We start from the raw sequence: 57,671 nt of genomic DNA, 5'->3' as shown, positions 1-57,671 counted from the left end.
TTGAACCTTTCCATTTGATGACACTTTCCTTACTGTCTATCATTAAATATCTCTCATCGCCGGTGTGTAAGGATAAGGTACTTGCTTGAGCCACATTTTTATTCTCCTTTTTCTGAGGTTCACGGCAACTGGATGCCAGAATGGCAATAAATAAAATTAAGGAGCAGATTGATAGTTTTTGATTCGTCATGTTAAAATGTGTTTATTAATAGCTGATTGGCAATGTTTTAAATCAGGAATACAATTATTTCTGGTTTTATATTTTGACTTTATAATGGGCATTTTTCGCCAATTATAAAGTGTTTGGATTGAGAGTGCCTCGCTTATCCCGTTTTAATTTATTCAGCGAAAGTACTTCGATATCCTTAAGGGCCAACGATTTGAATTGTAAATTAAAATGTAAATTTTGTAAATAATAAACGACACTATGGGTTATGTCTAAAATCTTCTGTCGGGGAACAGTGCGCGCCTCCTTGAAACAATATAGCTTTGTTCATTTCTGAATCTGTATAGCTTTCGTTATTATTGACAGCAAACAAAAGAATAAAAAATAATATGAAGTACGGAAAAACATTGGTTGCCAGCGTTATATTTTTCGTCCTTGTGTTTTTAACAACTTATTTATCAACGCAATATTTGTCTTTGCAGCCCTCCTCATCTTGTATGGATTGCTCCTACATGAGAGATGTTTTGTTGTTTTCGATCACTTCCATATTTGTGATCCCTTTGATAGTATGGATTCAGAAAAGAGCAAAACTCGGAAAAGTAGTATTGTCAATAGTCATCGGAGCAGCTTTCGTCGCTATTGTGTTTTTCAACATGCTAAATTTATTTCAGGAGAGAGTGTCTTCCTGGAGCTCGTACAGCACTGGCGATGAATTGTTAGCCGTACTACTTGATTCTTACCTTTACCTGACGGTAGGGGCGTCTATTACTTTTTTTGTTTTTTATAAAATTCTAAAAGTCAGATAATTTTAGATTGTCAATGCCCGTTCCCAGTGTGTTCCCCAATATCAAGATTTGTAGCACCTTTTTTTTTTACTAAATGTTCACCGAATTCTATAAATGCTCTTTGAGCTCCAGGCATCTGAGTCTGAAGAAAATCAACATTTTCGCCTTCTTTGATTACTTTATCTAATTTTTGAGAACCTGTGTAGGAAAATAAGTAGGTTTCATCATAGTTATCAGTCAAAATTTCGTCCTCGTACATATTGGCTTTGAAAACAACTTTGATAGTTTCATTTTGTCTGATGATAGCCTTAGGCGAGTAGCTAATAGCGCAGCCAGATCCGCAACTTATAACAATGGATTCCGTTGTGTCTGCCATTGACATAATTGCAGAATCTTTCTTCAGGACTTTCATCGTGTCCTGACCATCAATTTTTTCAGTTAAATGAGACTTTTTGTCCTTGCACCCAATCATCAATAGGAGGCAGGCAATTAACAGGCTATTTTTTATTTGCATTTTTGGAGTTTATTAAAGCTTCCTTTATTTTTTGGCGTGAAATGGCATTCTTCAATCCATCACTGGCATAGTGCAATCTCTGCTTTGCGCATGTCTTTTAACCACAAAATCCTTACCATCTAATTTGGTTTTTATTACGGATGCTTTTTTCCTCTTTTCCACCTATAATACCCAACGTAATTTCATAAAACTTTAGGAACCTTTCTGTCAAACTGGTAATTTGTGGGTTGTTCATGTCGTACATAATATCCAGGTAAATACCAGATTGCTGTACCCGATCTGTCATCGACAAAAGGAGCCAAACGACTGATATGTTTACAATTTCCGAAAAGTATTATATTCGTATCGTTCTAAGTCTTATTGACTTTAGCAGTCAATATTTAATCTAGCTCATTTTAAACTCTTATGAAAAGCGTTATCACACTAATCTTCTGCTTGAATTCCTTAATCGCATTCGGACAAAAAGTAAATGGAGCTTATATCAAAGACTTAAACAACGGATGTAAGGTGTGGGATGAAAACTATGCACCAGAAGACAGTATCAGTTGGAAAGGCAAGTGCAAAGATGACTTTGCAGAGGGTTCAGGAATTCTAATCTGGTATGAAAATGGTAAAGAAACTGCACGTTATATAGGCCTGATGCACAAAGGAAAACCAAATGGCAGAGGTAAATATATTTATTTAGGAAACGGCGAAGTGGAGGGCAATTATATTGATGGCGTATTACAGGGTACAGGATCAAGAACTTTTGCAACGGGGCTTAAATTAGAAGGACGTTATATTGATGACGAATTTTTGAGTCTGGATGAGCCCATTTTTAAGCTCCTTAAAAAGCATCCTGCTACATTTTTAGACAGTACAGATATTTATGTAAACGACGGGGATTCTAAATCACTGTTTTATTACACCATTGAACCAAAAGCTGATGTAAAAGGAGCGTTGGTGTTGCTTCCGTCTTCTGGCGAAAATGTCGAAAGTGTAATTAACAGTAATAAAAAATTAATACAATCTGCCACAGCACATCATATTTTGACGATCGTGTTGTCGATTAATAATGACAGGGGATTAGATGACGATCAATTGGCTCTTAATTTTCTTAATGCTACTTTTAATCAGGTTGCTGAGCAATATCACGTTCCGAAGAACAAATTTGTTATTGGTGGGTTCTCCGGTGGTGGTATGCTGGCGTTAAGATATACTGAAATGTCAAGAGATGATAGTCGTAAAACAACGATAATTCCAGCAGCAGTTTTTGGCGCTGATCCACCAGTTGATTTGGCTGGACTGTATAATACAGCGAAAAGGGATCTTATGCTAAATGCTGATAAAGTTGGTCTAAGCCCGGGTAAAATGAATGGATTAAGGGAAGCAAAAATGATTGTTGAAGAATACAATAAGATTTACGGAGGTGCACCTGATCAATATCCTGAAAGGTATATTCAGTGTTCAATGTATTCCAGATCGCAAAAAGATGGCGGCAATGCAAAGTATTTAAAAAACTTACCCGTTAGGATATATTGCGATCCAGATATATCATGGGCGCTCAAAGAAAGGAACCGGGATTATTACGATATGAATGCGGCTAATCTGTCTGGAATGATTAATTTTTTAAACCTTAATGGAAATAAAGAAGCAGAGTTTATACCTGCACTTGGTAAAGGATATAGACTAGATGGAACAAGGCACCCGCATTCGTGGTCTATCGTTGACTCAGTAGACTGCTTAAATTGGGTGGTTAATATTATTTCAAATAAATAACCAGGGAGTTTTATTGGTTATTTCTGAAAAGTGCCCCGGTAGCAAAAGCTACCGGGGCACTTCGTGTTTCTAATTAAAAGACTTTCGTATCGTCTGCATCGCGATGAACATCTTGCCAGTATCAGGGATCAGTATGAAACCAAACCGCTTATAAAACCTGACGGCATTTTCATCAATCGGGTCAACCACCAGAGCCAGGGTTCCAAGTTGGTCGGAGAGTGCCAGGCATCGCTCCATCGCATCCATTAACAGGTGAGAGCCGTAACCTTTTCCTTTACTCCTTTTATCGACTGCCAATCTTCCCAAAAGAATGGTAGGAAGATCGCTATAGCTGTTAGGAAACTTACGTATAAGGTCATCCGGCATATCATCTCTCGAAACCGAGTTACTCGCCAGCGTATAATAACCAAATACTTCACCTTTTTCATCAGCAAGCACGTAGCAAGCTGAAAGGTCTTTCCTCACATCCTGTGAGGCTTGTTTTTTAAAATAATTATCCAACAACGGGGTTTCACTGTCAAAAATTTCCCTGTTATGGTGTTTTTGCAATAGCACTACTTTCATTAGCTTCTTTAAATTTTTCGTAATTTAATCGAGCTTTCTTAAGTGCATCATTTGGCTCCGCAGGGTTCAGAATCGCTTCTAAAAATATTCTTTTGTCCTCCATCGAACTCAGGATGGTATTGCTATCCTTGATGATCTTCTGGGCCTGCGCCTGGACATGATAAACAATAAATTCAGAGAGGCTTTTAAACCCGCTTAGTTCTGAGGCGTACTTAATTAACTCCTTCTGTTCTTTGCTAATACGAACATCGATTCTATCGTTAACTGTGATTGCCATGTGTTTCTCTATAGTATTAAATATGTGTGAATAGTAATATGTGTATGTATGTCTTATGTTGTCCTATCAGTATCTTACTGTTGAACGGCCAATTTTATTTATCTTTTGTCAGTTTTTCATTTTGTTGTTAAACATGGTATTTATCTCTACTGCTTTACATTAATGAATGTGGTTCAATCGCTCACCCATATAAGAACTTGAGAGGTTAATGCTAAGGTGTCGTAAGTATCATCTAGAATTATGATTCTAGGTCCGGGTTTTAAATGTTTAGTACTGTCTGTTTTTTCTGAAATATTGTTTTTTTATCTTGCCGATAGCGGTCATAAACTGGATGACCCCGTGTTGTATTAGTAAAACAAATGTACGTAACATTTCCGTACAAAACAAATTTATATTTCTTTTGCTCACCACCAAATAAAGACCATACCATAACCTGGCAACGTATAAGCCTTAACTGAGGTATAGCACAAGAATTTTTATTATTAATCAATACTGGTTTTGAACTCGAACCCTGATCCCCTTATCGTTTCGATGCTGATCCGTGGCTCTGCCGACAGGTATTTACGCAGTTTGCTTACAAAAACATCCAGGCTTCTACCCGAAAAATAATCATCGCTTTTCCATATCTGCAAAAGCAGTTCCTCGCGCTTGAGCACGCGGTTCTGATGCTTACAAAAATAAAGCAGTAACTCGGCTTCTTTTTCTGTTAAGCGCGTGTTCCCTAAATCGTGCAATAACAACAAGCGGCTGCGATCCAATGTATAACTACCGGCCGTGATCACCTCAGTCGCTGGCACAAAAGTAGTTTCTGTACGCTTCAGGATGTTCCTGATACGCAAAACCAATTCATCTGCTTCAAAAGGTTTTACCACATAATCATCAGCTCCAAGCTTAAGCCCTTTTAGCTTATCCTCTTTCTGGTTCCGGGCAGTGAGGAATACGAACGGCATATCCGGGAAAATATTGATGACCTCAGCAGCCAATGTGAAACCATCCATCACCGGCATCATCACATCAAGCACACAGATATCCACACGGTCTGAATTCAGAAACTTAAGCGCTTCAAGGCCGTTACTCATCCACGTTACCTGGAACCCGGCTAACTCCAGGTATTGTTTCAGGATACCTGCGAAATCCAGGTCATCTTCTGCTAACAGGATATGTTTCATGTTAAAGGTAATGTAATGGTAAATGTAGTTCCTTTACCGTAAACACTTTGTACACTGATCCGGCCGCCATGGGCGGTAATAAGTTGCTGGCTGTAAAACAGGCCAAGGCCAAGGCCTTTAACGGTATGGATGTCGCCCTTTTCTATCCGGTAAAATTTCCCGAAAATGTGCTCAAGTTCTTCCTTAGCCATCCCAATGCCATTATCCGAGATCGCAATTTGATAGAATGCACCTTCCAGTGTTGTAGTGATAATCAGTTGTGTCCCCCCGTATTTAACGGCATTTTCGAGCATATTGCCAATTGCGGTGGTCAAATGAAACTGGTCTATGGCTATGGATACAGGTTCGCATTGCAACCTCTCGATAAGTTCCGCTCCCGGATTTGCCGCTTTAAAATCGGTAATGATCTTTTCGAGGAAGTGCTCCATCGATACCATTTCCTTTTTCAATATCAATTGTTCTGACCCGGCAGTATGCGTCATAACCTGGTCAATCAGTTTTTTAAGCCGGATGTGCTGACGCTCAATTACCTGAACTGAATTGCTAATGATACGGTTGGTCTTTAGTTCCGGCTGGCTTTTAACCGTGCTAACCGCCACGCTTAAGGTTGCCAGCGGGGTATTGAATTCATGGGTAATATTATTAATAAAATCGGTTTGCATATCCGTGATCTTTTTCTGGGTAATAAGTGCCCGGATAGAAAAATAAAATAGCAAGATAACAAAAGCCAGCAGTAACGCAGAAAAAACAAGGAGGCCGATCATCTGGCCCAATATATTCTGTTGCCAGTCATTAATGCTAAAACTGGAGCGGGTATTAAAGTCACGCACCATCGGTCCGGCTGCTGCATCGTCGCTTGCCGTCATGTCATGAATGATTTGCGGTTGGTTTAGCCGCTTCCCGTTGTTAAACCAGCGTTTGTTTTTCAGAACCAATTTGTAGCCGGAATGTTTATCGATCAGTACTGCATTTTGGATTACAACCTCATAAGCGGTATGGTATTGATCAAGCACATGGTTGTGGCTGATGTAGTAACTGACCTGCCTGGATATATCCGCTGAACCATTGCGAGTAAGCGCGTCAATTTCTGAATGCCGGTTTTCCCGTATCCTATTTTCTACTTGTTCAAACCAGGCATCGCGCAGTTTAACAATGTTCATATGCTCCTCCATCTTGACCAGTTCTGCCCTGACGGCCGTCTCGGCCTCCCTTTGCTTCAGGATAAACGTATTATGGATGAAATACCCTTGAACGGCTGTTAACGCCATTATGGCCAGCGTACAACCCCAGATCAGGTATTTTATTTTCAGTTTCATGAACCAAATATACCAGTAAACCAGAATTACAGGCAGCAATCCGATGACGTTAACAAACCATTAACAAAGCTGTAACGAAAAGCGGTAATTCAAACCTGCAGGTTTGTGGCAAATTAAAAGACTATGTACAAATTTATTTGCCTATTCGTATTCATCCCCTTTACAGGTTTAGCCCAGCATTACAAACTCAGCGGTTCCTTAAACGGTAATCAAAAGCCTGTTTCCTACGCCACAGTGCAGGTTCAAAACGTAGCTGATACCTCAAAGAAACAAAATACATTCAGCAATAATGACGGTATTTTCATTTTCGAAAACTTACCCGCAGGCGATTATCGCCTGAAGGTCACCATTGTTGGATTTAAAATATATAACCAACAAATAAAGCTGCATATTGATTTGCAACTTCCCGAGATCACCCTGGCTCAGAATCCTAACGAACTAAATGAAGTGGTGGTGATGGCAAAAAGGCCGACTATTACCCGCAAGATTGACCGGATAGATTTCAATGTTGAAAACACCATACTTTCGAGCAGCAGCGCCTGGGAGATTGTTAAACGCGCACCGGGTGTCCAGTCTGGAGGCGACCAGCTTGCGGTTCGTGGCAGTCGGTCTATCATCGTAACCATCAACGATAAAAAAGTAACCTTAAGTGGGGACGAATTAAAAGCTTTTCTGGAAAGTACAGCGGGAAATGATATCAAGTCGGTGGAGGTTATTACGAACCCACCGGCCAGCTACGAGGCTTCGGGCAACGCTGTCATCAATATCAAAATGAAAGCCAATCATACCCCAGGTTACAAAGGCTCAATTGGTGCAGGCTATACTCAGGGTATTTATGCCAAGGGAAATATGAATACCAGCCAATATTATAAAACTGGGAAGCTGGCTATTTTTGGTAGCTACAACATTGGCAGGGGCATTTACTATAACGAGATAAAAGAGGTAACCAACTATGCCGGGCAGCAGCAAACCTGGATGGATATCCTACGACGTAAAAACTATCGTGATGCCGAACACACTTACCGGCTCAATTTTGATTATGCTATCGATAGTCTGAATACCATTAGTGCAGGAACAGACGGCTATATCGCTAAAAATAATCACGCGTTATACAGTGTTCCCACAACCATCTATCAATCAGGCGCATTTCAATCAGCTTTTGATACGCAAAATACCCGCCGTACACCCAATACCAACGTCAATATCAATCTCGGTTATGACCATCGTTTTTCAGTGACCGAAAAACTTAGCCTTGCAGCAGATTACACCAATTACCAGAATACCATTGGTCAGGATGTCAGAACGAGCTACCAGGTTGTTGATCCGCATAACAGCCGCTTTGTTACCGATACCCGCCAGCATATCCGGCTGTTTTCGGCACAGGCAGATTACAGTAAAGATAGCAAGGTGATTAGTGTCCAGGTGGGCGCAAAGTTTAGCAGGGTACAAGCGGATAATTTCCTGGATTTTCGCCGCGATACCAACAGCGGTCTGGTGATCGATCCTGCGCTTAGTAATACCTTTCTTTACCGGGAAAGTGTATCCGCAGGTTATATTAGCGTGAATAAAGACTGGGGCACCTGGAGTTTTAAGGCCGGGCTCCGCGGCGAATATACAGACATCAACAGCAGTTCCATAAGCCCCGTGCAAATTAATAGACAAGGATACTTCAATCTTTTTCCGACGGTCTTTTTACAGCATAAGGTATCACCAGATAATCAGTTGGGCCTTTCTTACGGTAAACGGATCACCCGGCCGCCTTATAACTTCCTAAACCCTTCCCGTTCCTATTTCAGCCCTAACTCTTACCTCATGGGCGACGCGAACCTGAAACCAGCCCTTACCGATCAGTATAGCCTGTTGTATACCTACAAAAGCAGGTACAATGCTGAATTATATTTTATCAATGAGCAGCATCCCACCATACAGCTCCCTTTTCAGGACAATGCTACGAATACGCTGATCCAGAACGTGACCAATATTCCAGGTTCCCGGTATTACGGCATCGATTTGAGCACAAACTTACAGTCAGCAGACTGGTGGTCGTTGGATATAAACCCTGGCGCCGCCATTCTCATCAGCAGTTTCCCCCTGAGTGGGGGTGGTTTTATCAGGCGTAACGTTTTCAGTATAAACGGTACGGCAGATAACCAACTGACGCTAAACAAAAAGGCAGGTTTTACAGCCAATGTCAGCTTTAATTTTAATACGGCTGGTTTACAAGGCCCCGCAACCGTGAGCGGTATGAGTAGTCTGAACATCGGCGCAAAAAAGAAATTATTTAGCGACCTTGGAGAAGTATCGCTGAGCGTCAATGATATTTACAGAGGCCAGAAAATGAAAGTTACCTCTGATTATGCCGATCAGCACAACTACTTTACCTATTATGGCGACACGCAGAATTTCCGGATTTCCTTTAAATATAATTTGGGTAATGCGGGCCTGAAAGGGAAAGAACAAAAACAAAAGACCGATGAGCAGAAAAGGTTGTAAAGTTTAACGATTTATATTGAAAGTGTTTAAACCAAAACCACTATACAAAGTATAACATTATAAGGAGTTGTTAATTACCGAAATAGAACGCTAAATATGATTTTCAATAGATTACCAATATGATCACAAGTGACAAAAAGAAGCCAAACGACTGATTTGTTTACAATTTCCGAAAAGTATTATATTCGTATTGACTTTAGCAGTCAATATTTATTCTAGCTCATTTTAAACTCTTATGAAAAGCATTGTTACACTAATCTTCTGCTTGAATTTTTTAATTGCATTCGGACAAAAAGTAAATGGAGCTTATATCAAAGACTTAAACAACGGATGTAAGGTGTGGGATGAAAACTATGCTGCAGAAGACAGTATCAGTTGGAAAGGCAAGTGCAAAGATAACTTTGCAGAGGGTTCAGGAATTCTAATCTGGCATGAAAATGGTAAAGAAACTGCACGTTATATAGGCCTGATGCACAAAGGAAAACCAAATGGCAGAGGCAAATATATTTATTTAGGAAACGGTGAAGTGGAGGGCAATTATATTGATGGCGTATTACAGGGTACAGGATCAAGAACTTTTGCAACGGGGCTTAAATTAGAAGGACGTTATATTGATGACGAATTTTTGAGTCTGGATGAGCCCATTTTTAAGTTACTTAAAAAGCATCCTACTACATTCTTAGACAGTACAGATATCTATGTAAACGACGGAGAATCCAAGTCACTTTTTTATTATACCATTGAACCCAAAGCTGATGTAAAAGGAGCATTGGTGTTGCTTCCGTCTTCTGGCGAAAATGTCGAAAGTGTAATTAGCTGTAATAAAAAATTAATACAAGCTGCCACGGCACATCATATTTTGACGATCGTATTGTCGATTAATAATGACAGGGGATTAGATGACGATCAACTGGCTCTGGATTTTCTCAATGCCACTTTTAATCAGGTTGCTGAGCAATATCGCGTTCCGAAGAAAAAATTTGTTATTGGTGGGTTCTCCGGTGGTGGAATGCTGGCGTTAAGGTATACTGAAATGTCAAGAGATAATAGTCATAAAACAACAATAATTCCAGCAGCAGTTTTTGGCGCCGATCCGCCAGTTGATTTGGCTGGACTGTATAATACAGCGAAAAGGGATCTTATGCTAAATGCTGATAGAGTTGGTCTAAGCCCGGGTAAAATGAATGGATTAAGGGAAGCAAAAATGATTGTTGATGAGTATGATCAGATTTATGGAGGTTCACCCGATCAACATCCTGAAAGATATATTCAGCGTTCAATGTATTCCAGATCGCAAAAGGATGGCGGCAATGCAAAGTATTTAAAAGATATACCCGTAAGGATGTATTGCGATCCAGATATATCATGGGCACTTAAAGAAAGGACCCGGGATTATTATGATATGAATGCGGCTAATCTATCTGGAATGATTAATTTTTTAAACCTTAATGGAAATAAAGAAGCAGAGTTTATTCCTGCCCTTGGTAAAGGATATAGATTAGATGGGACAAGGCACCCGCATTCATGGTCTATCATTGAACCAATAGACTGCTTAAATTGGGTGGTCAATATTATTTCAAAAAATAACTAGGTGAGTTTGACTATATAAAGAACTACGAACCGAATAACGCACCTTAAATTTTGCAGTTAGTAAGCCTGAATTAGAACATTAGCTGGAATGTGAAGTACATCAGTTAATTTCCGGATCATAGAAAGGCTTAATTTTCTTTTTCCCGATAGAACCTCTGATTTCCTTGAACGAGTACCTAATAAGTTGCTAAGTTCGTTTTCAGACAAATTCATTTGTTCCATTCGAAACTTTATAGCTTCTATTGGATTAGGATAAGAAACAGGATAATGCACTAATTCATATTCCTTAATTAATAGACTCAAAATTTCCAATTCATCGGAAATTGCAGAACCTTCTACGATATCAGTTTGCATCAACTCATACACATGAGCTAGCGCATTATCATATTCTTTCTCACTTTTAATTGGTTTTAACATAACTAATTGTTTTAGCATTTATTTTATCATACTGTTTATGCGAACCAAACCAGACAACAAACACAATTTTCAATCTATACTCTATATCAACTATTAGGCGATAACTATTGCCGTGGATATTATATACAACTCTTTTTTCATTGAGAACGGAAGCATTTTTATATTGTGCTTTTAATTCATTTGGATTATTCCATAGTGCAGTAACGGCCTCTTCATACCAGCTCAATAACGCCTGTTCTGCCTGATGGAATTCACCAATATAATCCTTTAGCGTCTTTACTGCTATCACTCGCATATTTAACAAATATACTGATTTGTTCCCAAAAAGGGAACATTTTTTTATTGACCTCTTTTCCCCGATTTAGCACTGCGCTGGAAAAGGCAACAGAACTAAATCCCGGAGGTGGTATCGGGATTATTGTGCTCCTAAATTTAAAAAATAAAATAGGGCACCATATTGTGCATGCTAACTAGTATTTGCTTACGATAATGGTTGGTATTGTTCTATACCTGTTTATATTGCAAATTGAAAATCTATTTTATTAAATTGAAAAATGATCAAATAAGTAAATTCAAAGCATTTTTGCAACATACAAAGACTGAAGGAAGTTGGGAATTTCCGTATTTTACACAGGTCGATTTTTATGGAAGGCACAATTATATTCAACATCTCATCCAATTCTAGATAATAAGTGATGACTAGTAACGACTTTTAGCATGTGGACACCGATTTCATTAACCGAATTAAAAGAATGGATCTCAAGGGGAGAATCAAAACTCGATGATGAGCCATTGAACTTTTGGAACCTGATTAAAATTGCGCCGCAGAAATGGAAAGAAAAAGAATATGGAGACGAGGGCGGAGGATTTTGGGTTGTTGCTGTTTTCGGAAATACAGTAGTTTTTTATAATGATATCGAAGATGGGTTTAATACTTCACCATATACAGCTTACGGACAGATTAGCGAATATGCATCTGAACAAGCCGAACTTGATTGGATCGTAGAACGACTTTACAATTCATTAAAACGGAATGCTCAACTATAATGGCAACTACCGATGAGCACAACTGGCTTGACAAGTAAAATGCTTGCATATCATGAGGCGATTTAGACTGGGGAAGCCTCTACACTATGTACCAGAGCCTACTAATGATGATGTAGAAGGACTTGTTACTAAAAAAGCAATTGGTGGGCTGCAGAACAGTAGATAGGTTTAACCAAACTTGCTGAATCCTAAATTGAGTAATAAACAATTTGATCTCTTTTAAAATGGCAGAAGAAGAATACGAAAAAATACTTTTCAAATTTTACAGCAACGTCCTTGATGAAGAGACGATCGAGACAATGTGGGCTGTAATAGTTGATAAGGAAAAGGGTCTATACAAATTAGACAGTATTCCCTTTTATGCTCCCGACGTCGCGGCTAATGATATTATCTATGCTGAATTTGATGAATATCAAGAACGGCTAACCTACAGGCACACGGTAGAAGCGTCTGGTAATTCTACTGTTCAGGTTGTAATATTGGAATCTGGCAATGATACAAATGAAATTAGAGAAGTGTTTGACTTGCTTGGCTGCTCTAGCGAAAAGTATAGTGAAAGATATTTTGTAATTGATGTCCCTGGTAGTTTGAACTATGCAGTTGTACAGGATAAGCTAACGGAGCTGCAAAATGCTGGGATTCTAGATTATGCAGAGCCCTGTTTATCTAAAAAGCACGGGCTGGAGTAAATTATGAAAACCGAAATCGATATTTTTATCTGATAGAGAAGTAGAAATTTGGGCTTATGCCGAGTCTCAAAAATGGAACGATGCACTTTGTAACCGAAAAACTTCCGCGGAAGGAATATTTGACAAATATCGGGATATCTATAAAGCTTATCTTGAATTCTATTTTCGCATTGATGAAGAAGCAATAAAACTTGAGTCTCAAAGCGGCTGATATTTTTAAATTGGTACGCTCTGGTGGAGCGGAAAATTCTTCTACAACCTTTCCAATCTTTTAGTAATTTTATCTAAACTTTCACCATTCGCCAAGCCGCCAAACGCTACCGGGAAGTTCAAAAGGATGATATAGTGGACAACAAAATTGAAACATATTCGACACTTTGGAGTTTGGTTGAACTCGACCAGACAGAACACAAACTGAAAGAAATCGCGTTTTTTTTCTTAAATGCAATGAAAGACTGGCCGATACAAGACCAGCATAGAATTGCAGACTTTGACAAAGAACTTAAAGAATATTTCGGCTCACCATTAACAATTGAGAGAATACACGCAAAGAAGTTTAACGGAAAAAATGCTTGGCAGGTTGAAGCTGACAGTTCCATAGTTGAAGTCATTGACACTTCAGCAAGATTTTGCAATGAAAGTAATTTCGATAATATATTAAAAAATATTCTTGATTTCTATGAACAGGAATTTAAGAAGACTGACTTTATTGCACAACTGAAATATAGGACAACAGAACAAGGTGGTAGACAGACTCCGGCTAAAAGCGGTTACAGACCACAAATAAAGTTCGACTTCATAGAAATGCAGACATCAGGACAACAAACTTTTATTGACAAGGAAACTGTTTTTCCTGGTGAAACAGTTAACGCAAAAATTAAAATATTATCACCAGACTATTTTTCGGGTTGTCTGACAGAAGGAATGGAATTTGAATTTAGAGAAGGTACGACAGTTATTGTGACAGGAGAAATAAAATATGGCAATGATATATTACTTTACACCATTTGTAAAAACTAATATAGCTCAGAATATTCAAAACTCAATGCTATAAATAGTAAAGCCCCTGATTCATCATCAAGGGCAGTCCGAACCTTAAATACAATTAAACTACTTCTTTTTGCGAGTTTGCGACAAATCTGACCCTGCAACTCTTTTTTCAGCAGGAGTAGATTTTGGGTCTCTTAAAATTTTAGAAGCATCTGTTGCCACTTTTGGTGACGTTTGTTTTGTGTTTGTTTTCGCCATAATTATATACAGTAATTAGATACTGTATATAAATTTAGCACTATACACTTTTTCGTTATTACGGTTAACCGTAATAGATCTAATATTTTTAGTTTTCCACAATACTTTACTAAATCGGGTTAGTTCGGTAAATTTGTTATGTAGTATAAATCAACTACATAGAAATTATGGCAGATAATGAAAAAACATCTGAACAGGTTGCAACGATTGCTTCTAGGATTTTGAAAATGAGTAAACCAACAATCATGACAAATGAGTTATGGGAAGATATCAAAACCATAGCAGCATCTGCATTGACTCAGACAGCAGATAAACCAAAGTCATTTCCGTTAGTCAAAAACTATCTTAACCAATCAAAATATCTTCGAAGTGTAGAAGGCATAGGTAAAACAAATTATTTTGATCTCGGAGCGGAGATGGCGAAATTAGACGAAAAGAAGTAGAAAATTTTTATGAGAAAGTTATGACTGCCCCTTGGAAACGAGGGGCTTTATTATTTATAGTATTTAGATATGAATGGTTCTAATTTATTTTAATTGAAAAGAACTATTTATGAAAAGTGTTTATGTAGACGAATGTATCAGGGCTTCAATTGAAGCTCTCGAATTGGCTAAATTGATAAGAGAATTAAATTCAAGTAATTATGAAGATGCTGTCAAATTCCTCAGATTATATACGAGAGAAAATAGAAGAGAGGATATCGTTGAATTTACAGAGAAAATAATCTTAGATATTGAGAAGAAATTCCAAGAGGTTAAATCATGACAATATCAATGGCTTCAATCCTAGGTTCTTGATATGGTTCTAGCTCATTTTCATGGTATTCTGAGTAAACAAGAACTTTATTATCTGCAAGATAACGTACACCATACCATGCACCGTTTGGTAGTTTCTTAACTAATAACATTTTTCCAACATTGAAGTACTTATGCTGTACGTATGAAAGGTCTTCAAATTTTTGTATTTCCATATTATTCATAGATTGCGTTGTTGATAGTGGCTGTTAATTCTCTTAATTGATCTACACAAGTTAAATCATAATACTGATTAAGCCAAAAACTATTATCCGTTTTGATGATATTTACCAATATCTGCCTTTTATTATAACTTGTCATGGATTGAATAATGTAAAATACAATCAACGTAGCTGGCAATAGCCCTATGCACCAAAAGAAAGCTAAAAACAAAGGCGTTAAATCACCAAATCCAAATTGTGGTTCTGTCGTACATATATAAACATACATTACAGCTACCCAAAACAAACCCACCAAAGGTGACAACGCTTGATAATTTGGTTTAAATCTGTGATACTTAACATCCATTTCCTTCATTTCCGCACCTCTTAGCTCATTAATCCCAATAAATGCGTTGTTATTTGGATGATTGAAGATCACCCTTTTATCCGTTACTGTAAACTTCTCTGATCCGATAATTATTTCAGATACTTTGTGCTCATTTGCTGTTAGTGTTTCCATTGCAATTGTTATATATTTTATCAAATTTTAATCTGGCATTTTGAACTTGTTCAGGTGTCCAATCATTATCAATACCTAATTGTTGTAGTCGTTCCAAGTTGGCCTGAACTATACTAAAACATTCATCCATCTTTCTGAGCTGTTTTGTTGTGTTATGCATTGATCTAGCTTCTTTATAACAATCACATGATGTCTGGGCTAATTTCTCTGGTGTTTTTGGAGTACATGAGTAAAGCATTGTAATAGCGATACTTAAAATCGATATTAATAGTCTCTTCATTTGTTAAAGCGTTAAATTATCCGAACAATAACAGGGATTAAAATCCCTATATCAAAATGTAATTATTCCTTTTCTTGTGATGATGGTTAAGGACGGAAAACATAGGAGAAATGAGGAAGGGATATCCACCTTAGCTAACAATATTAAGCGATACAGGAAGGAGCGCAATATGACTATGCAGGAATTAGCAAACAGGTTAGATGTAGATTATTCCCAGATCAGCAGGATGGAAAGAGGCATAGTGAATGCAAACATTTCCATTGTTTTCGATATTGCAAATGTGTTAGAAGTCAAAGCCAGTCAATTATTAGAACGATAAATATTAATGGGAAGTTTGGAAAAATCACAAATAAAAATAATAGCTATTATTAATGTCATCAATAATATCAAATTGACTGAATATAAGTCCTTGACCTACGGTTTTGATAAGTGGATAATCTCATACAATGAGTACCCACGTACGGTTCAGTATGCCGACTACTCAAGAGTATATGTCTTTAATGTTAGTTTGGATCACTATGTTCTTCGAAACCTATTAATGCATTATAACTTGATAAGTGAAAAGGATCTTGAAATCGAGTCTAATTTATCAGGTTATTTAATTTTAAAGTACCCTGTTTCTGAAGTTCCTCAAATAATTTAGTTCTTTCTATAAAAAAGTTTTCAATTTTGCTTGCAATCTTTTGTTTTCTTCGATCATCACTTATATTGAAATTAATGTGATATAGTTCTTGAATGACATCACATGCCTGTTGATCCATCAACAGATATATTAACTCCCATCTTTTAGATTTTTTAATTTTTCCCATGTTTACAAATATAAATCAGACATTTACATTTATAAATGTCATTGGTAGCTATGGAAGAGCCAAAAAAAATATTAACAGACTTAGTAAGTTATATTGGTGTATTCGGCACAGGTATTTTAGGAACAATCATAACAACAAGATTACTGAATCGGGAAGTCTTACTTACTAAAAGAATCTTCATCCAAAGGGTGGCATACTCCAGCAACTCTGCAACATGGGGTAAAATTGATGTGCTCTATAATGGGGCACCTTGCAATAATTTACACTTGATTACTGTCGAGATACGTAATGACAGTAATAAAAACATAGATGATGTAGAGGTCGTGTTTACCGTTCCTGAATTTAATACATTTTACGCCAATTCTGGACAATACAAACAGGACGAGGTTTTTACACCATTATTGTTATCAGATGGGTATTATAGGTACTTCATGGATGTTTCTGAAAGAAACAGGACAATAGAATCGCTAGATGAAGGGGCACAGATCCGATTACGAGGTGAGATCGATCATGTTACAAGAGAAAAAAAATTTCACATACCGGTTTTTAATAAAAATGGAATCGGGATATTCAGCTTTCTAATAGATAATACAACTAATATGGAACCAATTTTAATGGTGAGCATCGTAAAAAAAGACGTTAGACTCGCTCCATATCAAGAGGAAGAGGAAAGGAAAACCATACAAACAAAATGGGTCGAAATAATGACTTGTTTGTCATTGATCTCATTTGCTATTTTGATTGCAACATACAGTCCTACTGTGAAATTTACAGTTTGGCTGATGATTATAAATTTGTTCACATCATACTATCTGAGCATGGCAATCTATCGATCAATAATTTGGATAAAGCGATTTTTAAGTTAACAGCAATAAGTGTAATTAAATACTCAAATTTGTTTATTTCAAATTTTAATACTATATTTACACCATGCTTCCAGAGTTTAAAAGTATTATAGATCTACTGCAAAAATTCCCCACAGAACAGGACTGTATTAATCATCTTGAAAAAATAAGATGGGATGGAAATGTTGTTTCCCCATTTGATCCAGAATCTAAAGTTTATAGCTGTGCAGGAAATAAATACAAATGCAAAAACTCTGGCAAATACTTTAATGTAAAAACACAAACCATTTTTGATAACACAAAAATTCCTCTGGTAAAATGGTTCTTAGCGTTATATGTGTTTTCGTCTCATAAAAAAGGTATTTCATCACATCAGTTAGCAAAAGATATTGATGTTACTCAAAAAACTGCATGGTTCATTTTACATAGATTACGTTACGCTTTTGAACATCCAGATTTCCAAGCTGAGTTTACTGATCATGTTGAAGTTGATGAAACCTATGTAGGTGGTAAGGAACCAAATAAACATAAGCACAAAAAGACAGGTAAAACCCAAGGAAGAAATACCACTTCAAAGAAGCCTGTAGTTGGAATGAGGGAGCGTAATGGGAATGTGTATGCTAAAGTTGTAGATAATGTATCTATGAGCACAATACAGCCTATGATCGAAAGTATGGTTCCTCATGGTGCTACAGTCTATACAGATGAATGGTTAGCTTATAATAGACTTAGTGAAAAATATCTGCACCATCGAGTTAATCATGGAGCTAAGGAGTTTGTTAACCAAATGGCATCTACAAATGGCATAGAGAATTTTTGGTCTCATTTAAAAAGAATGATTGATTCCAACTACCATTGGGTCAGTAAGTATCATTTACAGAGCTATGTTAATGAAGAGATGCTCAGATTTAATACAAGACATAATTCAGCATCACAGAGATTTAATTATGTTTTAGGTAATATTGGTGGACGTTTAAAATACTCTGAACTAATTGAAGTAGGAGATAAAAATTAGGATAATATTTTAATCAGCCACTTGATTTTTTCAGTTTCGAACCGATATTTAATATATAAATTAGGTTAATAGTATTTAAACAATGATGTAATCATTTATTTCAATTTATAATAATTACCTGAATGAAAAGTAAAGAAGATAAGGATTTAATAGTTAAAAGTGAAGGCACTTTTGTTTTCAGAGGTAAGAAGATCAAATATGCATTATTAGAGAATGGATATGCAATTATAGCAGTAACCAGTTTATTAATGCTCTTACGAGCTAAAGAAAAAGATTTCAATGATTTCCCTTCTTTTAGAAGATTTAAATCTCAAAATAAATGGAATAATGGTCTTTATCTAGATGAGGTTATAGAGATTCTTATTTCAATTATTAGTGGTAATGAAAGTGAAGATCTTATTAAGAGTGCTAAGGATTTATTGACTGATCTATCTTTGAATGCTTTAAAGTCATTTACTGGTGAAGAAGATATTATTGTAGATGAAGAACCAAAGCAAGAACCTACGTTTAATCAATTGTTAGGAGCACTAATGAAAGTTCCACCACCTAAAAAAGGATGAGATAGTATTGATTATTTTGATGATGCAGATATTTATAGTAATAATGATTATATTTGTATCAATTTATAACTAAATAAAAATGGAAGAGAGATTAACTAGATTGGAAGAAAAACTTGATACGTTCATTGATGCTGTTCAATCTGCTTTTCAAAAGATTGATAAAAATTTCGAGTCATTTAATAAAAGATTTGATGTTATAAATGCTAAATTGAATAGCCTTAATGAAAAGGTAGACATCTTACAAGGAAACTCTTCGTCAACAATTGAAATACTCGAAACTGGCTTTAATGATATTAAAACAGAAATTCAAAAAATATCTGTAGTAACACGTTATGAAAACGACTATCCTTACCTGGCTAAAGAAGAAGCTAAATCGGGAGAACAGCCACTAAACTAAATATTAAAGTTAATTAAAACATAATGAAAAGCTCAGTCTAATCGCTGAGCTTTTTTTATATAACGCTTAACAAGAATAATCAAATAAATGAAATGTCCTCACTGCGTAAACTACATTAACGAATCTTTTAAGTTTCATTTTTATGGCAACGATTCTGATGGGTATTGGTTTACAAAATCAATGAATTGCCCAAATCCAAACTGCAAGAAAAATATTATTTCTCTTATAAAAAGTACGGGATTTAGAAATGATCCGTACGGTAACATGATTGGTCCAATGGATGAAATTAGTTCTATATATGTAAATCCATTAAAATCTTCAAGACCATCTCTATCGCAAGAAGTCGATTCTAAATTTTCTAAAGATTATAACGAAGCGTGCCTCATATTAGACTTTAGCCCAAAAGCAAGTGCTGCTTTAAGTAGACGCTGTCTCCAAATCTTGTTAAGAGAGAAAGCAGGAGTTAAGCCTGGAGAACTTGCAAAAGAAATACAGGAAATAATTGATAGTGGTAAGCTACCATCACACCTTTCTGAAAGTATTGATGCAATCAGGAATATAGGAAATTTTGCATCTCATCCAATAAAAAGCACATCGACTGGGGAAATTGTAGACGTAGAAGCAGGTGAGGCTGAATGGTTATTAGATGTGTTAGAATCATTATTTGATTTCTATTTTGTTCAGCCAGCTTTAATTAAAGCTAAGAGAGATGCATTAAATCAGAAATTAAGTGATGCAGGAAAAACCCCAATGAAATAGATTTAACTATTTTAATAGATTTTAATATATTTGTACTGTCGATAAACTACATGGATTTTTACTTCGCCATAACTAGAGCTAATTAAAGCGATCAAGTATGTATTACTTATAATTGCTATAGAATGGATTTTAGTCAAAACATCCCAGAGCGTTGCGAGACACTCTGGGTTTTTTTATGCCATGTTCTCGCAGTCTTTGTCAAGCAGACTTTAAAAAATTGTCAGAAAGGAGGTAAAAATGATATGTTCAAGTTTATCGACAATAGACTTCACAAACTTATATTCAGACGCTCCCGCAGGTTACCTAACGGAACTATGATATACGCAAAAGGCCGCCCGTTCCCAATATGGGTACCTGTTGTGTAAGCTCTTAGTTAAAACAACCAGAGGAAGGCAACCTCTGGTTTATAAATACCTTAAATGTAATTCGGTGTAAAGTAATATATCATTGCCTAAAATATATAGTAAATGACAAACTTGAAAAAGCCAATCGGTAACGCTTCGACCCAAATGGTGGGGTTTCGTGTTCCTAAGACAGTAATGATGAAAAATCATTGGTACATTATTCGTTTCCATTTAACCGGGCTTTGTTAGTGCAACTATAAACATGAATTATATGTTATTTGGCTGTAAATCAATAATATTTCTCATATTTCTACTTTTTACATTATGTTTTATTTCATGTGATCAGATTTTCGGGGACATTCCTCCTACGCTCTTGAAACAAGCTTATAATCAAAAGAAGACAAAAAAAGCTATGGTGTTTATCAAGGATGGCAATGCAACTACCGATAATTCTTTGCATGTAATTCTGGAAAATGCAGATTTCGAATTAACCGATGCGGAGTTAGGAAATGTTTTTATCGTAAACTCTGATCATAACTCTGCAACACTGGATTCAAATGCGATAAACTTAACTTGGTTAAGTGAAAAGACTTTGGAAATCTCATTCGATTCAAAATTGAGGACATTTAAAAAAGCTAATGAAATATATGGAGTGAAAATTATATATAAGGAACTATGAAAATAACCTTATGAAATGTTATCTACACATAGACAATGATAAGATTGGTAAAGTTGAATTCGAAGTAATCGATGAAAGTATGGGCGGGATATCGGGCGACCTGATTGCCAACGAAAATTACTTAAAATACAAACCAGCCGTTCAACAACATTTTCAGTTAAAAGGCATTTCAAATGTTGAAGATTTTAACTTTAGAATTACGCTAGAAAATGGAACAGAACTAAATCCAGCAGGTGGCATAGGCGTTATTGATTCCGCAGAATTCAATGAGTTAAAAGTTGAAGCGGCTGGACTGGATTTATCGATATTTAGAAGTAATAAATAATAAGTGTAATTTTATCGGTGATGAAAATGGATCAAATATCAGAGATTGGGATAGATGCGCAGGAAAGGCTCTACATAAAGCCCTCAACAGCCCGTTTTGATCTCATTTATAGAACAGCTAGAGAAGTACATTGGGATGCAAACGGACTTTTCCTTTTTTCACCGAAGCCGAGAGAATGGACTTATCTTGATTGGTACATACACATAATTGAAGTAGTGAGTAGTGAGTGCGGATATAAACTCGTATTGAGCGATGAAACTATATGGACAAACATTCCCAAGGAATTAAAGCAAGATATTGACGAAGAAGGTTTTTGCTCTTTACTCCATAAAAATAACTAATGGAAATCAATGCTATTCGGGGCTTTAGGGCAGTTGGTTAACAAAAATATTAATGGAAAGGAACCTGTTAGAAACAATTATTTCATCGGAATATTTGCTTGAGCACGTGGAATTACAAGATATTTCTGATGCTATAGTGATGATTCAACAATCATTTCAGATTTCGTTTCATGAAAACGAACTTGCAGATGTCAAAATATTTGAAGATTTGTGTAACCTTATCCACGGAAAAATCAATCTCGAACACAATGATGACTGCACGAGCCAACAAGCTTACTACAAACTTAATCGAGCATTATCTGATGTTTTTAATCTAAGCAAATTACATTTAAGTCCAGAAACTCTTATTGAGGACATCATACCACGTAAAAATAGAATTGAGAAAGTAAAAATGTTAGAAGATATACTTGACATGAGGCTATTTCTATTATCTCCACCTTTCTGGTTGACTTGTATGCTAATAGTTATATTCCTTTTGTCTTTATTGGCTTTCTTTATTGGTTGGAAAATTGCTATATCAGGAATTGCTTTTTCACTTCTCGGATTCAGAATCGCGGATAGGATGGGGAAGGAGATTGCTATTAAAACTGTGGGAGAATTAACTGATAATATGGTATCCAATAATTACATTAAATCACGACGTGATCCAAACACCGTGAATAAAAGAGAGTTAGATGATGTAACTAGAAGTATTTTTATTAAGTTATTCTATTTGTCTCCCTCAGCACTACATAAAGAAGCAAAGTTTAGTGAGTATTAATTTTGATTTTTCGGTCTATTTACAACTCTTTTATTTTTAATAATTGTTTTCAAGTAGCAATGTCTTTTGGTCTCGTGTTGCCCCCCAAATTTAGAAAATAAAATAGGGCACCAGATTGTGCATGCTGACTACCCAGAGGAAATGATTGAAGCGAGGGGATACGTAGAAAAATATCGGGATAAAAAAATAAATCAATTACTAAAGAAGCTGAATTTAGCTTCATTATTGAGCCTGCCAGCTGTCTTAGGTTTCGTGCTTTTTTTTGGTGCCGGCTTTACATAATGAATTTTTTTCCAACTTTGACCGACCAGGTTTCCTAATTTTCCTGTTAGTGGGCCAAGAATGCCGCGTGTCAATTTTGCCATAAGGGTTTGATTTAGATTTATTGATGCTTGTTTGTTACTGGTTTACTAATGTGTTTATAAAGCATTTTAATTGCCTTGCTTTTGAATAGGCTATTTATAGCTGTTGCATAGCCTAAATTCCGCTATGTGGTGGCTACTTGGTGGCTACTTGGTGGCTACTTGTTCCCTAGTTGCCTGTCTTTCTTATCGAAGCCTTTACCCACCTAATACCTACGCAACCTTAACTGTTCTGTAAACGATATTTTATTATCTGAATTTTACAGGGCTTTAATGGCAAAAAGGTTGCACAACAATATTTTAGTTCACAAATCAAAATTATGTAATCTGTTGATAATTAGATGTTGAGTGGAATGATCGACCTTTTGAATAGACCAGAAACTAGGTGAACGGTACACTTTTATTATGTAAATCGACGATGTTTTTTGAACACGAATTCATTTGGATTTAGAAAGTAAATAATAAATCGTTCAAAAAGATTAAAAAACTTAGAAAAGATCTTGAGCATAATAGACGGTTAGAAAACTGCTGACCTGTCTAAAACTATTGTAAGAAATGCCATTTGGTAAAGCCTGGACTTAAACACAATGGTTGATTAGAATCGACTATACAAGAAGAAGTTAATAGTTGCTAAGTCTAGGTCGGGTCTTCTCTAATTAGAGATCACTTAATAAGCTAACCAACTTTGTTGATACGGTTTGATTTTCAATATTAATTAATATTTTATTTAATACGCCATCTCTAAAGGCGCGTTAAGAATAACAAATTAGATAATATACCAGCAATCTCAAGCAACACAGACCTCACTAATCCTTCCTGAATTTATCCGAAAAACTTATGAATCGCTCGTAATACGTTTTGGTAACAGCTATCTTCATTCCATTACTTAGCCTCACGAAATTGGGATTCATTGATCGAATGTGCTTAGTTGAAATAATGAACGACCTGTTTATCCGCAAAAAATAAGCGTATGGGGAAAAATCCCGCTCAATAGAAGTTATTGAATAATAATATTGTAAACTATCTTTTGCTGTGAAAATGCGAATGTAATTAGCTTCACTTTTCACAGCAATCACGTTAGCTAGATTTATAGTTATCAATTCCCCTTTTGGTGTTACAGGCAACATAATAGAATCAATTTCTACTAGTCTTGGGCTTAGTAACCTAGTCACAACATTTATAAATTTAGCCTGCCTGATGGGTTTGTGTAAGAAGGCTACTGCAATATCGTCAAAAGCAGCCATGGCTGAATCACCATAAGCTGTAATTACAAACAAATGGTCAACCTTGTTGCGGATTGCCGCATAAAGCACATCTCCATTCATTTTAGGCATCTGCATATCTAGAAAAAGGAAATCTACAGGTTTCTGCATGGCTGCAAATTCCGCCATCGCTAATAGGGGGTCGGTATACGACGCCAAAGTATATAAGTTTTCCATTTGCCCGATGTAATCTTCGAGTAGCTCGATGGCGGATGGATCGTCATCAATAATGATGCATGAATAATTATTCAATTTCTAAATCTGTGATGTATCTAATTAACAACAATTTACGAATAAATAATTTAATTATACGAGAAAAAAGTTTTTATCAAATTCCGTATAAATTATTCAGGGTTCTATATAAAAAAGATACAAGTGAGCACAATATATTGTAAGATTTGCCAATAATTTGCTGTGACGTTAACTACTTAAAGATGCTCTCCTCTCAACATGAATACCAATTTGATTAGCAATTTTATTTTTTCAGGGAAACAACTTCCAGATGAATTGATCAATGATGAAAAGAAAAGATTACGTCTGGAAGAATTTATTTTAGAACGGATATCTGCCAGGAAGTACCGAAAGGGTGAGCTTCTGCTCGAACTGGGAGAGGTGCCGGATGTCATCTATTTTCTTATCGATGGAGTTGTTGGAGGTTACAAATCTTCTGAAGATGGGGCCTTAAAGCTGGCACATGGATGGATCAATAAGTCTATCGTTACAGACGGGTGGCAGTTCATTGCCTCCAAACCATCTATGCTATCAATTCGAGTCATTAAAAGTAATACAGTCCTGATGGGCCTCAGCCGTATTTATATTGAACAAATGTTTTCAATTTTTCCGTACACCAGGATATTTATTGAAAACATAATAGAGGATAACGATCGAAATTCCAACAGAACAATATTAATGGGCTATAATGGCCATCAAAAGCTTGGAAGAATGCGAGATCGATGGCCGGGTATAGAGCTAGTTGCGCCAAGGTCATTTATTGCAGATTTACTTCATATCACTTCGCAACATTATTGTCGATTACTTAGGGAAGAGCAAGATTCTGAACGTCAGCGCTAACTTCCTGAACATTTACTTTGATCTTCTGAACAATCCCTCAAAATTTCTGAACTAAGATTTTTAGGAATACGCATGCTGTGTTTTTAACTTGGTATCAGACATTTACCCAAGGGTAAATCTAAAATATTCGGTGCAGTAAAGAGGTGGTACCTGGTCATGATCGCCCTGCCCGGGCGGCAAGTAGAAATCGCTAAGATAACCAGCCCAAGCACAAAGGTTATCGGTTGCGTAAAACGGCAGGTATTAGTAAACAAGAAACCGTAATTGCTACAAAGGCCGCAGGCACAGCGATAGGTGCAGGTTACAATGAGTGGGATTGCAGCAGCCAGGTTGTTGCAAGAAGTATTAGTAAAAGCAAAGACAAGGAAAATGAAAACTTTAAGTACAGCTATTTGGATTGAACTGATTACGGCAAGATTGCTACAAATCAGCCCTGCCGTTTTGGCGATGCTGTTCATCAGGATCATTAATACTTGTTTGGAAGCAGCGAAGGAAAATAATACTTTCTATATTTCAAGCCTTACTGTATACCGTGCCCAAAAGAGAGCGAGTCTAAAAGTACATCAGCGAAAATTTGCAGTATTCGCGGTTTAGCCGTGAGGCCATAAAAAGGAAAAACCTATTCATAGTGAACAGGTCTTTTCCGGGAAGCCCACCAGAAGGGCAGACTCAATTAATCACTTATTTTAAATATAAAAATTACCATTATGAATATCAAATCAAATAAAAAAACATGGCTTGGAGCTATGTTTTCATTCGCTCTAGTAGCAATTATGGGTTTAACTTTTGCTTTTAAAGCTTCTAATCATGTTGAATCCAAAAAGGCCACATATTTCTTCAGATACGATGGCCCACTTGGCAGTGAAGCTAATGAAAGTTTATGGACAAGTGTCTCGCCAACCGAGCCAAGCTGTAGCGGAGACAATGACGGCTGTCTTATTGAAGTAAATGAAGATTATACTTCTCAAATCGGATCTAACCCGAGGATCCTGAATACACCTGTTCCGGTTACAACCGTAGGATTAACTCACAAAAATCCACAAACAGGAACTGGTATGATTGTGAATGCGTATAACAAAAACCCATAATGCTGAAAGGCAGATAGCGTGTGCACGTTATCTGCCTTTGTTATTACCATCCTGGATTCTGTTGAATACTGGCGAGCGTTATAATATCTGCAGGGATTGGTAATGCAAAACGTTCAGAATTGGGCTGCAGACTTGTGACTTTGCCGGAAAGGTTTCTGCTTAACGTAATTTGATTACCCTCCTTATTTAACCTTTTGATATCTATCCAGCGCAAACCTCTAAAAACAAGCTCCTTTCTTCGCTCATTTAAAATAACAGTTAACGCATCGCTATTATTCACAGCTGTAAAAGCTGGAAAGCTGACGCTACTTCTCCATCTTTTCTTCATAAGTGTATTTAGTGTCGCCATAGCTTCATTTGTTTTGCCAATTCTAGTTAAGCATTCGGCTTTGATCAGATAAACTTCATCCGTTGCAATCCCTGTAAAAAGATTGTTGCTGCCCGTAGCCCGACTGAGATACGTGCCCTTGAAAGAAAAATACTTTCCATTGCTCAGAAAGAAAACCCCTTTTCTTAAATCGTTCTGGTTGTAGGACTGGTATAAAGTTGTATCAACCATAGCATACGCCGGCTGTACGTTGAAATAAGAGAATGCACTGATCTCTGCATGAAAAAGCACTTCAGGATTATAACTCTGGAAGGGTGAATATACAGTCGCATTGATTGTATTGTAATCAATAAGGTCACTTTTGATGTTGAGACATTTTTCAGCATGCTCTAAAGCAAGGTCATATTTTCGCATTGACAAATATGTTCTGGCAAGCAGCGCATGCGCTGCTGCCTTCGAGGGTCTGAACGCATGGGGCTGCGCATTTGGGAACAGATCGATAGCCTGTTCTAAATCTTTAATAACACGGTTATAACCCTCTTCAGTACTCGAACGGATCGACGGCACATTGAAATCTGCCGTTTCCCTTAGTACAATGCCAAGATCAGTTTTTGCGGAAGTTTCATCATAGGCTTTGCTGTGAATCCATAATAACTTGAGCCAAGTAAACGCCCGATAAAACAATGCCGATCCTTTCACATTTTTCAATTCCTCTTCTGACGTTCCCGTTTTTAACAATTTTTCTGTTGTTTCCAAACAGACATTGCTAACATAAACTTCCTCTGATGCCTTTGCCCATTCGTTTGTATATTCATTTGGCCATGGTTCCCATAAGTAGGCAGCTTGTCCACGGAGCCCCACGCGTGCGTAATTTTCCGGAGTCATAAAATAATCGTCTGCTGATGCCTCGTCATAGCAAAGACTTTTGATATTCATCTTGTCGGAATTGTCAAGCATGGCCTGGAGATCTTTAACAGTTGCTGGTGTTGTGATCTTATCATCGGGCTTTACATCAAGGTATTTTTCACAGGCGGAACAGCATGATATAATAATCAACGCTATCGGTATGATCATATGTTTAAATCTTAGAGATCGCATAGAATTAGGTTTATAGTTTTTCATAATAATTTAAATTACAGTCTTGCTGATAAGCCAGCAGTGTAGGTTTTTAAAGGAGAAAGGATTCCTGCATAATCAGGATCCAGTCCTTTTTTGTTTGCACGCCATAGTATACCCAGGTTGTTAACATTACCGAATAGTTTTACATCCTTGAAACCAATGACCTTTAAAACTTTGTTTGAGAAATTATGAGACAGGTTGATGTATTTGAGTCTTATGTGATCCCCTTTTTCAATTGTAGCTTCAGACCTGGCATAGAACGTATCACGATTGACGTTGGCGGGATAAACAAGCGAAGGGACATCAGTGTGTAGTTCATCGCCCGGGCTTTGCCACCGTTCTGCAAATTCTGAATGTCCAACGCCAACAGAAAACAGTTGATTATATGAAAGAGAAGGTCTCCGGAAATAATAGCCAAACTTATAGGCAATGTTGAAAGAGAGCCTGAAACCAAAGGCTTCAAAATCATTTATTAATGAGCCAGTTATATTAGGCAAGCTTCTACCATGGTAGATGATGCTTTCGCTATTTAGGCCTTTCGTTGCCCCGTCCTGCATAATTGCCGCGTAATTGATGCTTTTTACACCGTTTAGGAAACCTTGAGGATTACCGGCATTGTCAAGGCCAGCCCATCTGTAACTAGCAATCGCATAGAGCGGATAACCTACAGCAGGTGTTAATGATTTACCATCACTAACAAGAGCTCCGTTATACTCCACAGGTTGAAAGTATTTGGAAACCTTACTGGAATTATAATTAAAAAGCAGTCTGCTCGTCCATGCCAGAACTCCTGTGAAATTTCTCGTCTGAAGATTTACATCAATACCATCCCCGATCATGTCTGCCACGTTTCTGGTAATCGTATTGTTGAGACCCCAAGCAGTATAATCATAGGCCACCGGTCCATACAAATCAGTACCGTGTTTTCGATAGTAGTCTATACTTCCAGACAAGCGATTTCCCGCAGAGCTAAAATCGAGTCCAAAATTTAGTTGGCCAGTCTTTTCCCATCTCAATTCAGGATTTCCTAGTTGACCAACAGACGCACTTTGAAAGCCGGATTCCCTATTCGTTCCATATTGTAAAATAGTTAGTCCAGTCTTACTTAAATCAACATTCCCCTGATAGCCGTAAGAAACGCGAAAGGTTAAAGATGGCAACCATCCTTGCTGATAGAATTTTTCCTCCGAAACTTTCCAGCTCGCGCCAGCAGACCATAATGGATTCCATTTATCATTAGTTTTCAAACCAAATACATTTGATGCATCTCTTCGTGCACTTGCCGAAAGCGTATATTTTCCGTCATAAGTATATGCAAAGTTTGTATAGGTCGATACATATCTGTTAGCCCTGTGCCCGATAGGTAAACCTCCTTCAATCTTTTGATTTCCTCCGGTTATAAAGCTTGGATAGCTATTTACTAAATCGACTACTGAAAAGCTGATTGGATTTTCTTGATAGCCGTATTTCGTCTCTTGACTAGTATTAATGTCGGCAGCGTTAATTTCAGCACCAATAATTCCGGACAACTGTCCCTTTCTCCAGCGTTTATTAATGTTCAGTTGACCTCTAATTTTATTAGAAACTAGGTCATCGGAACTACCATTCAGTATTCCTCCTTTTGGAACAATATAAGTGACCAGTCCAGTCGATGGATTAATTTGTGTGAAGCTGTTGATCATGTTTCGGGCTGAATAAGAATCGACGCCCCTCAGGTTCTCGGTAGAGAGTTCCTGTTTTTCATACTGGTAGGTAGCGTTAATGCTAAGCCAATCTGTTACCCTGTAAAGTGCAGCGAAGTTTGATATAAGATCATTTGTGGTGGCATTATAATTTATATACTGGTTATCCTCAAATGGAATGTAATCCCAGTTCATCAACTTCCCACTTCCAGCTGTAGCAGTATATCGCTGATTATAAGCAATTGCGACAGGTAAACCTTTGCCGTTTTCATCTACCAAATCCAAATATGGGACCTTTCTGGAGTTTACTTTTATAGAATTTAATGGTGTTGCCCCTAACGAACTTTTCCTATAGGTATAATACAGCCCGAAATCTAAGGTTAGATTATTGCTAAGTTTATAAGTGTTGCCTACACGCAAGTTAAGTTTATTTTGAGGATCACCCGTTTCGTTTTGACTTTTGTCGTAAGCCCCAGAAAATGTGTAGGCAGTCTTTTCGGTTCCTCCTGCAATATTCAAGAAGTATTGCTGGACAATTGGGCGTTTAAGAAAGTAGTCTGCGTAATCTTGCCTTGTATCTATCCGCTTCAGCGCATCTATTCTTCGAGCTGAATCTGAAGGAGTAATTGTACGGTTTCTGCGTGCCAAAAAAACTTCTACAGCTGGCGTTAAAGCGGCATATGGCTGGTTTGTTATCGTGGAATTGTATAATCCTTTCGAAAATAAAAGCTGTTCAACGTCGATATAATCTTGGGAACTAATCTCCGGCAGTTTAAAATAATCAGGTTTATCTGATATAATCAAAGTGGAACCTCCTTCGATACTCATCTTTTGATTGAGCCTCCCTTTCTTAGTTGTGATAACCACAACACCATTTCCCGCTCTGGCTCCCCAAATAGATGCTGCTGCTGCATCTTTTAGTATGGTGACTGACTCCACATCATTAGGGTTAATGTTCTCAATGTTGCCATCGTAGGGAAAATTATCTAACACGATCAACGGGTCCATTGGGCCATTAATGCTGCTCAAAACCCTGACATTGAAGTTCAATTTCCGCTGTGCAGTGCCAGCTTTGGTATCAAACGCTAATCCTGAAGTAACACCATCCAGCCGTGCAAGAATATTTGTTCCTGATTGTTCATTTAAAGTCTTGTTATCGACAACCGTAAATGCACCTGTTGCACGGTCTTTAGGGATTTCCTGATAGCCAGTTCGGATATTAACTTCATTGAGTTCGTTAATACCCTCGGGCAGCAGTATCACTAGCTCTCCATTGTAAGGAGCTGAAAAGCTGATTACTTTTTCAGTATAACCAATATGTTTGACCGTAAGCGTGTATTTTCCTATTGGTAGGTTTAGCGCAAATTCTCCAGAGCTTCCGCTTTGCATTGTCATACTTCCTTCCTTTACAATTAGGTTTGCTCCTGGAATTGGTTGATTGGTTTTTGCAGACAAAACCTTCCCTTTGATGATATATTGGCTGTATGCTGATTGTGAAATTAGCAATACTATGAAAAAGATTAGTTTCCTCATGGCTGCACCGTCCCTTCATTGGCTTTAAGGAGCAATTCAATCTGTGCATCTGAAATATAATCCGCATCAGTAAAAGCTGCAATCTTTCCTTTTTCATTGATCCAAACATAGTGAGGTAGAAAGCGGTGGGGTAGAAGTGTATTTAATAGGGTATCACCTGTTATAGTTATGACATCCGCATCTCTGAGTAGTTCTGGACGAGTGGCGAAGAATGCTTTTATTTTATCGTCTGTGTCTCTTGTGTTTGTGCAATTAACAAGTACGACCTGCAGATCTTTGGTGTATTTTTTCTGAAGTGCGATAAGCTCTGGCATGTGTGTGATGCACATGCCACACCAGCTTGCCCAAAAATCGAGAATGATAAGTTTACCTTTTGCTCTTTTAAGATCCATCTTAACGATGTTTCCATCTAATAAAACATTGTGTTTAAATGACCAGAAAGTCTCTTTGAGTTGTTCGCCAATTAATAATGGGGGTGGAGCGGTAGATTGTTCCTGTGCACTGGCCGGCATGGCAAGTAGCATCACGAATGGGCATAGCAATGCCATTACGATGTTTTTCGTTGTTTTTTTCATGAGTTTGGTTGAGTAGGTTAGTTGGTATTGAGGTTAGAGGCGCGCCAATATATGTGGTAGGAGAGGGTTTATTCTGGGGCGCAGATTACCCTAGTAATGAGGTATTTATAAGAAAGCGTGGATTTAAATTTCATTTGCTCGTATGGTTAAACGAGTCTCAACTATCCGGAACACTATATTGGGTTCAAAATAACATCATGCCAGGTTATTCGACGAATTATTAAAAACGGATTTTCGATAGAGTCAATAGCGTATAGTACGTATTTGAAATACGCAATAATTTACTACATGCATTAATCTATCGTCTCGTTTCAATTGCAACTTGTCGAATTTTGGCAAGCGAGACTCACTAGTTAATATATTAGTGCACAGTCAATTTTAATGTGTGCTACGATTCAAATGTACTTAAATACCACAGCGCAAGACAAGTGCAAATCGCTCAAATAATTGCATTTAAATGCAATTATTTTTATAATAAAATATTGACCATTACGCCGCCAAGTTTGACTTTTTACACCAACGAAAATAACTTTGCAGTTTCGTTCATACAGGTATTAATCTATTAAACCAGCCGAATATCAATACATTAATACGAATTAGGGGAGTTTGCTATGATAAAGAAAGACGCTCCGAATGACGCACATTTTATATGCGATTTCGTGCATATTTTGGCATAACCCGTAAAAGAAAAAACCCTGCAATCATTGGATTGCAGGGTTTTATTTCTCTTTGATATTGTTTCTTGTGATCCCGCTGGTATTTGCACCTAGTGCTAAAATCAGCGTTTAAATAGTATAATTGCGGTTTTTGATTTTGACTCACCTAATCGCTCACCAATTTTTTCGATACGTTCCAGCTGCAATTGCTATAGTTTAAATATAATCATTCTCCTTTAAAAGTAAAAGGAATTTAAGTTACTAATCACTGCGCGGTTCGACTCCGGCACTGAGTACAACCCCTTTTTACGCAAGTAAAGAGGGGTTTTTCGTTTAAAAAACCAGCTCTATTCGCCACAAACGAAGATTTTTGGTGGTTCGATCTCCGGTTAGGGTAAGCGAATCACCCCAGCCGGATTTAGGTCGAACCATTATCCTAATTTATTATTTTGCATCTCTGAGATTCTGAGCTAAATCATCTGGTAGGAGACTGTTTTCAATACTCCTTGCAAGCCATAGAACACAAATACTATATGATGCAGGCCTGGGGATTGGATAACAATTTGAGAATGGTTAGCTTTAACTTTTAAATAAAGATAATGCAATTAATTGATACCATTCTTAATGAACTTACCGACAATAGCTTATCCCTGACTTCTCCATTGTTAAAGACCAAGCTCTTAGCTAATCGAATAAACAACAGCACGTTACTTAATTGGGTTAACAAGGAGCTATCTGGATATAAAACGCAGGAAGAGCTGCCTGAATATCGCATAACCCATGGTGAAATTGTGGGTGATTATATTAACGGAAACGTTAAGGTTTCAAATCATACCTTGCCAATACCTCGATCGGACGAAGCTTTTGATCAAAAGATCAGGAGATTTGACGTTTATGACGGAGTTGAATCTCTTGAACAATTGAACTCAAATGCTTCAGCAACTCTGGTTAAGGAATTCTCACAACCTGTAACAAAGGTTATTCAAGACGTTTTATCAGACCATTCAAATCATAGTGGCCACTTCACATTATTAAGAACAGGGGTTTCAGTTCATGGCACGTTTTTACAGTCGGTTTTAAATTCCATCCGTAATAAACTCCTAGACTTTATGATTGAACTTGAGAGCGAATTCGGCATACAAGCTAACATTGAAACCTTGCAATCTAACCACAAAAAAATAACGACGATCATGAATACAACGATTAACAATAATGGGGATGGGAATTTAATAAACACGGGTGCCAATGCGAATATCACTGGAACATTTACAGTAAATAAAGGCAATCAAGAGGTTCTAAAAAAGGAACTCGAATCTCATAACGTTGCTGTTGAAGATGTCAATCACTTATTGACAATTATTGATACCGAGCAACCAATATCTAACGACAACTTCGGAGATAAGGTGAATAAATGGGTTTACTCAATGGTAGGCAAAGCAATGGATGGGTCTTGGAAAATTGGAATTGGCGCAGCAGGGGGAGTGTTAGCAAAAGCAATTGCCAACTATTATGGGATAGGTTCTTAAAGCAGTAGTATATGGTATCAGATATTATTGAATTATTATCATCAGAGGATGAGCTGACGAAACCACTGTTAAAAACATTGGTTTTCTCCAAACGAATTGAAAATGAGGAATTATCGGATTGGCTCATGAAAGAACTTAACGGATATGGAAATGATGATACCTTACCGGACTACAGGTTCGCAAGAACAACCCTCCAATGTGTTCTTAAACAAAATGGTCAAAATACTAAATCAGTTGCTCTACCTTTAAGCTGCTTTAATCAAGATACCAGAGATGTGCTTATGAAAAAGCCATTTGGAGAAAGTGTATCTGCACTTGAAGCAGTCTTATCAAATAAGAATAATCAGTACATAGGGAAAAATTTTGCCGCAGACATGCTCCAATCGCTTTCTAACGAAGCTAAGAAAAATGGACATAACTTCACAGTTGTAAGTTGTCAGCAAACTGTATCAATTATCGAATTAAGAAGCATCTTAATTTCAGTCAGAACCAAATTATTAGATTTATTATTAAAACTGGAGAAGGAGACAATTGATCCACAGAGTTTGAGTACGAATAACAAGCTAAAATCTGAAATAAATACCACCATCAATTATTTCATGAATGAAATATATAATATCAAAAACGATGGAAATGATAATATCATCAATACAGGTAACAATAACAAAATAGCTAAGTTAACTAATAACCCAGTAAACGACTTTAAAGGCTTAGAAGCCTTCTTATTGCACAAAGGGATAAGTCAGTTAGATACCGAAGAAATTATCAAATTTATAAATAAAAAAATCTAGCCTATCATCTTGGATGTAGTCTTATCTTTAAAAATTTTAACTCTACAATTAAGTAACAAGTAATGTATATAAGTGAAATTCAATGTCAAAAACTTGACAAGATATTAAGTGCATTTGGGGATGGTGAATATCTTGATATTAATTTGGTTACCGCTATTGAACCCATTGAAAGAAAGGCGAATGGTCTCATAGAGATTTTAAATGGCAGAGGGTTAATTACCAGAATTGGAGATTCAGAAGAAAATGTATTACCCATGATTTTACTTCTAAATCCCGTGGCCGATGTATTTATGGATAATGGCGGATTTACGGCTGAGTTCCGGAGAACCTCTACAACAAATCATATTACAATTAATTCCACTGGCAACGGGAACATAATAAATACAGGTGATAATAACGAAATTAATAACACTCATTCCTAAATTGAGAAATCTTCCGCTTAATAATTTAAAATGCAAAATGAAATTATTGGTAGATTAAAACAAGAGTTAGACTCTGATTCATACAAGAGTTATCTTAATCTGCTTAAATCACTTACCCAAAATAAAGCGACTATCTTATGTGGTGCAGGTGTTTCTGTCTCGGCAAAGCTTCCATCATGGCAGAATTTTTTAGAAAAAATTGTTAAGGTTTTTATTTTACACTGGGAATTTAAGGAAATGCAGAACCCTAGATTCAAGCAAAGGGTACCTAAAAAAATGTCAATTGCAATGGTTGAAGACTTTTTTCTTGAAGATTTGAAGCAAGAAAAAATAGAAGATTTTTTAAAAGAAGATCCATTAATCTTAGCTCAACTAATTAAAAATTGCATAGAAGCCAAAAACTGGATATGGTTGCTAAGAAAAGCGCTATATAATGATCGCACTCATATAGATTTTAGTTCTCATCTAATGAATAAATTATGTGACTTAGTATTAAATAACAATGAAATCTTTGATAGTTTAATGACATACAACTACGATGATTTAATTGAAATGGTGTTTAATAAAAAGAAATTAAAGACTTGCAGTGTTGTCAGTGAAAATCATTTGAAAAAAAAATCTGGTTTTCCGATTTATCATGTTCATGGAATTCTTCCACTTGAAGGCGGGATTGCCAGTAAAATTTATTTAAGTGAGGAGGACTATCTGACGGACATTGTTGAGCCTAATTCTTGGTACAACCAATTGCATAGCACCAAGCTTACTAGCAACACTTGTGTGTTTATTGGATTATCATTTAATGATCCCAGCGTAAAAAGAAAGCTTGCCATCCACCGCCTCAATAATAAACATTATCATTATGCCTTCTTGACGCACAATGATTCGGAATACGGAAAGAGGAAATTTTTATTATTAAAAAATGAACTGTTACGTTTAAATGTTAGAGTGATTAAATATCCATACACTCCGGATCATTCTTATTTAGGTGAATTTATTAGTCAATTAAATAGGGACTTGCAAAATCCTAAAAACAAATAATGTAGTAAAGGAATAATCCCTAGTAGATATATTTTTACAATTTTGTATACATCAGATACCTACTAGGGAAATAAAATTACTTTTTTTTCTTATTGTAATATCCAACACCCATTTTTCGTATACCGTCGATAGAGGATGTTTATTGCTCTCTTTAACAGTAAACTTTCTCTGGTATTTTGTTCGAAAATCTCTACTAAGGGGTTCTTCTGAAAGCACCTTATCCAGGTTTGCAATCTCAGCCATATCCTTAAGAAATTGGTGCGAGTTCAGTCCTTTGGCGAGTACAAAAACACGTGAGGTACGTACACCTTTTTTTTTTGTTTAAAATATTGCTATAGAAACCTTTAAACGGCTTTTCTATAATTTAATTTTAGTACTGAATTCGCCTGACAAAAGTCCACTATCGAACCATAAGACTTTTTAATTGATACTAGACCAAGCACTAATAAATTAGTCTTTAATCTATCAAATCCTCTCCCGATATTCCTTCGGCGTTACGCCAAGCAATTTTTTCACGTAACGGGTAAAGAATGAACGGCTGGAAAAATCCATTTCATCAGCTATTTCGGAAATATTAAGATCCTTATTTTTCAATAGGATAATGATCCGCTCTTTCGCGTTGCGCTGTATCCATTCAGAGGCGGTTATTCCCGTATTGACCTTGCAAATGTAATTAAGGTACTTTGGTGTAATGTTCAGCTTGTCACTGTAAAACCGCACTTCACGCTGTGTCATGCAGTGTTCCTGTACTAGCTGTATAAACCGCTCGTACAAGGTTCCGCTTTGCAAACTTCGTTTTCTTCTATCGAGCTCGTCTTCAAAAATGTGCCACATTTCCAATAAGAAAATTTGCATCTGGAGTTTAAGTGCTTCTTCATAAAACCGATGGTTTGTTTCCTGTGACATATCGTACAGCAACTGAAAATTTTTCAGGATCTTCTCTTTGTCTTTTTGGTCCGGATGCAAAATAGGATATTCCTTGGAATGTATAATACTGTCTATACTCGCTGTGGCACTCGGCAGACTTGCGGTTAGCAGATCGCTGTCGACAAACAAAATCGTGGCCTTAAAACTTTTTGAGAAAGACAAGTCCGAAACATTAATACCTGCCAACCAAAAGATAAACTCGCCCTTTTTACTTTGATACTGCCGGCCGTTAAAGACAAATTTCACGCTCCCACTTTGACAATACATGTGTGTATGAAAACGGATATTAAAATCCTTTGGAAATTCACTTCCCGATACCGCTTTGTAGAGCATAACTTTTTCATTTGCTGCCATATTACGTAAAAATAGAACAATTAATTAGTAATGGGTAATATTTGACATTACTTGCGAAATAAATGTAACAGAACACCTTTCAAATCCTTTTATCTTTGTCTTATAAAATTATGGCAATGAACACAGTAGATATTTTCGAAAGGTTACGCAACGGGGAAATCATTTTAGCAAACGACCCTGAAGCATACAGAATGCGCGAAGAATCGTTTGTCACCAAGAAGCTCTTGGTTCAAATGAACAACACACCGGATCCTGATGAAATAAGGAATTTATTAAGCGAAGTTACAGGTTCGGAAATTGATCAAAGCGTAGTGGTTTTTACGCCCTTGCACATCAATTACGGAAAACATACCAGGATCGGTAAAAATGTATTCATCAATTTCGATTGTGTGTTTCTGGATCTGGGCGGAATTACCATCGAGGACAATGTATTTATCGCTCCCAAAGTAAGTCTACTATCCGAAGGACATCCAACGTCTATCGAAGACCGTCATTCACTGATCCCAAAAGCTATCCACATCAAAAAAAATGCATGGATTGGTGCTGGCGCCACAATTCTTCCGGGCGTAACTGTAGGCGAGAATGCAGTCGTAGCAGCAGGAGCAGTCGTTTCCAAAGATGTTGCCGACAATACAATCGTAGGTGGAATTCCTGCAAAACTCATTAAAGATATTAACTCCTAAATTTTAATAACATGTCAAACATTAATAATAGATCCAGAAGAAAATTCATTCAACAAACAGCGATTGCAGGCGCGGGTCTGGCACTTGCCGGACCGTTGCAAGTTTTCGCGCAAACAAATAATGAAACAATGATGAAAACCAATATAAAGTCCAGAGGATATGCCGGAAAAGATGTCGCGGGAAAAATGGTTCCCTGGAATTTTGAGAGAAGAGCAGTGGGCGATAACGATGTTCTGATCGATATAAAATATTCAGGCATTTGCCATTCTGATATCCATACCATAAAAGGACATTGGGGACCGCAGAAATACCCGCAGGTTCCGGGCCACGAAATTGCAGGTATTGTAACTGCAGTGGGTAAAAATGTCACCAAATTTAAAGTGGGCGACCATGCTGGTGTTGGTTGTATGGTGAATAGCTGTATGCAGTGCGACAGTTGTAAAAGCGGCGAGGAAAACCACTGTGAAACTACCGGTATGGTAGGCACCTATGGTACCCCGGAAGCATCATCTCCAACGGGCATTACACAAGGTGGTTATGCCAATAACATCGTGGTAACAGAACATTTCGCCATTAAAATTCCAAAAAATATAGAACTGAAATATGCAGCGCCTCTGCTCTGTGCCGGCATTACAACCTATTCGCCAATGATGAAAGTTAAATTCAGGAAAGGTGATAAGATTGGTGTGATCGGCATCGGAGGGTTGGGACATATCGCAGTGAAACTGGCAGTTTCAAAAGGTGCGGAAGTGTATGCATTTACCACTTCGCCTACAAAAATAAACGACATTAAAAGCTTCGGTGCAAAAGAGGTGATCGTGGTAAAATCGGCTGAAGATCTAAAGCCCTACAAAGGCAAACTCGACTTTATGATTTCTACCGTTCCCTATGCTTACGAAATGTCTCCTTACATCGATTGCGTGAAAAAATATGGATACTTTACCCAGGTCGGGCAACCTATCAATGGTGAATTGGCCATCAACAACTTCAACATGATCTTCAATCGGGTAAATTTCAACGGTTCGCTGATCGGTGGTATTCCGGAAACCCAAGAGGTAATGGACTATTGTGCCAATAACAAAATTTATCCGCAAATACAGGTAATTAAAGCTTCGGAAATAAATGATGCGTGGGACAAAGTGGTCAATAAAGAAGCGAGATACAGGTATGTAATTGATGCATCGACATTTTAAGACTGAATGGTATGAAATCTTTGATCACATTAATCGCAATTCTTTTGACGTTTTCTTGCTGCACCGCAAGCTGTGGTAAAGATGAAAAAACTATAGCCGCTCAAAACAACGACGTGGGAAATACCAATCCATTAACTAGCAAAATGAAAATTACGATCGGTACTGCTGTATTTACGGCAACATTGTACGACAACGCGAGTGCGAATGCATTCAAGGCAAAGTTGCCCCTCAGCATCAATATGACAGAGCTGAATGGCAATGAGAAATATTACGATCTCCCCAACAGTTTGCCGACTAATTCATCGGTAGGGGGAAATATCAAAGTGGGCGACTTAACGCTTTATGGAAACAACACGCTGGTTCTCTTTTATAAAAATTTTAGTACCTCTTACAGCTATACAAAACTCGGATATGTTGACAACCCAATCGGACTTGCAACTGCATTGGGCAACGGTAATGCGTTAGTGAAATTTGAGAACAATTAAAATCAGGTCATTATGAAAAATATAACATTAAATAACGGTTTGGAAATGCCCATTCTGGGATATGGTGTCTATCAGATTACACCGGAAGAATGTGAAAAAAATGTTTCGCAGGCCATCAGTGTTGGTTATCGTTCGATCGATACTGCACAGGCTTATGGTAATGAAGAGGGTGTTGGCAGCGCCATGGAAAAAAGTGGAGTTCCACGCAGTGAATTTTTTATCACTACAAAAATCTGGATCAGCAATGCAGGTTACGAAAAAGCCAAACAGTCCATTGAACAATCACTGCAAAAACTAAAGACTGACTATATCGATCTACTGCTCATTCACCAGCCTTTTGGTGATTATTATGGCACATACAGGGCGATGGAAGAAGCCTACGAAATAGGTAAAGCAAAAGCGATCGGAGTTAGTAATTTTTACCCAGACCGATTTATGGATCTGGCAGCGCATGTAGCTATAAAACCTGCCGTAAACCAGGTAGAAACCCACGTGTTCAATCAGCAGATTAAGCCACAGGAATTTATGGCCAAATATGGTACCAAAGTAATGTCGTGGGGACCTTTTGCAGAAGGAAAGAATGATTTCTTCAGCAACAAGATTTTACAGGGCATCGGGCAGAAATATGATAAAAACGTCGCCCAGGTAGCCCTGCGCTTTCTTATTCAGCGAGATGTCATTGTTATTCCGAAAACGGTAACCAAAGAAAGAATGGTACAAAACATCGATGTATTTGATTTTGAACTCTCCCAAGAAGATATGAATAGTATCTACAGATTGGATACGGCAACTAGTCTATTCTTTTCGCACACTGACCCGGCGTTGGTAGAAATGCTTTTGAATTATAAAATTTAAACTAATGAATATCAAACACACCATGCTGGCGATTTTTACATCATTGATATTGATGGCCTGCAATCAAAACAAAAAAGATATGAAATCGGATAAAATCGAGCTAACAGAAATTTTCCCAAAGGGAGAAAAAGGGCCAAGCAAAACGTTTACTGGAAATGCTTATAATATTGGCTTAGTAGACGCAGACAGCACTTTTACCACTGCTGTTGGAAATGTATATTTCGAACCCGGTGCAAGAAGCAATTGGCACAGTCATCCTGCCGGCCAAATCTTAATCATTACCGATGGAGTAGGTTATCATCAAATTGAAGGTCAGCCTGTCGAAATTATTAAAAAGGGAAGTGTAGTAAAATGTCCACCAAACGTTCGCCACTGGCACGGAGCAAGTGCCGATGTAGGTTTACAGCAATTGTACATCGTTCCCAATACAGAAAAAGGAATTGTGAATTGGGATGAAGCGGTGACAGATGAAGTGTATAAAAGCGTGAAATAACTTTAATAACAATCGTAACCCTGCAGACGGCCGCGGATCAAGATTTTAGTTGATTAGGCGAAAAATGAATTCTGCATGCAAAAATATACACACATATTTATCACATTGGTAATGAAGCTATTACACCCAATTCTTCCATAAACTGGTTCGATTTCAGTACGTCCGGGGGTACCGAGCCGGAAAGATAGTTTTTCGAAACATTCTTTCCGGTTTTTTTATGCTCTAAATCCTTGTTAACAGTTATTTTAGGCGTGCTGCCGGACTTGTAATTGAGGTTCGACCTTCAAAATCTAAAATTCTCCATTTTTCCGGAAAGATCGAACCAATGATGTCATCGGAATTGGAACTCACCTCACAGTTTCGCTGTGCATTTAAGGCTGTTATATTTATTGTGTCGACTCAGGAACCACTGAATTTTTCAGAGAAAAGCTGAATTTTTGATATACCTTTTTTGTCACGGATTAAAAGCTTTTTCATACTTAAAAATAAGTAATTTATATGCTTAAAATTCAACAGCCATTATTATAGGATTTTTTTATTTTATTTTAGAGGAAAGTCTTGCCTAGTGGTTAATGAAAGGATTAGGGAAAACCGTAATCCAGTTGAAGGATACTTTGTTAACTTTGCGCTGAACTGTATATTGTTGTGTGAAAAGGCTGGATTAAAGAATAATCTAGTTGTTACTTACCTCAATGGGATTAGTGGCTGTTTGAAGAAACTTTCTGCTCGCAAAATATATACAGGGTGCTGATTATTATTTTAGCTCAAATGATAGTGCTCCTTGATGAAGTGTAGGAGGTAAAAATTATTGTCATCATCATTTTTTAAGTTCAACCGCGTTGAGTCCTATGAATAAATTGAAAAACGCTTATCATTTTTTATCTTTAATCCTTCTGCTAACGACAGAAAGATTAGAATAACGCTCATGAAAAAAGAAAATAGAATACTTGCTGTTAACAGCCTCCAACTATGGCAACATCAAAAAGATGCGCTAAAAGACATTATAGATTATATCGAAGGATTTGAGTCAAAGGCGTTCCTGGTAAAAATGCCTACCGGAACAGGCAAGACAGGGGTCTTTTCCGCACTTTGCCGCGTAGCAGCTCCGGATAAGAATTTCATTATCATCACGCCAAGCACGGCGCTTAAGTTCCAAATCTTAGCCGAAATCAAAGAGCGGTTTTGGACTAAGATCGGCGTGGATAGTAACAGCCTAGCTCAAAAAGTTATCGAGGCGCTTTTGCCAACAGATGCCGATAGCGTTATCCAGGCGATAACAGATAATTCCTTTATTGTCGTAACTACCATACAGGCGCTGCAAACGGTTTCGGTGAATTCACCTGTAAATTTTGATTACCTGAGGAATAATACCGACTGCATTATTTTCGATGAAGGCCACAAAGAACCGGCCTATACTTGGGGAGAAACGGTGAGAAGTTTCAAAAAGCCGACAGTTCTTTTTTCAGCCACTCCTTATCGAAATGATTATAAAGTATTCAATATTGATAAAACTAGATTCTTTTCACTTGAGCATAGTTACTGTGAGCAGCTGAATATCCTGCGCAGGATCGAAATACAAAAAGTAGAGACCGCAGTACTCAATCCGGTTACTTTTGTTAATGGCTTACTTTCTGCCATCAATAAAGTTAGTGGAGATTTGATTGCCCAGGGAATTGAAAATCCAAAGGTGATCATCCGCTGTGAGAGCCAGTCGGAAATAGAAAAAATGGTCGCATCACTCAAAAAACTCAAAAAAAGGGTTGCTGGTATTCATCAAAACTTTAAGGATAAAGACGATCTGCTCTCGCAGGTTCCGGATAATTCTCTTCAGCAGAATTATGATTTTTTCATTCATCAGTTCAAGCTGATTGAGGGAATAGATAATCCGGACTTTTGCATTGTGGCAATTTATGCACCTTTTAAAAGTTCAAGGCTACTGGTACAGCAGGTGGGGCGCGTGCTGCGAAATCCGAGCCTAAAACCAGATCAAAAAGCCTATCTGTTCTGCACGGATGAAGTGAAACTCAAAAACGAATGGAGAAGTTATCTGGAGTATGATAAGATGGTGGATAGCCGCAAGAAACTTTTTGATATAACCGATGTACTCCGGGTAAACAAGGAGGCCTCTACGCTTTATTTTGACGGTGCTTTTCGGGATTTGGTAGATGTGAGTGCGATTTCACTATGTGAGAGTATTTTCTTTCAGAAAAAGCTAAATGCCTATTTTCAAGATGGAACACTTGGTTTTCAGGATCTTGCCGCGGCGCTTCTTGAAGAGTGGAGCAAAAGGGATTATTCAATTCTCAAACATGATGTGGTAGGGAACAACTGCCTACTTATCCTCTATATCAAATACGAAAACTCGCCTTTGGTGAGGGATGGAATTTTTATTGAGCAGACCCTGGGTATTACCATGCTAAGGGTAGATGAAAAGCGGGTATTTTATTACGATAGTATGCAGAACAATCCCATGCGCCAGATTGAAGAACTTCTTCCAGTGACCCGAGAGACATTGGTGAAGCTTTTTAAGGATAAGAGAAATGTCAATAAGATTTTCCTAATGAATACTGATATCGGGGGTAGGAATGTGCGGAGTAAAGAACTTCAGGCTGGAGCCATTGAATATACCGCACCCGGACTTGCGGACCATTCCTTTTTTGCTGCCAGGCTTGAGGGGAAGGTGCGGGATGGGAATGAAACCAAGCGGCGATATATCGGTTTTCAAAATGGCCGCATTACTGATGCAACCGGAAAAAGGATTTCTTTTGAGGATATGAATGCCTGGATCGATAAGATCGATGGACAGTTGAGTGCAAATGTGAATACTGCAGCTATCGATAATTTTATGGCGAGATTTGCTAGCAGGGTTGATCCTCCGGATAGTGTTAGGGGAGCGGCTATCTTATTGGATGTAGAAGATGAGCTTCTGGAAAGCTTTAGCTTTGGCCCTGATAACCAAGCCGTTGTTTTTGATGATCTTTGCGCTCTGGTGGAAAATGATGAATTCAGGCTCAGAATCAATGGTATGGATTTCGTTTTTCAACTGAACTATCTTGCCGACAAGAAGCGGTTTCAACTTCTCTGTGGCGAGCTCGATGAAATGCTTAATAGCCGTTTCGCAGATGAAGACGGTATGCTCGCTTATCTGAATACAAATCAGTCTTTCCGGGTAGTGATCAAAGGGAATGAATATATTTATGCCAATAAGTTTTTTTTCAGGCCTGGAGCAAATCTGATAAGTAAAAAACGAGATCTGGATATTAAACAAATATTCAATCCACATGCTTGTATTTCAAAAATTACCAGTGAAAAAGGTAACTCAGCAACCCTCCCAATTTCGGGGGATCTTTGGCATAAGGATACTCTTTTTGGCTTGATTGGCAGACAGGCGGCAGGGTATGGAGATGCCGTTCTGGAAAACCTTTTTGGTTTCAAATATTTGGTATGTGATGATTTGAACAGTGAAATTGGAGACTTTATTGCGCTAGATCCCGACGGAAAGCGATTGGTATTCATCCACGCTAAGGCATCTACGGCGACATTATCCGCTACCGTATTTCAGGAGGTTTGCGGGCAGGCCACCAAGAACCTGGATTACCTCACGCCATACTTTGATAAGCGACCTCAGGCGAATATAACCAAATGGGGCAAACCCTGGACGTTCGCACCGATTGGCACGGTCAATAGTCGCATTATCACAAAAAATATTACTGCGAATGCATTTTACGCTAAGTATAAGGAAATGATATCAAATCCAAGTACATCCCGGGAGGTTTGGCTTGTTGTTGGAGATATGTTTGATTACAATGCCTTCAAAAAAGAAATCAATAAATCCGATATTACGGATGTCAAACCCGAGATTATTCAATTAGTTTACCTGCTACGCTCAACCTGGAACAGTGTATCCTCTGTGGGTGCACAGCTTAAGATTTTCTGTTAAAATTTATAGACAAATTCAACTCCACACAATGCAAAACATTCATCAAGGAAAGCCATTGATGAAAGACAACTGTAAATGGAGATTGTCGGTCAATTGATTGACGAATACACTAAAGACCTTATGATGTAAAAATCAGATTTAACCCCTCAAAATAATACGCTCAATGACAATAGTACCCAACATATTTAAAATCGATAAAACTCATGGATCATTGCGGGGCCTGCCCGATACCATGACAATTATTAGGCACATAATTTTGAGATCATATCAGAAACGGAACCGTCCGTTGGATCAGTCTCAACTCAGAATTCCCAGCGTTCAGAAAAATGAATTTACCTACTACCTTTATCAATATCGTGTTGCCGACAAAGATTCGGACTGGTCGACTTTTCTTCCTAATGAATTAAAGGAAGGTGCAGAATTTCAGCAGACCAAAGTGAATCTGGTATTGTTTATGGAAACGGAGCATGAGTTATTTGCAATAGTTGGAGGCTCGGCATATTGGTTGATTGCAAATTTTATCGACCACCTTTACGGACTTTTGACCTACGACAAAATTATCTCTCTGGAAGAGGATGAGGCTACATCAACTAAATCCAGGGGGATGACAGGGCAGCGAGCAGGCTTAAGCGAACAATATAGGGACAATTACAGAATGATAAATTATTTGCAATTTGGCAAAATCCCAAAGGAACTTCATATCCGCCTCTCCAGTACCACAAGTGACGAATATTTTTCGTTTTTATTAGCTAAGACAGCTGAAAAGTTGCAGATTGTGGCGGGTGCTGGATTTAAAATCAATAAGGAGGTAGATTTTGAAAAATTGCATCAAATTGTCGGTGAGCTCAGCACCATAATGACGCTGGCTCCAAAAGATTATTTAAGTTCCTATATTCACATCCGCGATAGGTTAGTACTGGAAGAACTTAATGGATTATTGAGGGAAAAAATTTATAACAATATACCATATCTACTGCGTACAAGCATCGATCCACGTGATATATTTGAGTTTGACTTCTGCAATCCAAATAAAATTGAAGCCTTCTATGAAGCCGATCATTATGATCTTGTCGAAAAAACTGAAACAGGCAAGAAAAAGGATGGGCATTTCGCAACGGTATATGACAAAGCTGAACTTTACAGGAAAGTAATTGAGCGGGCTTATGAGTTGAATGGAAATAATGAGGGTAAAATTATTGCGTATTTATATGGCGTCAATATCCAATGTTATGTTGGGAACAAGCAGACGGCAAGCTCAGGGTTTATGTTCCATTTCAACGCCGAGTTTTCATGGCGTGGTGACGCTGTTTTTTTGGTAGATGGTAAATGGTACCTTCTAAAAGATACTTTTGTAGAAAGTTTGATGGCTCAGACAGAAAGAATAATGAAAAGTTCACGTCTGACATCCGGTATTTTGAGCGAAAGCTGGACTTTTGATACCGTCAAAATGAAATTTAGCAAAGAAGGATCCTACAATATGCTCTATGACAATATGCCCGGTTACATAGTATGCGACACTGTTATTATCGATGGAGTTGAACTTTGTGATATCTTGCATATAACCGCTAATGAAGTATATCTGATCCATGTTAAGCACAGTTTTACTTCAAGAGTGAGAGAACTTACCAATCAAATCTTGATTAGCGCCCGCAGACTCAGCCAGGCAATTTCCGCTAAGCAGCGTACTTTTTTTAACGGTATTTACGATGCGCTGGTCACTAAAGGAAGATCCGTGGATAATTTGACAAGTGAGGAATTTTATAACTTATTTTTAGCGAAGAAACCTATCTATGTTTTTGCTACAGCTTCGCAATTAGCGGTAGATTTGGCGATACAGGATAATGTTGCGCTATATGATTCAAATATTGCCCGTTTTTCACTCGTTACCTGCTCTGCAGAAATGCAAACCAGTTTCTATGAACTAAAAACATTCCAAATTACTCGGGCATAATTACACATAACATAAAATAATCTCTTAAGTTTATAATTTCATATACTGTTTTGAATGCAATTCTAACTTGCATACTTTCTGATATAGTTCCATCATACGATGCCTGGAAAGACTTTCTACTACCAATTATAATAGCAGGTCTTGCAGCTTACATGGTCTACTGGGGCTTCGTTAAAGAAACCAAGCGGGACAAAAAGAAAGAATTGGAAGCTTAAAAGCAATGAAGGTGATTTTGCCATCATCAGTTACTTCTCTGTGGACGAAAAGTATCGAAGTATGGGAGTTGGAAAATAGCTGGAGAAATATTGCGTAGAACAATCAAAGAGACGTTGCTGCTAACGGGTACAGGTTCATTACATCATCAGAAGAAATGAGGCCCATCGGTTTTACGAAAGACAAGGAGATGTAGAGTCGAGGCAATACTTTACGAAGGACTTAGTGTAGGAATACGATACCCACAAATTTTTATTCTGGATTTACACCAACTTAAATAAAATGGATTAATGTTTTAGCCGTATATTATTCATCTTGAAGAAAATCTCGGATCATAGTGACTGATAGGAAGATTAGCATCCTTATGTCGCTAAATTCTATACTCAAATTCTTACCTTAGAGCCTAAGCATTAACTTCTATAGCCCGCTCAGTCATCCATGAAAGAAGAACTTAAGTATTCGCTACAAACGATATTCATGCAGATCGGCCAATACGACCGGTATGCTATTTTTGATTTCAAGTTCGGATCAGAAGCATTCAATAAGTACGGATCCACCGTATATGGCTATATTATATATACGCCTTCCCAACGTGCTGCACTGAAGGCGCAGACCAATTCCGGGGAAATTCCATACGAGGATGGCCTGATCATTTTGGACGGCGCGCTGCAAGATCCGGAAACCAATAAACTATTAAAGTCGGATGGTTTTTACGTGCACGATATCAGGAGCTTAAGTACCATGGACCTTGGTCCGATTGCCAATCAGTATGATAATACTCAGACCAAGGATATTCCTAATACGATTACCCTTGATTTTAGTCCCAGTCTACTTGACGGTGAGCGCATGCAGTACATGAATTTCAATAACCGGATCAAAGAAGGCATCCCATTGATTGCCGGAGAGAAAAGGCAATATTATGCCCTGATGTTATTGTTGGATCGCCAGCGCATAACCGAAGGAGATAAGCAGCAATATTTGATCGACCCCGATACCGGATATTTTTTTGATGATGTAGTGCTCACTTTGTTCAAAACCTATGCTAGTGTTGATGAAAAGGGCAGCACTTCCCGCAAGCTGGTCAATAGGGCTCTTGGAAACAGGCGAAGGGAGCGAACGAAATTTATATGCCGTCATCTCGGTATAGCGGAAAAGCATATCGATAAACTTAAGGTTTATAATGAACCTGCATGGAGAGAACTTATGAAACTGATTTACGGATTTGAATCCGAGGTGCTGACGCTATGGGGATGGAGGCACCAGATCTATTGGGACTTTGAACGCTTTATCCATATCTATCTCAGACATTATAAGGATTTTTTGATCAACGGATCGTCCAAGGGACAGGGAACAGGCTTCCAGTATACCCTCAAAGACATCCGGCGCATCATCAATATTGTTTTGGAGCAGAACCACCAGGCTATTGAAGAGCGTCTGGATCAAGGCAAGGGTTTTCATATTCAAAACGACAAGGGGCATTACTACAACGGAAACTATTATTCCTTGAGGATTAATCCTGACGGAAAGCTCATGCAGTTTCATCCGCAGGATAACTTTTAACCTACAGGCCATTGCTGGATCTGCTTTTGGACTTGTAGATTTGCGGGGTTTAGCTATCTTGTGACCATAAAAAATTAACGTTATGGCATTCGACGACCTTCCACAGATCGATCGAACTTTCGGAGCACAATGACGAGGCAAAAAAAGGCTTGCTGCAATATTCAGCCAAAAGGCTGGTTTCATTTCCAGGGAACAAGTCCCATTTTGATATTCGCTAAAGCCAAAAGAAATTTCAAGGCAGACATGATACAGGCGCAGCAACAGTTGGTCATTACCTATTGAAATCAAATGCAAAACGCTTATAAATCAGTGTTTTATGTTGTTGCCCTAACGGGAACTTCTATATTAACCTTTTGCATAATTTCATATATTTCAATTTCTGCGTTTAGTATTTCAAAACTTACTACAAAAGAATATGGAATCTCTTTATGCAGGTCATTTTCCCAACCTTTGCGTCCAATGACTGCAAACGAAAGCTCGCTGGGCAAGTCAAATGATTTCAAAACAGTCCAGTCTTTTTGATTAGCACTGGCCTGGCGCCTGAGGTCCTTGATTTTCCCCCAATTACTATGGCTCCAGATACACCATTTTATAGAGTGTGGGTCCTCAGGTTCTTGATCGTCCTGATCCAAACTACTATCTACCATATCTTTCAGCACATCCGACTGAAATGACTGTACACTTTGTCCCAATTTACTGGAGTCCCATGTCAGCCAGGTAGATAAATAAGATCGGATGTTTTTCCTTGTTCTCCTAGGTTCAGCAGAATAGCATAGCGAAACCTCAATTAAAATATCATAAGCCTCACCCTGCTTACGCAACTCCGGCGGAATTTTTACAGAAAAAATTTTCGCTTTTTTTGCAGCTATTTTGCCACTCTCGGTAAAAGTGATTCGAAAAGGGGTATTGTCGATAGCCCGATCTAAATTTGGAATGCCATAACCCATGTATCTCAAATGCCTTGATTGAGGATTTTGAAAGATCGCTTCGGGCAAACGCGCGGATTGGATTAATAAAGCCTTATAGAAAAGCGCATTTTCTTTAGGGAAGAGCTTTTGAAGATGCCCTAAAATATGCGTCACTTTCGGCGCACTGAAGGAAGTTCCGATATCAACGCGGCCTACTCCGTGCAGACCAGTTTTTACAAGTTCAGGTGAGGTTTCGGGAATTATAGTAAGATTACTGCCTGCTTTCTCTCTTATCCAGTCTCCTCCATATTCGACCACCTCTGGTTTAATTGCTCCCCACATGCCCAATCCAGATCTGGAGAAAGAAGAAGGGAAGTCCTTTTTACCAAATGACATTCGATCTGGATCATCAAACCCATCAATACAAACAGAACCCACTGTGATGGAAAATATACTCTGGGCCGGGTCTGCAATTCTTGATGAAGGTTCAAGCAAATAGCTCGGGTAATGTCGATTGGCAGCCAAATGTTCTTTGATACCAGGCCTATTGGCCAAATGATTACTGTCATTGATATTGCCAGCAGATACTACGAAAACTTTTTCTCCCTCATGGCAAATCATATCAATGGCCGATGCCCATTGGGACATGTGTCTGGTCCTACAAGGTATTCTCGCATTAATTGAAAGATTAAAAAGGGTAGTGTCAGTGTTTTGATCTACAATTGTATGCATCAGCGCAGGTTCAAATAGCAAACTCGACATTGCCTTATTCGCATCTAAAACCCGCATGTTGGTAAGATAAAACGGCGCCTGAAGCTCTCCTTCACGAGGTATAGCCGCACCATATAAAATCGCACCAGCTACCTTAGTTCCATGGCCACCATTAGAAACCTGATCTGCGAAGGTGGTTTCATTTGGAACAAAATTTATCGACCTTTCCGGAAGCATAGCAGGCGCTAACAATAAGTGGTTTTGCTGAATGCCACTATCTATAATACATATCTTAGGCGAATCATTGCTAGGGGTATGGATGGTACAGTTTACCTCGCCAAAATCTTCATGGGTTAGTGTATGGCTGTCCATTTCGCAATGTTCAGCTATCTCAAAAACATAAGGATAGTTCAATACAATATCTTTCAGTGCCCGGCCGGAAATTTCAGCTCTAAAACCAAAACTGTCCTGATATTCGACAAACTCACCTACTATATTACCCCCACCTAACTCAATAAAGGTCTGAACCTGGCTTTGACGTTCCATCACCAATTCATCATGTGCAATGTCCACAAGGAAGGCCCTTTCATACCAAGCGGATAAACTCTTTTTGAAAGACTTCTCGTTAGTTCGGTCAGAGCGGGTCGGTTGTTCTGTTTTCTTGATATAACAGGCAATTGAAATATCCACTACAAATTCCTCTTCTTCCTCAACTCCATCAAGCCATTTCCAATACAGTTCTTCGCTGAGAATATACTGGGGCCTCCATTGGTTGCCTTGTTCAATTTCCCAAAGTAACGCAGTTCCTTTATTTTCATTCTTTTCAAAATCTTCTATTTTTGATTTGAACGATTTGAACTGATCTACGCTTGCCCCTAAAACAAAACCTCTTTCTTCTTCGGCAAGAATTTCCATTCCGAAGCCTTTGAGCGTTTCGATGTCAAAAACATTGGGGTCTACCTGCAAAAGCACGGGTATAACTCCGCTGTCTGGAAGCTCAGGTAAGCCTTGTTCCGCTCGCCATTGCAAAATATCTTTATTGAACAGTTCGACACCCTCAATCATTTTTGACAAGGAGTCACCATGAGCCTTTCTGTTTTCCAGATTCTGTAAGGACCGCGGTGCTTTTCCACTACCAGGAAAGCCTTTAAATTTATAATTTCCGTCTAAAATAGTTTTGAGCGGCAAATGTGGGAATTTCGCCATTTTGAGAGCATTTGGTTTTATTGATGATAATTTTCGTTTTCTTTTAAAGAGTTCATGAAATCAGCCTCTTCTACTTCATTTCTACCTTCAATCACTGCAAGTTTTGCTGCATCATTTGCTATTTTAACAATTAGCGCGCTAGAAAACTTGTCCATTTGTTTGGCTATTTCCGCAAACTTAACCTGCCTTGAAATTTTTATTGTTGCCAGAGTTGCCTTCAGTATCATGGCGATTTCCTGATGACCTGGTTTGGGCATTTCGATAATATCGTCAAACCTCCTAAAAAGCGCTTTGTCCAACATACCCTGTAAATTCGTAGTTGCTATGATAATTCCTTCACCCTTATAGTCTTCAAGTACATTCAAGAGGATATTTACAACCCGGTGCATTTCTCCAACATCTTGTTTGCCGTCTCTGGATTTGGCTATAAAATCAAATTCATCCAATAATAATACGCAAGGAAAATGTTCGACGGCAGCAAAAATATTGGTAAGATTTGTAGCTGATTCCCCCAGGTAAGAAGAAACTATAGCCTCAAACCTTACTTTTAAAAAAGGAAGGCCGATATTCCAAGCAATACGTTCGGCTGCCATACTTTTCCCACATCCCGGGCTACCGTATAAAAGAATACGCTTCCTGGGCTGCAATCCAAAATTTGCCAAACGTTCTCTGGCTACGAACTCTTTTTCTATGCGAGAAATTTTTGCTTCAATCTCTTTGGAAAGGATCATTTCATGCCGAAGGTCATCACGATAAACCTCTGTTGCCAATGGTACATTTTTGCGTTTATCAACCGGAATACTTACACTTCCCCCAAAAATAGTTTTCAACTCACCTTTCAGGGATTGTGACGATTGTACATTTCTTTTAAGAATAGAATTTAAACGATCTGCCAATTTATGGTGTCCTTTTTGACGTTCGGATTCTATAATAACACCTGCTACTTTGACAATGTCATCCTGAGGTTCTCCCTCAATAGTCTTAAATAAACGTAGTATTAATTCCTGATTCATGGTGTCGGCCGCTTTAAAGCATTAAATTTTGACGAAAGTACGTAATATAGTATTTAACAGCCAATATGCTACGAATATTTTTCCACTATTCAACATTATCGATGTATGGTTTGAAATCGTCACTAAAAAAAGTTGCCTATGGATACATAAGCCAGATTACTTTATGTGATGTTTAGTTATGTCCACTCCTTGATGCGAAATTTAAGAGAAAGGCACTGGTTGCTTTTGGGATAACAGCAAGGATATAGCAAGATCATCTAATCAATTGTAAAAAAGAGGGGAAAATATTGGTTTACCAAGTGGGACAAATTCAATTTCCTCGATGAAATCGAAGCTAAGGTTACCCACAAACCCTGATAAGACATTTAGACAGCACCAGTAATTACAGGTCAGCGTATTACTTACTTTGGCCCCATACAACAGCTTTCCCACTTCGCCCAAAAAGGTGCCCCTTCGGGGATAAAATAGCCAAATCACTGGTAGGCTATTTCGTTTATTTTAATAACCTCATCCGTTAATTCTGCTTATTTTTTATATTAAACATCTAGCCGACTATTAGAAAGTCCTAAAATAAATTTCTATATTTTGGTATTTAAATACTAACCCTTAAATATGACTGGCTTAATTCAATTTTTATCTAAAATTCAAACTTTCAACCTACTCATCGTTAAAAAAAGCGAGTTAAAGAGCCCCATAAAAGAAGATGAGAATAAGCAAGCCTATAGCCTCGCCCACGAAACCCATTATTATGATTCTTTTACCTATAAAAGTGAAATCAGGGTATTAAAAGATATGGCGTTAATTGATCTGCTGTCCCTTAATGACACCAGTTTAAAAAGAGAATTTGAACAGCTCAAAAAATTAAAGGAAAGGTTTAAACTTATATGGACAAATTTCCATGAGCACTATAATGAGTTTAGAGATGAATATCCCCGAAACTTCATATTTTCGATCCAGCTCGATTATTTGTTTATCGTTAACAACCTGCAATCAGACCACAAGGATATTTATATAGGTGATGAGTTTGTGGAAAGTCTGCACGATACTTTAAAGATCAGGGATAAGTTCCTAAGTGAGCTGGTCAGCGAAATTGATGAAATCCTGCATCCCCGTGAAACGTTCGAGGAATGGATGGCCAAACAGAAAAGCCCAGAACAAGTTGAAGATGCTACGGCAGAGCTATCCCAAAAAATCCCATATAATCCCGATGCGGGTCGGCCAAAATTCAATCATCAGTATATAGATGACTTTTTGCAACTCATAAAGACTTATTTTTCAGAGGAACATTTTAACAAACTTGCTGCCCTGATAAAATCGGGCGAACAACCTGCAAGCCAGTTGATCTTCAACGGAAACAGTAATAAACTTGCTGATGCTTTTAAGCAGCTTTATGAAGCAAACCTGATTGTTGGATGCAATAAAGTGGAACTTGAAAAATGGATCCTAAAACACTTCTTATATAGCAATGGAGATAAAGTAAACGAATACTCGGAAGGCTGGCTCAGTGCGATTATATCTTCCGATACCAAGGTCTGCAAATCACCAATTTTAGAGGTGAGGATGAAAGACAAAGTTCCTTTTCTGGTTCCGACGGTCCGAAACAAAAAAAACAGTAAATATTAGTAGGGAAATGGTAAGGATACGGTTTAACGTGTTGTAACCCTACAAAACAAGCTGCTAACATTGTGGTATCAAAACAAAAGATACCGCTTATGAAGTACACATTTGAAGAACTACCGCAGGCCATTAGTACACTGCACGAAAAGGTAGATTGTATTAAAGACCTGTTGCTGGAAAACAGGTCGCAAAATCCCCAACGTCCCCGAGACGATTTATTGACCATCAGACAAGCTGCCGAATTTCTCAGCCTGTCCATACCAACGCTATACACCAAAGTGAGCCGGAAGGAAATCCCTGTGAACAAGCGGGGCAAAAGACTTTATTTCTCCATGGTAGAACTGTTAGAATGGGTAAGATCAGGAAGGAAGAAAACCGCGGAAGAAATCAATTCCCCAACGAACGGTATCATACCACCAACATAGCTATATATCTCTATAGATATATATCCACATAACAACGGTTTATGTATAGCAAAAACTACTGACATAGCACGTAATACGGGGCAGTTGGAAAGCTTGTAGGGTTTTGTGGGAAGCAGCTATTAGCGGTAGAAAGCTGGTTCAGGCAAGTCAGTCCCCTTTTCAGGGGCTGAGCAAGCGGAAGTTGGGCAGTGGCCCTACTTGCTTGCCCTGAGCTATCGCTACAGGGACTTCAAGTATCCTCCGGGGATACTTGTCGGCTTTTCAAGCCGATTAAAACAGTAATTGGTATACTTTGAGGTATACCGAATATTTAAATGTAAAAATATATGTATATGTGCATTAGTGCATATATCAAAAAGGAAAGGAGCTAATTATGAAGATGGACATCATTACAATGGATGATCTGCAGCAGTTCAAGACGGAAATGCTGAATGAAATGAAAAATATTTTAGAAACTAATAGTGGTGCTTCAAATAAATCATGGCTGAGGAGTGCTGAGGTGAGGAAAATGCTAAATATTTCGCCTGGAACATTACAAAACCTGCGCATCAATGGCAATTTGCCATTTCGCAAGGTCGGGGGAACTATGTTTTACAGTAGGGAAAAAATTGAAAAGATGATGGAGGGGAAATGAAATGACGAAAAATGAAAACTTGTACCACAAAGGATTGCGTCGATACTTTGCGCATGCATCACAACAGCCACATTTTTTTCCAACGCATTTAAGCATATTAATTGCATTGGTTCAATGTTGTAATTATCAGGATGTAACACTTCCATTTAATGTAAGTAGAAAAACGCTTATGCGATTTTCAAGGATAAAGTCTGTTTCTACATACCACAAAAATATCAAGGAGCTGAAAGAAAGTGGCTTTATTAAATATAAGCCCTCATGGCATCCAAAGCTGGGAAGTGAAGTTATGCTTAACATAGAATTGGAGAAGAACTTTTAAGGAGATAGGTAATGGAAGATATCAATGTTAAGTCTGTGCGATATCCAAAAGCAACTGATGAAAAACTAGAAAAAATCTCGTTGAAACTGGGGAGACCGAAAAAACTGGTGGTTATACAGATGGTTAATTATTTTTATGGTACAAAAAAAGACCCGATCGATTTCAACGACGAGCTACTTAAGAAAGAGCTGGTTAACGGAGTGAACAGGATAATATCATTTTTCAAAAAGCAGGAAAAGGATTTTCTGTTACCTATGTTTACCGATAGTAACGGACTTACTATCATAGCTAAAGAGCATACAGAATATTTCAAAATAATCTGGCAGCATCTACAGAAAGAGGAAAAGAAAAGTGACCGACTTTCTAACCGTATGGGGCAACTGGAAAAAGAAATTGCTAGAACTCAACAATACTACAATGAAAAAAGCAAACTGAAGTCCAGTTTTAGAGAGATACTTAATTATTATATTAATCAGAGAGAATCTTTGGGATGGCCGGTATCAGCTGCCAAAAAGGAGGAACTGCAGAGCCATGTTAGAAAATCCCTCGAAAATATTTAGTCTATGTATATCAACATCACAGCATCCGAAACAGGAAATAACAAAGGCAGCAGCGGAGCTTTGGTCAACTACCTGGAAAAGGAGAATGAGCTGAAAAATGGGAAAAATTCAGTACCGGATTACGAAAACTGGTTCAATGGTTTAAGAAACGATATCAGAAGACAGGAGGTTCGGGTCAAGGTCGATAATAACATTGCTAAGCTTAGCCGTGACGACAGTAAGTTTTTTCTGATTAATATCAGTCCGAGCCAAAAGGAGCTGGAACATCTTTTTAATCGATATGGGGATAATGGGGCAAAGGAAAAACTCAAAGAATTTGCTGCAAAAGTTATGGATGAGTATGCTAAGAATTTCAAAAGGCCAGGTATTATTACCAACAACGATCTTTTATGGTTTGGCAAGGTTGAAAACTACCGTTACTACAAGCACACAGATAAAGAAGTAAAAAATGGAACAAAGCAAAAGGGTGATCGAAAAGAAGGACGACAAATGCACGTCCAAGTGATTGTGAGTCGAAAAGATTTAAGTAATAAAGTTAAGCTTAGTCCTCAAAATACCTCAAAAGGGAAGAATGAAAAACATTCTGCAAAACTAGGGCAATTTAACCGTAGTGCATTTAAACAATCTGGTGAGGAGGTATTTGATAATTTATTCAAATTCGAAAGAGGGCTCAAGGATAAGTTTATTTATGCAAATGTTATGGAGAACGGAACTCCTGAACAGAAAACCCAGATGCAGATGATCTCCGAACTCTCGATTGACATTTCAAGAGATATCAGTATAGATAGTTTGACGAAAGGAATTTCAGATGGAGTTTTTGCCAATGTTACCGATTTGATAACTACTGTAAAAGATGCTGGCATTGGGGTATTGGAAATCTTGATGGAACCTACCTATGAATCTCCACAGACAGATTCTGCCGAGGAATCTGAGAAACGGAGACGTAAAAAGTTGCAGCAGTCACAGGGACGTATTAGGTAGGTTCGGCAAAACAGTAAAAATTGTTATTTTAACAATAATCATTCTCACTATTCCACCCTTTTTTGATAGAAAATGAGATGAGTATTTGATTAGCATTTTTGTTTATAATACCTTATATAAATTAGATTTAAGCATTGGCCTTTGTTTTACTACCTTTGCACCGGATGAAATACTTTGCTTTACTCTTTAGCATATACTGTGCCCTTCTTACTATCCTGCCTTGTCAGGACAGGGAGGACGTTGCTGCCAAAGTAACCCATGTCATCATCCAAAAAAGCCATGCTTCAAGTGAGCGGTGCAACCAGGAATCTTGTCCGCCATTTTGTAACTGCAGCTGCTGCTCTAGTGCTAGGCAGGTCTCTTCCAAGGCGGTTTTAACCGTTTTTACAAAAGCTATTGGTTCTACCTATCCAGGGCTAATTACTCCAGGAACTATGTCAAAAGCCATTTCGGTTTGGCAACCCCCACAGTTAGGTTAATACGTCTTATTTAATTTATTGCCAATTGTAAATCACATTGGCCATTTCGCTACGTATTATCTTTTATTTTATGTTTGAAAAAATAATCT

At 37.9% G+C, this 57,671-nt stretch carries 60 protein-coding genes (1 of these 60 running past the window's edge); 40 read left to right on the top strand and 20 right to left on the bottom strand.

Annotated features, from left to right (window positions below; translation table 11 throughout):
* Nucleotides 1–190, bottom strand: the start of a protein-coding gene (locus tag CLV32_RS00285; protein WP_133551329.1) for a YceI family protein. Its footprint begins 467 nt before the window's first position; the window shows 190 of its 657 coding nt (coding positions 1–190); its start codon is at nt 188–190; its stop codon lies off the left edge, out of view.
* Between the two features lie 792 nt (nt 191–982).
* Nucleotides 983–1,465 (bottom strand): hypothetical protein, encoded by a 483-nt coding sequence (locus CLV32_RS00280; RefSeq protein ID WP_133551328.1) that lies wholly within the window; start codon nt 1,463–1,465, stop codon nt 983–985.
* 405 nt (nt 1,466–1,870) lie between these two features.
* On the opposite strand from CLV32_RS00280, the gene CLV32_RS00275 reads away from it, so the two are divergent.
* On the top strand, nt 1,871–3,223 hold the full coding sequence (locus CLV32_RS00275) for a hypothetical protein (protein ID WP_133551327.1): 1,353 nt from the start codon (nt 1,871–1,873) through the stop codon (nt 3,221–3,223).
* Nucleotides 3,224–3,292: 69 nt separating this feature from the next.
* Here the strand turns inward: CLV32_RS00275 and CLV32_RS00270 are convergent, their stop codons facing one another.
* From CLV32_RS00270 to CLV32_RS00255, 4 genes are all read right to left on the bottom strand, one after another.
* Nucleotides 3,293–3,787: a GNAT family N-acetyltransferase gene (locus CLV32_RS00270; protein ID WP_133551326.1), complete on the bottom strand. Its 495-nt coding sequence runs from the start codon at nt 3,785–3,787 to the stop codon at nt 3,293–3,295.
* Nucleotides 3,756–4,064, bottom strand: a complete 309-nt coding sequence (locus CLV32_RS00265; protein ID WP_133551325.1) for a type II toxin-antitoxin system TacA family antitoxin — start codon at nt 4,062–4,064, stop codon at nt 3,756–3,758. Before CLV32_RS00265 ends, CLV32_RS00270 begins: the two co-directional genes overlap by 32 nt.
* Before the next feature lie 482 nt (nt 4,065–4,546).
* Nucleotides 4,547–5,233: a response regulator transcription factor gene (locus CLV32_RS00260; RefSeq protein ID WP_133551324.1), complete on the bottom strand. Its 687-nt coding sequence runs from the start codon at nt 5,231–5,233 to the stop codon at nt 4,547–4,549.
* Nucleotides 5,230–6,549, bottom strand: a complete 1,320-nt coding sequence (locus CLV32_RS00255; RefSeq protein ID WP_133551323.1) for a sensor histidine kinase — start codon at nt 6,547–6,549, stop codon at nt 5,230–5,232. Before CLV32_RS00255 ends, CLV32_RS00260 begins: the two co-directional genes overlap by 4 nt.
* Nucleotides 6,550–6,672: 123 nt before the next feature.
* Here CLV32_RS00255 and CLV32_RS00250 point away from each other — a divergent pair, with 123 nt between their 5' ends.
* Both CLV32_RS00250 and CLV32_RS00245 read left to right on the top strand, forming a co-directional pair.
* A complete protein-coding gene (locus CLV32_RS00250; RefSeq protein ID WP_133551322.1) occupies nt 6,673–9,042 on the top strand; it encodes an outer membrane beta-barrel family protein in 2,370 nt (789 codons plus the stop codon).
* Nucleotides 9,043–9,277: 235 nt separating this feature from the next.
* The gene (locus tag CLV32_RS00245) at nt 9,278–10,633 is read left to right on the top strand and encodes a hypothetical protein (protein WP_133551321.1); all 1,356 of its coding nucleotides are present in this window, start codon (nt 9,278–9,280) and stop codon (nt 10,631–10,633) included.
* A gap of 56 nt (nt 10,634–10,689) precedes the next feature.
* Here CLV32_RS00245 and CLV32_RS00240 read toward each other — a convergent pair whose 3' ends face one another.
* Nucleotides 10,690–11,049: a helix-turn-helix domain-containing protein gene (locus tag CLV32_RS00240; protein ID WP_133551320.1), complete on the bottom strand. Its 360-nt coding sequence runs from the start codon at nt 11,047–11,049 to the stop codon at nt 10,690–10,692.
* Nucleotides 11,033–11,344: a type II toxin-antitoxin system HigB family toxin gene (locus tag CLV32_RS00235; RefSeq protein WP_133551319.1), complete on the bottom strand. Its 312-nt coding sequence runs from the start codon at nt 11,342–11,344 to the stop codon at nt 11,033–11,035. Before CLV32_RS00235 ends, CLV32_RS00240 begins: the two co-directional genes overlap by 17 nt.
* Before the next feature lie 422 nt (nt 11,345–11,766).
* Here CLV32_RS00235 and CLV32_RS00230 point away from each other — a divergent pair, with 422 nt between their 5' ends.
* The 5 genes from CLV32_RS00230 (at nt 11,767) to CLV32_RS00210 (ending at nt 14,798) form a co-directional block, all read left to right on the top strand.
* On the top strand, nt 11,767–12,096 hold the full coding sequence (locus CLV32_RS00230; RefSeq protein ID WP_133551318.1) for a hypothetical protein: 330 nt from the start codon (nt 11,767–11,769) through the stop codon (nt 12,094–12,096).
* 224 nt (nt 12,097–12,320) lie between these two features.
* Entirely contained in the window at nt 12,321–12,785 is a 465-nt protein-coding gene (locus CLV32_RS00225) for a DUF4265 domain-containing protein (protein WP_133551317.1), read from the top strand.
* A 345-nt stretch (nt 12,786–13,130) separates the two neighbouring features.
* Complete coding sequence (locus CLV32_RS00220) at nt 13,131–13,805, top strand: hypothetical protein (RefSeq protein ID WP_133551316.1); 675 nt, start codon at nt 13,131–13,133, stop codon at nt 13,803–13,805.
* Nucleotides 13,806–14,200: 395 nt separating this feature from the next.
* Nucleotides 14,201–14,476 carry a hypothetical protein gene (locus CLV32_RS00215; RefSeq protein WP_133551315.1) on the top strand — a complete coding sequence of 92 codons (276 nt, stop codon included), beginning with the start codon at nt 14,201–14,203 and terminating at the stop codon, nt 14,474–14,476.
* 109 nt (nt 14,477–14,585) lie between these two features.
* The gene (locus tag CLV32_RS00210; RefSeq protein ID WP_133551314.1) at nt 14,586–14,798 is read left to right on the top strand and encodes a hypothetical protein; all 213 of its coding nucleotides are present in this window, start codon (nt 14,586–14,588) and stop codon (nt 14,796–14,798) included.
* Here CLV32_RS00210 and CLV32_RS00205 read toward each other — a convergent pair.
* Genes CLV32_RS00205 through CLV32_RS00195 form a run of 3 tightly spaced genes read right to left on the bottom strand, consistent with a single transcriptional unit; the run spans nt 14,788 to nt 15,788 of the window.
* A complete protein-coding gene (locus CLV32_RS00205) occupies nt 14,788–15,012 on the bottom strand; it encodes a hypothetical protein (protein ID WP_166641843.1) in 225 nt (74 codons plus the stop codon). The two genes, CLV32_RS00210 and CLV32_RS00205, sit on opposite strands and share 11 nt — an antisense overlap.
* Nucleotides 15,005–15,508 carry a hypothetical protein gene (locus CLV32_RS00200; RefSeq protein ID WP_133551312.1) on the bottom strand — a complete coding sequence of 168 codons (504 nt, stop codon included), beginning with the start codon at nt 15,506–15,508 and terminating at the stop codon, nt 15,005–15,007. Before CLV32_RS00200 ends, CLV32_RS00205 begins: the two co-directional genes overlap by 8 nt.
* Entirely contained in the window at nt 15,486–15,788 is a 303-nt protein-coding gene (locus CLV32_RS00195; protein WP_133551311.1) for a hypothetical protein, read from the bottom strand. The genes CLV32_RS00200 and CLV32_RS00195 overlap by 23 nt, the downstream gene beginning before the upstream one ends.
* Nucleotides 15,789–15,867: 79 nt before the next feature.
* On the opposite strand from CLV32_RS00195, the gene CLV32_RS00190 reads away from it, so the two are divergent.
* Entirely contained in the window at nt 15,868–16,107 is a 240-nt protein-coding gene (locus tag CLV32_RS00190) for a helix-turn-helix domain-containing protein (RefSeq protein ID WP_133551310.1), read from the top strand.
* A gap of 262 nt (nt 16,108–16,369) precedes the next feature.
* Here CLV32_RS00190 and CLV32_RS00185 read toward each other — a convergent pair whose 3' ends face one another.
* Nucleotides 16,370–16,597: a hypothetical protein gene (locus CLV32_RS00185; RefSeq protein ID WP_133551309.1), complete on the bottom strand. Its 228-nt coding sequence runs from the start codon at nt 16,595–16,597 to the stop codon at nt 16,370–16,372.
* A gap of 50 nt (nt 16,598–16,647) precedes the next feature.
* Between CLV32_RS00185 and CLV32_RS00180 the strand changes: the two genes are divergently transcribed.
* From CLV32_RS00180 to CLV32_RS00140, 9 genes are all read left to right on the top strand, one after another.
* Nucleotides 16,648–17,463, top strand: coding sequence for a hypothetical protein (locus CLV32_RS00180; protein WP_133551308.1), 816 nt, complete (start codon nt 16,648–16,650; stop codon nt 17,461–17,463).
* A 64-nt stretch (nt 17,464–17,527) separates the two neighbouring features.
* Nucleotides 17,528–18,457: an IS1595 family transposase gene (locus CLV32_RS00175; protein WP_133551307.1), complete on the top strand. Its 930-nt coding sequence runs from the start codon at nt 17,528–17,530 to the stop codon at nt 18,455–18,457.
* 122 nt (nt 18,458–18,579) lie between these two features.
* Complete coding sequence (locus CLV32_RS00170) at nt 18,580–19,017, top strand: hypothetical protein (protein ID WP_133551306.1); 438 nt, start codon at nt 18,580–18,582, stop codon at nt 19,015–19,017.
* A 79-nt stretch (nt 19,018–19,096) separates the two neighbouring features.
* Entirely contained in the window at nt 19,097–19,414 is a 318-nt protein-coding gene (locus CLV32_RS00165; RefSeq protein WP_133551305.1) for a hypothetical protein, read from the top strand.
* Between the two features lie 87 nt (nt 19,415–19,501).
* Nucleotides 19,502–20,173, top strand: a complete 672-nt coding sequence (locus tag CLV32_RS00160) for a DUF4145 domain-containing protein (RefSeq protein ID WP_208110927.1) — start codon at nt 19,502–19,504, stop codon at nt 20,171–20,173.
* A gap of 717 nt (nt 20,174–20,890) precedes the next feature.
* Nucleotides 20,891–21,196 (top strand): hypothetical protein, encoded by a 306-nt coding sequence (locus CLV32_RS00155; RefSeq protein WP_133551304.1) that lies wholly within the window; start codon nt 20,891–20,893, stop codon nt 21,194–21,196.
* A gap of 10 nt (nt 21,197–21,206) precedes the next feature.
* Nucleotides 21,207–21,521, top strand: coding sequence for a hypothetical protein (locus CLV32_RS00150; protein WP_133551303.1), 315 nt, complete (start codon nt 21,207–21,209; stop codon nt 21,519–21,521).
* Between the two features lie 20 nt (nt 21,522–21,541).
* The gene (locus CLV32_RS00145; RefSeq protein WP_133551302.1) at nt 21,542–21,862 is read left to right on the top strand and encodes a hypothetical protein; all 321 of its coding nucleotides are present in this window, start codon (nt 21,542–21,544) and stop codon (nt 21,860–21,862) included.
* A 52-nt stretch (nt 21,863–21,914) separates the two neighbouring features.
* Entirely contained in the window at nt 21,915–22,622 is a 708-nt protein-coding gene (locus CLV32_RS00140) for a hypothetical protein (protein ID WP_133551301.1), read from the top strand.
* Nucleotides 22,623–22,813: 191 nt separating this feature from the next.
* On the opposite strand, the gene CLV32_RS23015 is transcribed toward CLV32_RS00140, so the two are convergent.
* The gene (locus tag CLV32_RS23015; RefSeq protein WP_166641842.1) at nt 22,814–22,987 is read right to left on the bottom strand and encodes a DUF6266 family protein; all 174 of its coding nucleotides are present in this window, start codon (nt 22,985–22,987) and stop codon (nt 22,814–22,816) included.
* An 803-nt stretch (nt 22,988–23,790) separates the two neighbouring features.
* Complete coding sequence (locus CLV32_RS00135; protein WP_133551300.1) at nt 23,791–24,498, bottom strand: LytR/AlgR family response regulator transcription factor; 708 nt, start codon at nt 24,496–24,498, stop codon at nt 23,791–23,793.
* A 198-nt stretch (nt 24,499–24,696) separates the two neighbouring features.
* Here CLV32_RS00135 and CLV32_RS00130 point away from each other — a divergent pair, with 198 nt between their 5' ends.
* The 3 genes from CLV32_RS00130 (at nt 24,697) to CLV32_RS00120 (ending at nt 26,405) form a co-directional block, all read left to right on the top strand.
* Nucleotides 24,697–25,317, top strand: coding sequence for a Crp/Fnr family transcriptional regulator (locus CLV32_RS00130; protein ID WP_133551299.1), 621 nt, complete (start codon nt 24,697–24,699; stop codon nt 25,315–25,317).
* A 369-nt stretch (nt 25,318–25,686) separates the two neighbouring features.
* Nucleotides 25,687–25,911: a hypothetical protein gene (locus CLV32_RS00125; protein WP_133551298.1), complete on the top strand. Its 225-nt coding sequence runs from the start codon at nt 25,687–25,689 to the stop codon at nt 25,909–25,911.
* A gap of 113 nt (nt 25,912–26,024) precedes the next feature.
* Nucleotides 26,025–26,405 (top strand): hypothetical protein, encoded by a 381-nt coding sequence (locus CLV32_RS00120; RefSeq protein WP_133551297.1) that lies wholly within the window; start codon nt 26,025–26,027, stop codon nt 26,403–26,405.
* Between the two features lie 43 nt (nt 26,406–26,448).
* Here the strand turns inward: CLV32_RS00120 and CLV32_RS00115 are convergent, their stop codons facing one another.
* Genes CLV32_RS00115 through CLV32_RS00105 form a run of 3 tightly spaced genes read right to left on the bottom strand, consistent with a single transcriptional unit; the run spans nt 26,449 to nt 31,642 of the window.
* Nucleotides 26,449–27,807: a RagB/SusD family nutrient uptake outer membrane protein gene (locus CLV32_RS00115; RefSeq protein WP_166641841.1), complete on the bottom strand. Its 1,359-nt coding sequence runs from the start codon at nt 27,805–27,807 to the stop codon at nt 26,449–26,451.
* Between the two features lie 59 nt (nt 27,808–27,866).
* Nucleotides 27,867–31,067, bottom strand: a complete 3,201-nt coding sequence (locus CLV32_RS00110) for a SusC/RagA family TonB-linked outer membrane protein (RefSeq protein ID WP_133551295.1) — start codon at nt 31,065–31,067, stop codon at nt 27,867–27,869.
* Nucleotides 31,064–31,642, bottom strand: a complete 579-nt coding sequence (locus CLV32_RS00105) for a TlpA family protein disulfide reductase (RefSeq protein WP_133551294.1) — start codon at nt 31,640–31,642, stop codon at nt 31,064–31,066. Before CLV32_RS00105 ends, CLV32_RS00110 begins: the two co-directional genes overlap by 4 nt.
* Before the next feature lie 1,255 nt (nt 31,643–32,897).
* Between CLV32_RS00105 and CLV32_RS00100 the strand changes: the two genes are divergently transcribed.
* The 4 genes from CLV32_RS00100 (at nt 32,898) to CLV32_RS00085 (ending at nt 36,075) form a co-directional block, all read left to right on the top strand.
* Nucleotides 32,898–33,824 (top strand): AbiTii domain-containing protein, encoded by a 927-nt coding sequence (locus CLV32_RS00100; protein WP_133551293.1) that lies wholly within the window; start codon nt 32,898–32,900, stop codon nt 33,822–33,824.
* A gap of 11 nt (nt 33,825–33,835) precedes the next feature.
* Nucleotides 33,836–34,615, top strand: a complete 780-nt coding sequence (locus CLV32_RS00095) for an AbiTii domain-containing protein (RefSeq protein ID WP_133551292.1) — start codon at nt 33,836–33,838, stop codon at nt 34,613–34,615.
* Nucleotides 34,616–34,677: 62 nt separating this feature from the next.
* A complete protein-coding gene (locus CLV32_RS00090) occupies nt 34,678–35,037 on the top strand; it encodes a hypothetical protein (protein ID WP_133551291.1) in 360 nt (119 codons plus the stop codon).
* A gap of 30 nt (nt 35,038–35,067) precedes the next feature.
* Nucleotides 35,068–36,075, top strand: coding sequence for an SIR2 family protein (locus CLV32_RS00085; protein ID WP_133551290.1), 1,008 nt, complete (start codon nt 35,068–35,070; stop codon nt 36,073–36,075).
* A gap of 465 nt (nt 36,076–36,540) precedes the next feature.
* Here the strand turns inward: CLV32_RS00085 and CLV32_RS00080 are convergent, their stop codons facing one another.
* Nucleotides 36,541–37,356, bottom strand: a complete 816-nt coding sequence (locus CLV32_RS00080; protein ID WP_133551289.1) for an AraC family transcriptional regulator — start codon at nt 37,354–37,356, stop codon at nt 36,541–36,543.
* 116 nt (nt 37,357–37,472) lie between these two features.
* Between CLV32_RS00080 and CLV32_RS00075 the strand changes: the two genes are divergently transcribed.
* The 9 genes from CLV32_RS00075 to CLV32_RS00040 all read left to right on the top strand — a co-directional run bounded on the left by CLV32_RS00075 (nt 37,473) and on the right by CLV32_RS00040 (nt 48,729).
* Nucleotides 37,473–38,039: a DapH/DapD/GlmU-related protein gene (locus tag CLV32_RS00075; protein WP_243732200.1), complete on the top strand. Its 567-nt coding sequence runs from the start codon at nt 37,473–37,475 to the stop codon at nt 38,037–38,039.
* Nucleotides 38,040–38,050: 11 nt separating this feature from the next.
* The gene (locus tag CLV32_RS00070; protein ID WP_133551287.1) at nt 38,051–39,232 is read left to right on the top strand and encodes an NAD(P)-dependent alcohol dehydrogenase; all 1,182 of its coding nucleotides are present in this window, start codon (nt 38,051–38,053) and stop codon (nt 39,230–39,232) included.
* Nucleotides 39,233–39,243: 11 nt separating this feature from the next.
* A complete protein-coding gene (locus CLV32_RS00065) occupies nt 39,244–39,717 on the top strand; it encodes a cyclophilin-like fold protein (protein ID WP_133551286.1) in 474 nt (157 codons plus the stop codon).
* A gap of 12 nt (nt 39,718–39,729) precedes the next feature.
* Nucleotides 39,730–40,572 (top strand): aldo/keto reductase, encoded by an 843-nt coding sequence (locus tag CLV32_RS00060; RefSeq protein ID WP_133551285.1) that lies wholly within the window; start codon nt 39,730–39,732, stop codon nt 40,570–40,572.
* A 4-nt stretch (nt 40,573–40,576) separates the two neighbouring features.
* Nucleotides 40,577–41,065, top strand: coding sequence for a cupin domain-containing protein (locus tag CLV32_RS00055; protein WP_208110926.1), 489 nt, complete (start codon nt 40,577–40,579; stop codon nt 41,063–41,065).
* Nucleotides 41,066–41,990: 925 nt separating this feature from the next.
* Nucleotides 41,991–45,005, top strand: a complete 3,015-nt coding sequence (locus CLV32_RS00050; protein ID WP_133551284.1) for a DEAD/DEAH box helicase — start codon at nt 41,991–41,993, stop codon at nt 45,003–45,005.
* A 256-nt stretch (nt 45,006–45,261) separates the two neighbouring features.
* Nucleotides 45,262–46,956 carry a DUF6119 family protein gene (locus tag CLV32_RS00045; protein WP_166641840.1) on the top strand — a complete coding sequence of 565 codons (1,695 nt, stop codon included), beginning with the start codon at nt 45,262–45,264 and terminating at the stop codon, nt 46,954–46,956.
* A 141-nt stretch (nt 46,957–47,097) separates the two neighbouring features.
* On the top strand, nt 47,098–47,250 hold the full coding sequence (locus CLV32_RS23010) for a hypothetical protein (RefSeq protein WP_166641839.1): 153 nt from the start codon (nt 47,098–47,100) through the stop codon (nt 47,248–47,250).
* 357 nt (nt 47,251–47,607) lie between these two features.
* Entirely contained in the window at nt 47,608–48,729 is a 1,122-nt protein-coding gene (locus CLV32_RS00040; RefSeq protein WP_133551282.1) for a hypothetical protein, read from the top strand.
* A gap of 314 nt (nt 48,730–49,043) precedes the next feature.
* Here the strand turns inward: CLV32_RS00040 and CLV32_RS00035 are convergent, their stop codons facing one another.
* Nucleotides 49,044–51,554, bottom strand: a complete 2,511-nt coding sequence (locus CLV32_RS00035) for a S8 family peptidase (RefSeq protein WP_133551281.1) — start codon at nt 51,552–51,554, stop codon at nt 49,044–49,046.
* A gap of 17 nt (nt 51,555–51,571) precedes the next feature.
* Complete coding sequence (locus CLV32_RS00030) at nt 51,572–52,567, bottom strand: AAA family ATPase (RefSeq protein ID WP_133551280.1); 996 nt, start codon at nt 52,565–52,567, stop codon at nt 51,572–51,574.
* 612 nt (nt 52,568–53,179) lie between these two features.
* On the opposite strand from CLV32_RS00030, the gene CLV32_RS00025 reads away from it, so the two are divergent.
* From CLV32_RS00025 to CLV32_RS23445, 6 genes are all read left to right on the top strand, one after another.
* Entirely contained in the window at nt 53,180–54,190 is a 1,011-nt protein-coding gene (locus CLV32_RS00025) for a hypothetical protein (RefSeq protein WP_133551279.1), read from the top strand.
* A gap of 89 nt (nt 54,191–54,279) precedes the next feature.
* Nucleotides 54,280–54,609, top strand: a complete 330-nt coding sequence (locus CLV32_RS00020; RefSeq protein ID WP_133551278.1) for a helix-turn-helix domain-containing protein — start codon at nt 54,280–54,282, stop codon at nt 54,607–54,609.
* A 379-nt stretch (nt 54,610–54,988) separates the two neighbouring features.
* Nucleotides 54,989–55,243, top strand: coding sequence for a helix-turn-helix domain-containing protein (locus CLV32_RS00015; RefSeq protein WP_317130221.1), 255 nt, complete (start codon nt 54,989–54,991; stop codon nt 55,241–55,243).
* A gap of 330 nt (nt 55,244–55,573) precedes the next feature.
* Entirely contained in the window at nt 55,574–56,122 is a 549-nt protein-coding gene (locus CLV32_RS00010; RefSeq protein WP_133551276.1) for a BfmA/BtgA family mobilization protein, read from the top strand.
* Between the two features lie 3 nt (nt 56,123–56,125).
* Nucleotides 56,126–57,103 carry a DUF5712 family protein gene (locus CLV32_RS00005; protein WP_133551275.1) on the top strand — a complete coding sequence of 326 codons (978 nt, stop codon included), beginning with the start codon at nt 56,126–56,128 and terminating at the stop codon, nt 57,101–57,103.
* Nucleotides 57,104–57,267: 164 nt separating this feature from the next.
* Nucleotides 57,268–57,582 carry a DUF6660 family protein gene (locus CLV32_RS23445; RefSeq protein WP_394346165.1) on the top strand — a complete coding sequence of 105 codons (315 nt, stop codon included), beginning with the start codon at nt 57,268–57,270 and terminating at the stop codon, nt 57,580–57,582.
* Nucleotides 57,583–57,671: the final 89 nt, after the last annotated feature.

The organism is Pedobacter duraquae (genome assembly GCF_004362245.1).
GTDB lineage: Bacteria > Bacteroidota > Bacteroidia > Sphingobacteriales > Sphingobacteriaceae > Pedobacter > Pedobacter duraquae.
The sequence above is the reverse complement of the archived record's forward strand: the minus strand, read 5'-3'. Positions and strand labels throughout refer to the sequence as shown.

Excerpts from the sequence above, each read along its gene's own strand:
- CLV32_RS00280 (WP_133551328.1), bottom strand. The coding sequence starts at position 1,465 with ATGCAAATAAAAAATAGCCTGTTAATTGCCTGCCTCCTATTGATGATT.
- CLV32_RS00275 (WP_133551327.1), top strand. The coding sequence starts at position 1,871 with ATGAAAAGCGTTATCACACTAATCTTCTGCTTGAATTCCTTAATCGCA.
- CLV32_RS00270 (WP_133551326.1), bottom strand. The coding sequence starts at position 3,787 with ATGAAAGTAGTGCTATTGCAAAAACACCATAACAGGGAAATTTTTGAC.
- CLV32_RS00265 (WP_133551325.1), bottom strand. The coding sequence starts at position 4,064 with ATGGCAATCACAGTTAACGATAGAATCGATGTTCGTATTAGCAAAGAA.
- CLV32_RS00260 (WP_133551324.1), bottom strand. The coding sequence starts at position 5,233 with ATGAAACATATCCTGTTAGCAGAAGATGACCTGGATTTCGCAGGTATC.
- CLV32_RS00255 (WP_133551323.1), bottom strand. The coding sequence starts at position 6,549 with ATGAAACTGAAAATAAAATACCTGATCTGGGGTTGTACGCTGGCCATA.
- CLV32_RS00250 (WP_133551322.1), top strand. The coding sequence starts at position 6,673 with ATGTACAAATTTATTTGCCTATTCGTATTCATCCCCTTTACAGGTTTA.
- CLV32_RS00245 (WP_133551321.1), top strand. The coding sequence starts at position 9,278 with ATGAAAAGCATTGTTACACTAATCTTCTGCTTGAATTTTTTAATTGCA.
- CLV32_RS00240 (WP_133551320.1), bottom strand. The coding sequence starts at position 11,049 with ATGTTAAAACCAATTAAAAGTGAGAAAGAATATGATAATGCGCTAGCT.
- CLV32_RS00235 (WP_133551319.1), bottom strand. The coding sequence starts at position 11,344 with ATGCGAGTGATAGCAGTAAAGACGCTAAAGGATTATATTGGTGAATTC.
- CLV32_RS00230 (WP_133551318.1), top strand. The coding sequence starts at position 11,767 with ATGTGGACACCGATTTCATTAACCGAATTAAAAGAATGGATCTCAAGG.
- CLV32_RS00225 (WP_133551317.1), top strand. The coding sequence starts at position 12,321 with ATGGCAGAAGAAGAATACGAAAAAATACTTTTCAAATTTTACAGCAAC.
- CLV32_RS00215 (WP_133551315.1), top strand. The coding sequence starts at position 14,201 with ATGGCAGATAATGAAAAAACATCTGAACAGGTTGCAACGATTGCTTCT.
- CLV32_RS00210 (WP_133551314.1), top strand. The coding sequence starts at position 14,586 with ATGAAAAGTGTTTATGTAGACGAATGTATCAGGGCTTCAATTGAAGCT.
- CLV32_RS00205 (WP_166641843.1), bottom strand. The coding sequence starts at position 15,012 with ATGAATAATATGGAAATACAAAAATTTGAAGACCTTTCATACGTACAG.
- CLV32_RS00200 (WP_133551312.1), bottom strand. The coding sequence starts at position 15,508 with ATGGAAACACTAACAGCAAATGAGCACAAAGTATCTGAAATAATTATC.
- CLV32_RS00195 (WP_133551311.1), bottom strand. The coding sequence starts at position 15,788 with ATGAAGAGACTATTAATATCGATTTTAAGTATCGCTATTACAATGCTT.
- CLV32_RS00190 (WP_133551310.1), top strand. The coding sequence starts at position 15,868 with ATGATGGTTAAGGACGGAAAACATAGGAGAAATGAGGAAGGGATATCC.
- CLV32_RS00185 (WP_133551309.1), bottom strand. The coding sequence starts at position 16,597 with ATGGGAAAAATTAAAAAATCTAAAAGATGGGAGTTAATATATCTGTTG.
- CLV32_RS00180 (WP_133551308.1), top strand. The coding sequence starts at position 16,648 with ATGGAAGAGCCAAAAAAAATATTAACAGACTTAGTAAGTTATATTGGT.
- CLV32_RS00175 (WP_133551307.1), top strand. The coding sequence starts at position 17,528 with ATGCTTCCAGAGTTTAAAAGTATTATAGATCTACTGCAAAAATTCCCC.
- CLV32_RS00170 (WP_133551306.1), top strand. The coding sequence starts at position 18,580 with ATGAAAAGTAAAGAAGATAAGGATTTAATAGTTAAAAGTGAAGGCACT.
- CLV32_RS00165 (WP_133551305.1), top strand. The coding sequence starts at position 19,097 with ATGGAAGAGAGATTAACTAGATTGGAAGAAAAACTTGATACGTTCATT.
- CLV32_RS00160 (WP_208110927.1), top strand. The coding sequence starts at position 19,502 with ATGAAATGTCCTCACTGCGTAAACTACATTAACGAATCTTTTAAGTTT.
- CLV32_RS00150 (WP_133551303.1), top strand. The coding sequence starts at position 21,207 with ATGAAATGTTATCTACACATAGACAATGATAAGATTGGTAAAGTTGAA.
- CLV32_RS00145 (WP_133551302.1), top strand. The coding sequence starts at position 21,542 with ATGAAAATGGATCAAATATCAGAGATTGGGATAGATGCGCAGGAAAGG.
- CLV32_RS00140 (WP_133551301.1), top strand. The coding sequence starts at position 21,915 with ATGGAAAGGAACCTGTTAGAAACAATTATTTCATCGGAATATTTGCTT.
- CLV32_RS23015 (WP_166641842.1), bottom strand. The coding sequence starts at position 22,987 with ATGGCAAAATTGACACGCGGCATTCTTGGCCCACTAACAGGAAAATTA.
- CLV32_RS00130 (WP_133551299.1), top strand. The coding sequence starts at position 24,697 with ATGAATACCAATTTGATTAGCAATTTTATTTTTTCAGGGAAACAACTT.
- CLV32_RS00125 (WP_133551298.1), top strand. The coding sequence starts at position 25,687 with ATGAAAACTTTAAGTACAGCTATTTGGATTGAACTGATTACGGCAAGA.
- CLV32_RS00120 (WP_133551297.1), top strand. The coding sequence starts at position 26,025 with ATGAATATCAAATCAAATAAAAAAACATGGCTTGGAGCTATGTTTTCA.
- CLV32_RS00115 (WP_166641841.1), bottom strand. The coding sequence starts at position 27,807 with ATGATCATACCGATAGCGTTGATTATTATATCATGCTGTTCCGCCTGT.
- CLV32_RS00110 (WP_133551295.1), bottom strand. The coding sequence starts at position 31,067 with ATGAGGAAACTAATCTTTTTCATAGTATTGCTAATTTCACAATCAGCA.
- CLV32_RS00105 (WP_133551294.1), bottom strand. The coding sequence starts at position 31,642 with ATGAAAAAAACAACGAAAAACATCGTAATGGCATTGCTATGCCCATTC.
- CLV32_RS00100 (WP_133551293.1), top strand. The coding sequence starts at position 32,898 with ATGCAATTAATTGATACCATTCTTAATGAACTTACCGACAATAGCTTA.
- CLV32_RS00095 (WP_133551292.1), top strand. The coding sequence starts at position 33,836 with ATGGTATCAGATATTATTGAATTATTATCATCAGAGGATGAGCTGACG.
- CLV32_RS00090 (WP_133551291.1), top strand. The coding sequence starts at position 34,678 with ATGTATATAAGTGAAATTCAATGTCAAAAACTTGACAAGATATTAAGT.
- CLV32_RS00085 (WP_133551290.1), top strand. The coding sequence starts at position 35,068 with ATGCAAAATGAAATTATTGGTAGATTAAAACAAGAGTTAGACTCTGAT.
- CLV32_RS00080 (WP_133551289.1), bottom strand. The coding sequence starts at position 37,356 with ATGGCAGCAAATGAAAAAGTTATGCTCTACAAAGCGGTATCGGGAAGT.
- CLV32_RS00075 (WP_243732200.1), top strand. The coding sequence starts at position 37,473 with ATGAACACAGTAGATATTTTCGAAAGGTTACGCAACGGGGAAATCATT.
- CLV32_RS00070 (WP_133551287.1), top strand. The coding sequence starts at position 38,051 with ATGTCAAACATTAATAATAGATCCAGAAGAAAATTCATTCAACAAACA.
- CLV32_RS00065 (WP_133551286.1), top strand. The coding sequence starts at position 39,244 with ATGAAATCTTTGATCACATTAATCGCAATTCTTTTGACGTTTTCTTGC.
- CLV32_RS00060 (WP_133551285.1), top strand. The coding sequence starts at position 39,730 with ATGAAAAATATAACATTAAATAACGGTTTGGAAATGCCCATTCTGGGA.
- CLV32_RS00055 (WP_208110926.1), top strand. The coding sequence starts at position 40,577 with ATGAATATCAAACACACCATGCTGGCGATTTTTACATCATTGATATTG.
- CLV32_RS00050 (WP_133551284.1), top strand. The coding sequence starts at position 41,991 with ATGAAAAAAGAAAATAGAATACTTGCTGTTAACAGCCTCCAACTATGG.
- CLV32_RS00040 (WP_133551282.1), top strand. The coding sequence starts at position 47,608 with ATGAAAGAAGAACTTAAGTATTCGCTACAAACGATATTCATGCAGATC.
- CLV32_RS00035 (WP_133551281.1), bottom strand. The coding sequence starts at position 51,554 with ATGGCGAAATTCCCACATTTGCCGCTCAAAACTATTTTAGACGGAAAT.
- CLV32_RS00030 (WP_133551280.1), bottom strand. The coding sequence starts at position 52,567 with ATGAATCAGGAATTAATACTACGTTTATTTAAGACTATTGAGGGAGAA.
- CLV32_RS00025 (WP_133551279.1), top strand. The coding sequence starts at position 53,180 with ATGACTGGCTTAATTCAATTTTTATCTAAAATTCAAACTTTCAACCTA.
- CLV32_RS00020 (WP_133551278.1), top strand. The coding sequence starts at position 54,280 with ATGAAGTACACATTTGAAGAACTACCGCAGGCCATTAGTACACTGCAC.
- CLV32_RS00015 (WP_317130221.1), top strand. The coding sequence starts at position 54,989 with ATGGACATCATTACAATGGATGATCTGCAGCAGTTCAAGACGGAAATG.
- CLV32_RS00010 (WP_133551276.1), top strand. The coding sequence starts at position 55,574 with ATGGAAGATATCAATGTTAAGTCTGTGCGATATCCAAAAGCAACTGAT.
- CLV32_RS00005 (WP_133551275.1), top strand. The coding sequence starts at position 56,126 with ATGTATATCAACATCACAGCATCCGAAACAGGAAATAACAAAGGCAGC.
- CLV32_RS23445 (WP_394346165.1), top strand. The coding sequence starts at position 57,268 with ATGAAATACTTTGCTTTACTCTTTAGCATATACTGTGCCCTTCTTACT.